Consider the following 53,650-nt stretch of genomic DNA (forward strand, 5'->3'; position numbering starts at 1 on the left):
GTCCTCCGTGTCCCCGGCGGCAGTACTCGCGGCCGTCGAGGAGCTCGTGGACGGCGCTCCCGGGGCCCTTGCCACTGTTCCCGAACCGGAAGGAGGACGCGGGTGCGCATCCTGACCTGGCACGTCCACGGATCGTGGACGACATCGTTCGTGCACGGTCCCCACACCTACCTGCTGCCCGTCGTCGCCGACCGCGGCCCCGACGGCCGTGGCCGTGCCGAGACCTGGGATTGGCCGGCCGCCGCCGTCGAACGCACGCCCGAGGAACTGGCCGACACCGCGTTCGACGTCGTCCTGCTGCAGCGGCCCCACGAGCTGGAGCTGCTCGAGCGGTGGACCGGGCGCCGGGCGGGGACCGACGTCCCGGCGGTCTACGTGGAGCACGACACCCCGCGCGGGCCCGCCGTGGCCACCCGTCACCCCCTGGCCGGGCGCTCGGACATCCCCGTGGTCCACGTGACGCACTTCAACCGGATGATGTGGGACAACGGGGACGCGCCCACCGAGGTCGTGGAGCACGGCGTCCTGGACCCCGGACCGCTCTACACGGGGCGCACGGCCAGCCTGGCCGCCGTGGTCAACGAGCCCGTCCGGCGCGGGCGGATCGCGGGCACCGACCTGCTGACCGCGCTGGCCCGCGAGCTGCCCGTGGACGTGTACGGCATGGGGATGGACCAGCTCGCCGAGTACGCGCCCCACATGGCCGGGCGGCTGCACGAGAACTATCCTCAGGAGAAGCTGCACGCGGCGCTCGGCGAGCATCGGGCCTACTACCACCCCTACCGGTGGACGAGCCTGGGCCTGGCGCTGCTGGAGGCGATGACCATCGGGATGCCGGTGCTCGGGCTCTCGACCACCGAGGCGCCCCGGGCGGTGCCGCCCGGGGCGGGGCTGCTCTCCAACGACCCGGAGGCCCTCGCCGCCCGCGCCCGGCACTGGCTGGACGAGCCCGGCGCGGCGGCCGCCGCGGGCGCCGCCGCCCGCGAGCACGCCCTGGAACACTACGGCGCGGACCGCTTCCTCGCGGAGTGGGACCGCATCTTGGAGAAGGTGACAGCATGAGAATCGCAATGGTCTCCGAGCACGCCAGCCCGCTGGCCGCGCTCGGCGGGGTCGACGCCGGGGGGCAGAACGTCTACGTGGCCGCCCTCGCGGCGGGTCTCGCCAGGCTGGGCCACGACGTCGTCGTGTACACCCGCCGCGACGACGCCCGGCTGCCCGACGTGGTCGAGCTGGCCCCCGGGGCGCACGTGGTCCACGTCCCGGCGGGTCCCCCGAGCTTCCTGCCCAAGGACGACCTCGCCCCGTACATGGACGAGTTCGGCCGCTGGCTCGCCCGCGACTGGGCCCGCCGCGGGGTCCCCGACCTCGTGCACGCCCACTTCTGGATGTCCGGGACCGCCGCCCGCCGCGCCGCGGAGACCATGCAGATCCCAGTGGTGCAGACCTTCCACGCGCTCGGGGCCGTCAAGCGCCGGCACCAGGGCGCGGCCGACACCAGCCCCACCGGCCGGCTCGCGGCCGAGAACGAGATCGTCGCCGCGGCGGACCTCGTCCTGGCCACCTGCCGGGACGAACGGGCCGAGCTCCTGGCCCTCGGCGGGGACCCCTCGCGGATCGACGTGGTCCCGTGCGGCGTGGACCTCGACGCCTTCCTCCCCGCGCCGCCGCCCGCCGGCGACCGGAGGCCACGGATCGTGGCGCTCGGCCGGCTCGTGGAGCGCAAGGGCGTGGACGTCGTCGTGCGCGCCCTCGCCGAGCTGCCGGACGCGGAGCTCGTCGTGGCCGGCGGCCCCGCCCGCGCCGAGCTGGACCGGGACCCCGAGGCCCTGCGTCTGCGGGCGCTGGCCCGGGAGCTCGGCGTGGCCGAGCGCGTGGAGCTGCTCGGCCGCGTGGACCACGACGACGCCGCCGCGCTGCTCGCCACCGCGGACGTCGTGGCCTGCACCCCCTGGTACGAGCCGTTCGGCATGGTCCCGCTCGAGGCGATGGCGTGCGCCCGCCCCGTGGTGGGCAGCGCCGTGGGCGGGCTGCTCGACAGCATCGAGGACGGCGTGACCGGCCTGCACGTGCCACCGCGGGACGTCGCCGGGACCGCGGCCGCCCTGCGCACCTTGCTGGCGGACCCCGAGCTGGCGGCCCGCATGGGCCGCGCCGGGCGGGAGCGCGTGGAGCGGCTCTTCGACTGGCGGCACGTGGCCCAGGAGACCGAGCGGTCCTACGCCCGCGTCGTCGCCCGGCACCGCCGGGAGCACCCGCCGCTGCTCCGGCAGACCGAGAACTGGCTCGGGGCCCACCTGGACGAGCTGTCGGTCGCCGCGGGCGAGGCCGCCCAGCACGCCGACGTGGTGGACCGGTGGGGCGCCCGCCTGGCCGGGATGCTCACGCACGGCGGACGCGTGCTCGCCGTGGGCAACGGCGGCAGCGCCGCCGAGGCCCAGCACTTCACCGCCGAGCTCGTCGGCCGCTTCGTCGACGACCGGCGGCCGCTGTCCGCCGTGTGCTTGTCCGCGGAGACCTCGAGCCTGACCGCCATCGTCAACGACTACGGCGCGGAGGAGGTGTTCGCCCGCCAGGTCCAGGCACACGGGCGGGCGGGCGACGTGCTCGTGGTGCTGTCCACCAGCGGCCGCAGCCCCAACGTCCTGGCGGCGGCCGACCGGGCGCGGGAGCACGGCCTGCACGTCTGGGCGCTTACCGGCCCCGGCCCCAATCCGCTGACCGAGCGGGCGGACGAGTCCCTGACCGTCGACGCGTCCAGCACCTCGGTGATCCAGGAGGTCCACCTCATGCTGCTCCACGCCGTGTGCGCCGCGGTCGACGCGCGCCTCGTCCCGCGTCCTGACGCCGGCCCGGCCGTGCGCGGGGCCTCCGGCGCCCGGGCCGACGGGGCGGCCGTCCGGGCGGGGGTCGCATGAGCCCCGTCCGCATCGTCGTGGTCGGCGACGCCCTCCTGGACCGGGACGTCGACGGCACGTCCACGCGCCTGAGCCCGGACGCCCCGGTGCCCGTGGTCGACGTCGGTGACGTCTTCGCGAGCCCCGGCGGCGCCGGCCTGGCGGCGCTGCTGTGCGCCCTGCCGCCCGCCGTGGGCCCCGTCCCGGTGGAGGTCACGGTGACCCTGCTGGCACCCGTGGCCGCCGACGCCGCCGGCCACGAGCTCGCCGCCGCCCTCGGGGAGGTGGCCCTCGAGCGCCTCGGCCACGAGGGCGGGACCCGCACCAAGACCCGCATCCGCAGCGCCGGCCAGACGCTGGTGCGCGTGGACGAGGGCGGGCCCGGCACCCCGGTGGGCGTCGCAGCCTCGCACGTCTCCGCGGTCCTCGCGGGCGCGGACGCCGTGCTCGTGTCCGACTACGGGGGAGGCGTCACCCGCGACCCCGCCGTGCGCGCCGCCCTCGCGGAGCACGCCCGGACGGGCACGGTCGTCTGGGACCCCCACCCGCGCGGCGGGGAGCCGGTCCCCGGCTGCGCCCTGGTCACCCCCAACGCAGCCGAGGCCGCCGCCGCCCTGGGCGCCCCCGCGTCGACCGGCGCCCGCCAGCTCGCGGGCACCCTGCGCGAGCGGTGGTCGGCCGGTGCCGTGGCGGTGACGGCCGGGGCCGAGGGCGCCCACCTCGCGACCGCCACGGGCACCGAGCTCGTGCCGGCCGCTCCCGTGCGCAACACCGACCCGTGCGGGGCGGGGGACCGCTTCGCCTCGACCGCGGCCCTGGCCCTCGGCGCGGGCACGGACGTGACCACGGCCGTGGAGTCCGCCGTCGAGGCGGCCGGGCAGTGGGTCGCCGCCGGCGGCGCCGCCACCTTCCGCACCCGCCGCGCCCAGGGCGCCCAGGGCCGCGCGCGCCTGCTCCCCGGTGCCGAGCGGCTGCCCAGGGAGGTCCAGGACCTGCTGGTGGACGTGCGCGCCGCGGGCGGCACGGTCGTGGCCACGGGCGGTTGCTTCGACGTCCTGCACGCCGGCCACATCGCCTCCCTCGACGCCGCGCGCCGGCTCGGCGACGCGCTGGTGGTGCTGCTGAACTCCGACGACTCCGTGCGCCGGCTCAAGGGCCCGGGCCGGCCGGTGGTCGGCCAGGAGGACCGTGCCCGCGTGCTGGCCGCCCTACGCAGCGTCGACGCGGTCGTCGTCTTCGACGAGGACGACCCCCGCGCAGCCCTGTCCGTCCTGCGCCCCGATGTGTGGGTGAAGGGCGGCGACTACACCCCCGAGCAGCTTCCCGAGGCCGTGGACGTGCGCGGCTGGGGCGGGGAGGTCACCGTCCTGCCCTACCTCTCCGGGCGCTCCACCACGGCGATCCTCCAACGGGCCGGCCGTGAGCGCTGAGCCCCGCGGCCCCCGCACCGTGGACCCGGGCGAGGTCGGGCCGGGCGACGTGCTGGTGCTGCGCGCCCTCGGCCTGGGCGACGGCCTGACCGGCGTGGCGCCCCTGCGCGGGCTCCGGCGGATGCTGCCCCGGCACCGGCTGCTGCTGGCCGCGCCCGAGGGCATCGGCACGTGGCTGGCCGAGCTGGGCGTGGTGGACGCGGTCCTGCCCACGTCCGGGCTCGACCCGCTCCCGCCGCTGTCCGGCGGGCACATGGCGGTCAACCTGCACGGGCGCGGTCCCCTCAGCCACGAGCTGCTGCTCGCCACCGGCCCGGAGCGGCTCGTCGCCTTCGCCGCCGCCGGACACGCCGGCCCCGCGTGGCGGGCCGACGAGCACGAGGTGCACCGGTGGTGCCGGCTGGTGCGCGCGGCGGGGGGACCCTGCGGCCCCGAGGACCTGCTGCTGCGCGAGCACGCTCCGGCGCCCGACGGTGCCCCCGTGGTGATCCACCCGGGTGCCGCCTCCGGCGCCCGCCGCTGGCCCGCGGCCCGCTGGCGGACCGTGGCGGAGGCCCTGGCCGCGGACGGCCACCGGATCGTCGTCACCGGCTCCGCCGCGGAGGCGGAGCTGGCCGCGACCGTCACCGGGGGGCTGCCCGCGACGGAGAACCGGTGCGGCCGGCTCTCCCTGCCGGAGCTGGCCGACACGGTGGGGGGCGCCGCCGCGGTGCTCAGCGGCGACACGGGCGTCGCCCACGTGGCCACCGCCCTGGCCGTGCGCTCCGTGGTCCTCTTCGGCCCGACGCCGCCGGCCCGGTGGGGCCCCGCGGTGGACCCCGGGCTGCACACCGTGCTGTGGCACGGGGACACCGCGGCCGCGACGTGGGGCGATCCGCACGCGGACGCCCTGGACGACCGCCTCGCCGCGGTGACGGCCGACGAGGTCCTCGCCGCCGCCCGCGCCCAGCTCGCCCAGGGCGCCGGGGTCCCGGCCCGGCCCTGAGGCCCGCCGCCGGCGCCCACCACGCGGCCCATTCGCCGAGCCGTTCCCATCCGTCCAAATCCGTCAGGAGCACCGTGAATCCCACAACGAACGCGACCACCGCCGCGAGCGCGACCCGTCCGATCCGCCGGGCCGTGGTGACCGGGGGGACCGGCTTCCTGGGCAGCCACCTGTGCACCGAGCTGCGCCGCCGGGAGGTCGAGGTGGTGTGCCTCGACAACTTCCTCACCGGCTCCGCGGCCAACATCGGCCACCTCGTGGGTGACCCCGGCTTCCGGCTCGTCCAGTGCGACGTCACCGACTACGTGCACGTGCCCGGGGACGTGGACCTCGTCCTGCACTTCGCGTCCCCGGCGTCCCCGATCGACTACCTGAAGCTGCCCATCCACACGCTCAAGGTCGGCTCGATCGGCACCCACCACGCCCTGGGCCTGGCCAAGGACAAGGGCGCCCGGTTCGTGCTGGCCTCCACCTCCGAGGTGTACGGCGACCCGCAGGTCCACCCGCAGGCCGAGAGCTACTGGGGCCACGTCAACCCGGTGGGCCCGCGGGGGGTCTACGACGAGGCCAAGCGCTTCGCCGAGGCCCTGACGGTCGCCTACCGCGCCGAGCACGGGGTGGACACGGCGATCGTGCGGATCTTCAACACCTTCGGGCCCCGGATGCGGCCCTTCGACGGCCGCGCGATCCCCACGTTCATCCGCCAGGCCCTGGCCGGTGAGCCCCTCACCGTGGCCGGGGACGGCACCCAGACGCGCTCCGTCTGCTACGTCTCGGACCTCGTCCGCGGCATCCTGGCCCTGGCCGACAGCGGGCACAGCGGGCCCATGAACATCGGCAATCCGCACGAGCTGTCGGTGCTGCAGATCGCCCACGACGTCATCGCCGCGACCGGCACGTCCTCGGGGGTCGAGTTCGTCGAGCGTCCCGTCGACGACCCCATGGTGCGCCGCCCCGACACCACGCTCGCGACCGAGGTCCTCGGCTGGGCCCCGGAGGTCCCGTGGCCGGTGGGGCTGGAGCGCACCGTCGAGTGGTTCCGGGAGGGCGCCGGCCTCCCGGAGACCGCCGTGCGGGCGGGCTGAGCGCGCGGACCGGGGGGCGGCGGCCCGGCGGGGCGCTCCACCGGCCGCTCCGTCGTCCGGTCCGCCGGGCGCTCAGCTGACGTAGCGGCGCGCGGCGCTGCCGCGCTGCGACTCCTCCAGCGCCCGGAACCGCCGCTCGACGCGCTCGGGCAGGGGCCGCCGCTCGCGCAGCACCCACGGCGTACCGCGCAGGGCGTCGAGCAGGGCCAGCGCCGTGATCCGGTCCCGCGGGGCGGCGCCGACCACGTCCCGGGTCCGGCGCAGGGCCGCGCGCAGCGGGCGGCGCAGCCAGATGAACCACAGGGTGTTGCGCAGTCCGTGCCGGCGCCGCAGGTGCGGGTCCCGGACCGTGGAGGCCTGGTGGTGGACCACCACGTCGGGCAGGTGCACGAGCTCCCACCCCGCGGTCGCGAGGTCCGCCGCCAGCAGCTCCTCCTCGCCGCCGAGCCACAGCCGCTCGCTGAACCCGCCCACCTCGCGGAACGCGGTCCGGCGGACCACGGAGGCCCCCGCCAGGAAGCTGCCGAGGGCGGGGCCGGGCATCCACGTGGGTCCTTCGACCGGCGAGTGCAGCAGCTCCGCGTTGATCGCGTCCTCCCGGGACCCGGGCTCCACGAGGATCCTGCCCGTGACCACGCCCAGCCGCGGGTGGGCCTCCAGCGCGTCGGCCGCCCGGCGCAGGGACCCGGGCTCCCACCAGGTGTCGTCGTCACAGAAGGCCACGAACGGTGCGTCCACGCGCTCCAGCGCGACGTTGCGGCCCACGGCCCCGAGGTTGACGGGGCTCGCGACGAGCTCCGCCCAAAGGTGCCGCTCGCGGATCGCGTCCGCGGTGCCGTCCCCCGAGCCGTTGTCGACGACCACCACGTGCGGCCGTTCCGGGAGCTCCCGCAGCCGGGCCAGGGCCAGCAGGGCCTCCTCCCGGCGGTTGTGGGTGATCATCACGACCGCCACGCGCGCGTCGGGGCCGGTCGCGGGCGGGGGTGCGGGGGTGGTCTCGGTCATGGGCTCTCCTCCGGTGCGGCGGGGTCGGCGGGGGCGGGGCCGTGCAGCAGCGCGAGCGCGGCCTCCGTGGTCGGGGACACCCGGTGCCGGGCGCGCAGCGCGGCCGGGGTGCGGGGGAGGGCGCGGAGCAGACCGCGGCGCCCCGCGCGGCCGCCGCGCAGCGCCTCCCGCAGCTCGTGCGCCACGACCCGCCAGGGCCGGCGCAGGAGCACGGTGAGCAGGTGGCTGCGGACGAGCGCGACCTGCCGGCGCTCGTCCGAGCCCCGGTGCGGCGAGGGGTGGTGGTGGGCGCGGATCTCCGGCACGTAGGACAGCCGCCAGCCGGCGTCGAACAGATCGAGGGCGAGACGCTCCTCCTCGCCGGGGAAGCGGACGACGTCGTCGAAGCCGCCGGCCGCGAGGAACGCCGAGCGGCGCACGATCGCCCCGCACGCGACGAAGCCGAGCAGCGCCGGGCCGGGGGCCCCTGTGGGGATGCCCAGCGGGGACGAGGCGAGCACGGCGTTGAGCGGGTCCGGGCGCTCCTCGGGGCCCACGGCGATGGACCCGGCGATCAGCCCGAGCCGGGGATGGGCGTCGAAGACGGCCGCGGCGCGGGCGAGCGCCCCGGGGGCCCACCACGAGTCGTCGTCGGCGAAGGCCACGTAGGGGGTGCGGGCGAGCCGGACGCCGACGGTCCGGGCCACGGCCCCGACGTTGCGGGGCAGCTCCAGCACCTGCACGTGGGGGTGGGCGGCGCGCACCGCCTCGGCGGAGCCGTCCGTGGAGGCGTTGTCCACGACGACGACGGGCCCCTCGTGCCGGTCCAGGAGCGCCACGAGCTCCTCCCGGCGGTTGCGGGTGGCCACGACCACCGTGACGCGGCGCTGGGGGTCCGGGGCGTCCATCGTGTCCTTCCGTCGGGTCCGCCGTGGCGGCGGACGCGGTTGCGGGCCCGCCTCCGGGCGGACACGCCCTCCCATCGTAGGGGCACGTCCTCCCGCCCTCCGGTGCACGGCGCGTGACACAATCGGGAGGAGCCTCGGCCACCGGGTTACCGCTGCGAAATACGGCCCGTCCATACTGCACGTACTGCCCGCCCCGACCCCGAAAGGCCTGTGATCGCCCGACATGTCCGACCTGTTCGAGAACTACGCCGCCGACATGGCTGTGGCGGCGGCCTACGACGAGATGTACACGCCGGACCGGCAGGTCCGCCCCGGCTACGACCGCATCGGCGGTGTCCTCGACGACCTCTCGCTCAGCGACGTCAACACCCGTGCCGACTCCATGGCCCGCTCCTTCCTCGACCGGGGCGTGACCTTCGACTTCGCGGGTGAGGAGCGGCCCTTCCCGCTCGACATCGTGCCCCGGGTGATCACCGCCGAGGAGTGGGACGTCATTGAGCGCGGCGTGAAGCAGCGGGTCCGGGCCCTGGAGTGCTTCCTCGACGACGTCTACGGGGAGCAGCGGGTCGTGGCCGACGGGATCGTGCCGAAGGCGCTGATCACCTCCTCCGCCCACTTCCACCGGAGCGTGTGGGGCTTCAGGCCCGCGGGCGGCGTCCGGATCCACGTGGCGGGCATCGACGTGGTCCGGGACCAGCAGGGCGTGTTCCGGGTCCTGGAGGACAACGTGCGCGTGCCCTCCGGGGTCTCCTACGTCATCGAGAACCGGCGGGCCATGACCAAGGGCCTCCCGGAGGCCTTCATGTCGCAGCCGATCCGCGCCGTGGAGGCCTATCCCCGGCACCTCTACAAGGCGCTGCGCGCCACTGCCCCGGAGGCTGCCGAGGACCCCGTGGTGGTGGTCCTCACCCCGGGCGTGTTCAATTCCGCCTACTTCGAGCACACCCTGCTGGCCGGGCTCATGGGGGTGGAGCTCGTGGAGGGCCGCGACCTCGTGGTCCGCGGCGACAAGGTCTACATGCGGACCACCGACGGCGAGCAGCGCGTGGACGTGATCTACAAGCGGATCGACGACGAGTTCGTCGACCCCCTGCACTTCCGCTCCGACTCCGCGCTCGGCTGCTCCGGGCTCGTCAACGCGGCCCGCGCCGGGAACGTGACCATCGCCAACGCGATCGGCAACGGCGTGGCCGACGACAAGCTCACCTACTCCTACGTCCCCGACCTCATCCGGTACTACCTCGACGAGGAGCCGGTGCTGCCCAACGTGGACACTTACCGGCTGGAGGAGGACGAGGCCCGCGCCTGGGTGCTCGAACACCTGGACGAGCTGGTCGTCAAGCCCGTGGACGGGTCCGGCGGCAAGGGCCTGGTCATCGGCCCCCATGCCACTGCGGCGGAGCTCGAGGAGCTGCGGGCGAAGGTGCTGGCGGACCCGCGCGGGTGGATCGCCCAGCCGGTGCTGCAGCTGTCCACCGTGCCGACGTTCGCGGACGGGGAGTTCAGCCCCCGGCACGTGGACCTGCGGCCCTTCGCGGTCAACAGCGGCGACGAGGTCTACGTGCTGCCCGGCGGGCTGACCCGGGTGGCCATGCAGAAGGGCTCGCTGATCGTCAACTCCTCCCAGGGCGGCGGCTCGAAGGACACCTGGGTGCTCGGCCAGCCGCAGACCCAGGACCTCGACCCCGGCCAGGCCCCGCCCCCGGACGTCGACTCCTCCGTGCACACGTGGCCGGTCTCCGCGTCCTGGCAGGACGAGGGCGACAGCGGCCAGCAGCAGCAGCAACAACAACAGGCCGTGACCACCACCGCGACGACCCGCACCGGAGAGGGGCCCACATGCTGAGCCGCATTGCCGAGTCCCTGTTCTGGATCGGCCGCTACGTCGAGCGGGCCGACGGGGTGGCCCGGATCCTCGACGTCCACCTGGAGCGGATCACCCAGCTGCCCGTGGGCGAGCAGGAGGCCGAGGTGCGCCGGATCATGGCGGTGATGGGCGTGGAGCCCGGGGACGGCGACTACAGCGTCCGGTCGATGATCCACGAACTCGCGTGGAACAAGGACTGCCTGACCTCCATCTCGGGCTCCCTGCACGCCGCCCGCGAGAACGCCCGCCGCGCCCGGGAGACGGTGTCCTCGGCCATGTGGGAGTCGCTCAACTCCACGTACTACGGCCTGGGCCAGCACCGCCGCGACGTCGTCGGCACCTTCCGCGTCTGCCACTGGACCATCGAGCGGATGGCCACCGTGCGCGGGCAGACCCAGATGACCATGTCCCACGACGAGTCCTGGATGTTCCTGTCCCTGGGCGCGGCGATCGAGCGGGCGGACATGACGTCCCGGCTGCTGTGGACCCGGTCCACGTCCACCTCCGGCATGTCGTGGGTGTCGATCCTGCACTGCGCCGGCGGGTACGAGGCCTTCCTGCGCACCCGCTACGGCACGTTCAGCGACGAGTCCGCGACCGAGTTCCTGCTCCTGGACCGGCTCTTCCCCCGCTCGATCCTGCACGCGCTCACCACGGCGGAGGAGATCCTCGTGGGCCTGGAGCCCGGTCTGCAGCGGGTCGGGTTCAAGGACGACGCCCGGCGGATCATCGGCGAGGCGCGCACGGCGCTGGAGTTCCACCACGCGGAGGACCTCATCGCGGTGCTGCCCGAGCACCTGAACAACGTCCAGGCCGCGTGCGCGAGGGCGTCGGAGGCCGTGAGCACCAAGTACTTCTCGCACGCCGTCGAGGCGTCCTGGTTCGGAGGCATGCTGTGACCCGGCTCAAGATCGACCACGTCACCCGCTACGACTACAACGACAACGTCTCGAAGTCCTACAACGAGGCCCGGATGACCCCCCTCTCGGACGACGAGCAGATCGTGCTCGAGGCGGAGCTGACGCTGAGCCCCGGGACCGCCACCGTCAGCAACTACCGGGACTACTGGGGAACCCGGGTCGCGGCCTTCGACATCCAGGGCCGGCACCGGCACCTGGAGGTCCGCTCCTCGGCCACGGTGGAGGTGCACCGGCGGCCCGGCGACGAGGTCGCCGACGGGCTGAGCTGGGAGGAGCTGGCGACCCCCGAGGTCCTCGACGCGGTCTCCGACCACGTGGCCCAGACCCCGCTCACCAGGCTCGGGCCCGAGCTGGAGAAGGTCGCCGAGGAGATCCGCAAGGAGGCGGCCGACCCGGCCGCGGCGGCCGCGGCGATCTTCCGGGGCATCGCCTCGCACATGCAGTACGTGCCGGGGGTCACCGGGGTCCACACGGACGCCGAGGCCGCCTGGCGGGAGGCCAAGGGCGTGTGCCAGGACCTCGCGCACGTGGCCATCGGCATGATGCGGCACATCGGGATCCCCGCCCGCTACGTCTCCGGGTACCTGCACCCGGACTATGAGGCGGGCATCGGCGCGACCGTGCCGGGGGAGTCCCACGCGTGGGTGGAGTGGTGGAACGACCGCTGGTACGCCTACGACCCCACCAACCACACGCGGCTCACCGACTTCCACGTCACCGTGGCCCGCGGCCGCGACTACACCGACGTCACCCCGCTCAAGGGCATGGTCACCGGCGGCGGCGGCACCTCGGGGCTGCAGGTCCAGGTCGAGGTCACCCAGACCGCGTGACGACGGCGGGGCCGCCCACCTCCCTGAGGTGGGCGGCCCCGCCGTGACGGGTGGGATCCCTAGCTCTCGAACCGGAAGTTCTTCGGGGCGACCGTCAGCCCGGAGGGCGTCACGGTCAGGCCGCGGGCCCGGTCCTGCTCCGCGTCCACGCCGACCTTCACGCCCGGGGGCACGACCACGTTCTTGTCGAGGATGCACCGCTCCACCACGGCCCCCTCGCCGATCTGGACGTTGGGCAGCAGGATCGACTGGTTGACGGTGGCGTCGTTGTTGACCAGCACCTTGGGGGAGAGCACCGACTCGGTCACGCGCCCGCCGGTGACCAGGACCCCGCGCGAGAGGATCGAGTCGGTGGCGATGCCGCCCTCGCCCCGCGGGCCGCGCACGAGCTTCGCCGGCGGGGCCTGCATCTCGTTGGTGTAAAGCGGCCAGGCGTAGTTGTACAGGTTGAACACCGGCAGCGGGCGGATCAGGTCCATGTGGGAGTCGTAGTACGAGTCCAGGGTGCCGACGTCGCGCCAATACTGCCGGTCCCGGTCCGTGGAGCCCGGGACGTCGTTGTTCGTGAAGTCGTAGACGGCCGCCTCGCCACGGTCCGCGAACCACGGCATGATGTCCCCGCCCATGTCGTGGCTCGTGTCCTCCTTCGCCTCGTCGGCCCGCAGCGCCTCGACGAGCGCGTCGGTGTCGAAGACGTAGTTGCCCATCGAGGCGAAGAAGGCGTCGGGGTCGTCCGGCAGGGGAGCCGTGCTCTCGGGCTTCTCCACGAAGCGGGTGATCTTCGTGACGTCCTGCGGGTCCGTCTCGATCACGCCGAAGGACGTCACCATCTCCATCGGCTGGCGCACGCCCGCCACGGTGGCCCGGGCCCCGGACCGCACGTGGAAGTCCACCATGTCGGAGAAGTCCATCCGGTACACGTGGTCCGCGCCGACCACCACGACGATGTCCGGCTTCTCGTCGTCGATGAGGTTCATCGACTGGAAGATGGCGTTGGCGGAGCCCAGGAACCACTCCTTGCCGCGCCGCTGCTGGGCCGGCACGGTGACCACGTAGTTGCCCAGCTGGGCGGACAGGCGCCAGGTCTGGGTGACGTGCTGGTCCAGGGAGTGCGACTTGTACTGGGTGAGCACCACGACCTGGAGATAGCCGGAGTTCACGATGTTGGACAGGGCGAAGTCGATGAGCCGGTAGCCGCCCGCGAAGGGCACGGCGGGCTTGGCACGGTCCTCCGTCAGCGGCATCAGGCGTTTGCCCTCGCCTCCGGCCAGGACGATCGCGAGTACCTTCTTGCGGTGGGGCATGGGAACCTCTCTGACATCTTCGGCAACGGGCGCATCCACTCCGCCTCGCGGTGCGGAACCACTCGACAGTGGCCTTCATTGTGTCTTAACCGACGCGAAGGGGCGTGACCCCCGGCACAGGTAACCCGATGTGTCACCAGAACTGGGGATGTCGGCCACTCGCCGCGTCCTTCCCGTGGCATGGACCGGATCCTGCAGTACGCTCGGAACCGTGCGAGTCGATATCTTGTCCAAGGAATTCCCGCCCGAGATCTACGGCGGCGCCGGAGTCCACGTGTCCGAGCTCTCGCGGGTCCTGTCCCCGCTGGTCGACCTGAGGGTGCGGTGCTTCGGTGCTCCGCGCGAGCCCCGGGTGAACGGCGTCGAGGTCCAGGCGTACCCCGTGCCCGCGGACCTGGACGGGGCCAACGCCGCGATCCAGACCCTCGGCGTGGACCTCGCGATGATCGGCGACATCGCCGGCGCGGACCTGGTGCACTCCCACACCTGGTACGCCAACATGGGCGGGCACCTCGCGTCGCTGATGTACGGCATCCCGCACGTGCTCTCCGCGCACTCGCTGGAGCCCCTGCGGCCCTGGAAGGCCGAGCAGCTCGGGGGCGGCTACGCCGTCTCCTCGTTCGTGGAGAGGACCGCCTACGAGGCCGCGGCCGCGATCATCGCCGTCTCCGACGGGATGCGCCAGGACATCCTCCGGTCCTACCCGGACGTCGACCCAGACCGGGTCCGGACGGTGCACAACGGCATCGACGTGAGCCAGTGGGTGCGTGACGAGGGCACCGACGTGCTCGAGTCCTACGGCATCGACCCGGCCAAGCCCTCGGTGGCATTCGTGGGCCGTGTCACCCGGCAGAAGGGCGTGCCGTTCCTGCTGCGCGCCGCGGCCCTGCTGCCCGAGGACGTGCAGCTCGTGCTGTGCGCCGGCGCCGCCGACACCCCGGAGCTCGGGGCCGAGGTCAACGCGCTCATCGACGAGCTGAGGGCCACCCGGTCCGGGGTGGTGCTCATCGAGAAGATGCTGCCGCGCCGCGAGATCGTCCAGATCCTCTCCGGCGCCACGGCCTTCGCCTGCCCGTCCGTGTACGAGCCGCTCGGGATCGTCAACCTCGAGGCCATGGCCTGCGGCACCGCCGTGGTCGCCTCCGCCACGGGCGGCATTCCGGAGGTCGTCGTCGACGGGGAGACGGGCCGGCTGGTCACCATCGAGCAGGCCCAGGACGGCACCGGCACGCCGGTCGATCCCGAGAAGTTCGTGGCCGACTTCGCCGCCGCGCTGACCGAGGTGGTCTCCGACCCGGTGCGCGCCCGGGAGATGGGTGCCGCCGGCCGACGCCGCGCCGAGGAGCACTTCGCGTGGGAGTCCATCGCCGAGCGGACCCTGGAGGTCTACCGCTCCGTCCTCTGAGGCGCCGCGGCACCGCACGCCCTCGGCGAGCGGTGCCGGCGCCGGACGGTGAGAGGCGGCGGCCACCGTGGTCCCGTGGGAGAACGGGGCGGCGGCGGCCGCCGCCGGCACAGGTGAGGGGGGTCCCCGGCCGTGTCGAGGGTCCCTGGCACCGGCGGGGTCGGGGGCTCCCCGGTGGCGCGAACGCAACCCTCGAACGAGCATCGCCCCAGGTCAGCTCGAGAATCCTGGAGATGCTCAGCCACCATTCAACCGCATGGCGGGGCGCGGTGGAAGCCGGAAGTTCACTTACTCAGGGGTTTTCATCAAAACTTTCGGCGCGGTCCCGCCGCTCCTCCGGACAGCGGCGCCAATGTGAACGGCGGCCGCGCATGTGGTACCTTATTTTCTGTTGCGTTCAGGAGGAACGGCCGGAAACGGCACCACGTTCGCCCTGGATCCACTCGCGCGGGTGGCGGAATAGGCAGACGCGCTAGCTTGAGGTGCTAGTCCTCGTATTAGAGGGTGGGGGTTCAAGTCCCCCCTCGCGCACAATGCAGTGTCTCACGACATCGGAAACACCCCGGACCTACGGTCCGGGGTGTTTCTGTGTGTCCGGGGGTCGGTCGAGGGACCGGGGCTGGTAGTCCCGGGTGGGGTCGAGGATGACGTCCCGGAGGATGACTCCGGTGGCGGGGTCGATGATCGGCACGTGGAGGCCGCGGAGGAACATCTTCACGAAGGTCCGGGCGCAGATCCGCCCGATGCCGATGTGGTGCAGTCTCGAATGCAGGCGCACAGTGACGCGGCCGGTCCTGCCGACGCGGTCGGTGCGGATCCTCCACCCGGTGGGTGCCCCGGTCGGGGCGGTCTTGAGGAGGGCCCGGTAGGCGGTCGCGGGAGTGGCCCGGCCCAGGGCCCGGTGGGGTCGGACGGTGTTGTAGCAGGCGCTGGCCGCCTTCGTCACCGCAGCCTGTGGCTACCGGATGATGCTGCGGGTGCCGGCCGGAGAGCTGCACGAGCGCCCGGTGGAGCAGGCCGCGGTGCTGGGACCGGCCGCGGCGCAGGTCGTCGACCGGCTCCGCGAGGCCCACTGGCCCGACGGCGACGGCGTCATGTTCGGCTCCCGCGGCACCCTCGGCCTCTGAGGCGCCCTGGGTCCGCAGGGAGTCTCTGTCGTCGCTGCCGAGTCCGCCACCGTGGACAAGGTCCTGGGCCTGGGCCTGGGTGAACGACTGGGTGGAGGTCCTCGAGCCGCTGACGGACACCGACCACGGCTCCCACCAGTTCACGATCCGCGACGGCGGCGGCAACTTGTGGACCATGGGCACCTACTACGGCGCAGGGGCCGACGAGGGCCGGCGCCCCGACTCGCGCTCTACCCTGAGCCGTCCTGGCCTGCCGCAACGGGCGCTGGGCGTGCGAACTCACCCACTGCACCGCAGTCGGACCACCGTCCTGACCATCGAGTCTTTCCTCTGGGGAGGTGAGACGGTTCCACATCCAACCGTGGCCAGGATCCGGAGCCGGTTCGACGGCCACGAACGGGAGCGGGGACGGTCGCACCCATAGGGGCTCGGCGGTTCCAGTCGAGCCTTCCGTGTTTCAGGGAACGTCGGCGGCGGCCTCAAGGTCGGCGATGACGAGCTTGCGCATCGGCATCATCGCGGCCATCACCCGCTGCGCCCGGCCCGGATCTGGATCGGTCAGCAGCTCGACGAGCCTGCGGGGCACCACCTGCCAGGACAGCCCGTACTTGTCCTTGAGCCACCCGCACATGCTCTCCCGCCCGCCGTCGGCGGTGAGAGCCTCCCAGTACCGGTCCACCTCCGCCTGATCGGCGCAGTCGATCTGGAACGACACCGCTTCGCTGAAGCTGAACTCGGGCCCGCCATTGAGCGCGGTGAACGGATGACCGTCGAGCTCGAACTCCACGGTCAGCACCATCTCCGCCGGCCGCGGCCCGGCTTCGCCGTAGTAGGTGATGTCGGTGATACGGGAGTTGGGGAACACCGTGAGATAGAAGTTCGCCGCGTCCTGGGCTTCGGTGTCGAACCACAGGCAGGGCGTGAGAGTAGTCATGGTGGGATTGTCTGCTTCCGCGCCCGGCCTGGGGAAGGCGCAGGGAAGACATGACGACGCCTCGTGCAGAAGAACCTCGAGGGGGCCGAATGTCGACGCCGTACGAAAACTGAGCAGCTGCGACCACGACGAGAAACCACCGGTCACACATGTGTTGTGCGACGGATTGGTCAAAAGACTGTTCGCGCAGCGGTTGTCTCCTGATGGCGCCGCAGCCCCATGGCCTGCTTCGTTCCTGCAGTGTTCCACCGCAGCTGATCGGCGCCTGCTCGCTCCGCCGGTTCAGTGCCTTGACGCCTTCGGGGCTGGGTGCCGTGGGCATCTGTGCTTCCCCGCCCTTCAGGCACTCCACCACCCGGCGATCCGGTTCATGACTGGGCGGCAGCTTCATGGGACTTCCGTCGCAGCCCTTGGATTGCCGAGTCGGATGCGTCAGGCGTCGTACTGCGCGAGGGGGTCGATCTTCACCGGTGGCTCGGAGAGGGCGAGCTGCCGCGCGATGGCCGGGATCTCGGGATCGGAGAGGAACCCCTGGTAGTCCTCGATGTCCCAGTCGAAGAAGACCCACACCCGGTTGGGGTCATCGGGATCGCGGAACACGTAGGAGCCCTTGCACCCGTGCTCCTTCCTTTTCTCGACGCCAATGGTCGAGAAGGTCGCCATGAACTGATCGAACTCGGCGACCTTGGCGATGGTGGCGATCATTGCCCGTTCACCTTTTCTTTCGAATGAACCGTTGTTGGTGTGCTCGACAGAGAACGGACGCAGTCTCAGGCCCGCCCAGCGGGTGGGTTACATCTTCTCGCCGGGCAGTTCGCTGGCCTGCTCGATCCAGGTCCGCAGTTGACCTGCATCCAGCTCATCGGTTTCGCGGATGTCGAGGTAGCGCACCTCCTCGTGCATGGAGGCCCTGGGGGACACCGGCTCCAACGAGGCTCCCTTGAAGAACTGCACCTGCACGTAGTTCGTGTAGCACCGGAACGACAGGAACCAGCCCTCGTCCTTTGACCCGTAGAACGGCTGGTTCCACTTCACGGCCTTGTGCGCGTCAGGAACGGTGTGCACGATCAGGTCATCGAGGCGTTGCCCGATATTTCGTTTCCACCCTGGCATGGCTGCGATGTAGTCCTGCACCGGGCCATCACCCGTGCCCTTGGGGATCTGTGGGTTGCCTCCAGAAGGCAACCGTGGTCCTGCGTCTTCCTTGTTGCGATCAGTCATCGGATGACGCCCCCTGCAACAGTCCGTGGCAACGGCTGAGAAGTTCCGTGCCTGCATCGACGCGCCCCAGTGTAGTTCGGGCTCTCACTTCGGCCACTGTGACGCCACCTGTGATCGATACCGGTCAGGGCGCACAGCAAGGGTCCGGTACCGCTGGCAGCAGCCTCCTGTTGTGGGTCGGGTGCCGCGTCATTGCCTTTCGAAGCCGGCGGAACCTTCACAGGCCCTCGGCGATGGCGCGCAGGGCGTCGAGGTGGCCGGTGTAGGCGGTGCGCCCGGCGGGGGTGAGGGACAGCCAGGTGCGGGGGCGTTTGCCGACGTGGCCCTTGCGGATCTTCACGTAGCCGGCGGCCTCGAGCTGGGTGGCCTGTTTGGAGAGCACCGAGTCGGAGACCTCCACGGTGTCGCGGACGTGGGCGAACTCGGCCTCGTCGACCTGGGCCAGGGCCGCGACGATGCTCAGGCGCACCGGGGCGTGGATGAGCTCGTCCAGGCGGTGCCGGGCGTGCTGACCCTCGGTGGCGCTCACTTGGACCCCCAGCCGATCACGGCCGCGGCGAGCAGGGCGGGAACGGCGGCGACGGTCGCCCCGGCGGCGACCATGGGCCAGGTGTTCGGGGAGGTCTGGGCGGAGAGGTTCAGCCACGGCAGCACCACGGTCAGCGTCAGCACGAAAGAGGCCACGATCCCGCCCCGCGACCATGCCTTGGCCCGGCGCGGCACGGTGCGCGCCACCCGCTCGATCCACCACACCGTCACCAGCCAGGCGGCAGCCAGCACCGCGGTGCCCACGGAGTGGCTGACCCAGTCGGCCAAAATGTTCTGCGCAGCCATGTAGAGAGCCGTGGCCACCCCGAACACCGCCGTTGCCCCGGCGTGCACCGTGCGGTCACGGGAGGTGTCCAGAGTGCGCTCCTGGATGGTCGCCAGCTGCTCGCGGGCCTGCTGGGGGGTGAGGTGATGGCTCAAGGGGTCCTCCTGGGGACGATTCGGCGATGCCACCATCAAAGCAAGTACTTGTCGATATGGCAAGTACTTGCTTTGAATTGGGTGCGGCTAGTCGAATCGTCGCGTCGCTCGAGCCATCGGTTGTGAGACGGTCTGGTTGTGAAACATTTCGACAGGTGGCTCGACCATGGTTTGGGTGCTGGTGTGCGGTGATGGACAAGCTTTGGGTGAGGGATGGCGGTTGTGCGGGTGGTGCCGTACCCGCGTCGGGATGTAGAGGTTATCCACTCACCGGTCAGTTTTTGTGATCGTGCCGGGCGAAAGTGGCGGGTGCCGTGGCTGTCCAAAGCCCGGGGCCTGGTCCTGGTGGTGTCCTGCCGTCTGGACGAACCAGGGGGAGAGTCCAAGAATGGGTGCAGTAGTTGTCGGCGGGGGCGGTCGTCGCCTGCGGCTGTCGTGGGTCAGGTGATGATCGAGGTGTGTCGTGCGCGCGATAGTTGTCGGGGCGGGTATCGCAGGACTTGTCGTTGCCCGCCAGCTCGGGTTGGCCGGCTGGGACGTCGAGGTCTTGGAAAGATCTTCCGCTCCCCGTCTGGACGGGTACATGATGGACTTCTTCGGCCCCGGGGTCGAAGCCGCGGAGAGGGTTGGGCTCTACCCGCGCTTGGCGGCGGTCGCTCACGACATCGAAGCGGTTGAGTACGTCGACGGTCAGATGCGTCCGAGGGCGCGTATCGACTATGACCAGTTCGCCCGGTTGGCCGGTGCGAAGGTGCTGAGTCTGCTGCGTCCGGACATGGAGCGCGCGGCCCTGGACGCCCTCGATGATGTCGCTCCTGGCCGTGTGCAGCTGCGCTACGGTGCGCGGGTCTGTGGTGCGTGGACCGACGACGACGGTGCCGGCGTCACTGTCGATGGCTCACCCGAGGCGGTGTTCAGGGCGGACCTCGTCATCGGCGCCGACGGGGTCCATTCCCAGGTGCGGCACCACGTGTTCGGGTCCGAGGAGAACTACCTGCGCCCCTTGGGTATGCGCGCCGCAGCTTTCATCGCGACCGATCCCGCCCTCAACGCCCGCTTCCGGGACCGCTTTGTGCTCACCGACACGGTTGACCGGATGGCCGGGCTGTACAGTCTGCGCTCCGACGAGGTGGCGGCTTTCCTCGTCTATCGCGACGCCAACACGGCCGAGGGGCCGGAGCGGGCTGAAGGTACCCAGAAGCGGCTGCGCCGAGAGTTCACCGGTCTGGGTGAGGCCGTGGACAGGTTGCTCGAGTTGTGCCCGCAGCACCCCTACGACGACGTCGTCGCCCAAGCCATCCTGCCTTGCTGGCACAAGGGGAGCGCTGTTCTGGTCGGGGACGCCGGCGGGGCGGTCTCCCTCCTGGCTGGGCAGGGCGGGTCCCTCGCGATCGCCGGGGCCGCCCTGCTGGGTGATCTCCTCGGGCCGGTGGACTCTGCGGCGGGGGTCGGCCCGGCTTTGGCGGAGTTCGAGCGGCGCTGGCGCCCGGTGGTGGAGGTGGCGCAGGCCTCGGGCCGACGCGCGGCGGCCTCGTTCCTTCCCGCCAACCGCGCCCAACTGCTCCTGCGCCGCTGGATCATACGCTCGACACACCTGCCCGGCATCGACCGGCTGGTGTCCCGCCGGATCGTGGGCAGGGTCGCCAAGTAGACCCCCGTGCACCATGCACCGTCCGTCGACACTGGCTGCCCCCCGCCCGAGCGTTGCCGGGGCCCGGGACAGAGCGACGGAGACACTGTCGGTGGGTCAGGCTTCGTCGGCGCTGTCGTCAGTGGAGGTGTCCGTGGCGGTGGTGCTCGCTGTGTTGGCGAGGATGAGGTTTTTGGTGCGGTTGCCGGTCAATGGAAGTCGGGGCGGTCCCGTCGTACGACCTGTCCACACCCGGCTGTAGCCTGCGGAGATGACCACTGCTCAGACAGTCGCCGAATGGCTCATCGGGAAAATCCGCGCCGAGGGCACGTTGTACCAGGAGGAGGCTGTCTACCTCATCGAGCAACAGTTCGGCTCGGACTGGGTCTACGACAACATCAATGGGAACCCTGCCATCCAGCAGACCGTGCTCAAACTCTTTCGCAGGATCCATGGTGGTGCGATTCAGTGGGACAACTCCGAACGGTGCTGGACCGTCTCCCCGGGCTAGCCCGAACCCGGCCGGTCTCGACCACGTGACGACGAGCTGTCTCTCAACCCGGGGATGCGAGCGTCTCGCTCGCTGACCTTTTCGCGTCCTCGTGTGACTGCAGGAGATAAGTGGCGGCGTCCAAGTGCTCGGGCGCCTTTTTCAGGGCCGTGGCTTCGAGGACGTCATCCTCCAGGGTGGGAGACGGCTGTGGGAAGACTCTGCAACGGTCGTCCCTGTCATGCGGGAGTCCGCGTTCTGGCTCCCCGAGGTCCGTTTGAGAAGATTTCGCCGTTGCCGAAGCCGAGAGTTCGGCGTGCGGGTCCAGGACGGATCGGTCCAGGGGTGTGTCGGCGGGTCAGGCCGAGCAGCGCTCCTGCAGGTCCCGGGCCTTCCGCACGACGCTGATCAGTGACTCATCGCCTTGCCGGAAGCCCTCGACGGCGTCACGGAGATCGGTGAGCTCTCCGGAGAGCTCGGCCGGGGCTGTTCTGGCGATCTCGTCGATCTCGACCAGCAGTCCCAGCGGGTCTTGGCGCAACTGGTCGGGTGCTGTGCGCACCGTGTCCAGGACCCGGGCGCAGGCTTCGTCGACGGTGCCGGCGGAGGCTTCGCCGGCGGGTCCGGTGGAGGCTGCCGAGCTCACCGGTGCCTGCGCCGCGGTCTGCTCCGGTTCGGGCCGACGGTCGGCGAAGGAGCAGCCGGTGAGGGTCAGCAGCACGGCGGTCACGGCCACCGCACGGGCCGCGGCGGATCGGGTGGCATGCAGTGTCGGCACGGATGGTCTCCTGTTCGGATCGGGGAACGCGGGCCTCGGGCCCGAAGCGTTCACCCTACTCGAGGTGTGTTCCGACAGGTGTCGGCCGTGAGGGGGCCGTTCGCTCGAAGGCGGGGGACGTGAATACTCCCGCTGGTGCGAAAGGGTTGCTCAGGGTGCGATCGGCCCTTCCCAAGGTGATGGGTGAGACCTGGCGGCGGATCTTGTTCTCGGTGGCACCGGGCTCCTGGTCGTGTGCGCACCGTGTGGAACAGCTCGCCCCGGCGAGGGCGCTTTCGGTGGGCAGGACGGCACCAGCCTAGGGATCACGGAGGTGAGGTTTTCCTGAGAAGTGCCGGCCTCGAGGGGTACCGAGGCAGGGTCGCCGGTGTGCGCTGTGGTTAGGTGAGGATGGCCAGGGCCTCGGTGATCCTGTCGCACAGGGCTCGTGCTTGGTCGGGGGTGAAGGCGTCGTGGCCGATGTGCAGGAGGGGCCCGTCGGGGTGGGCGTAGGTGCCGTCAACGGTGGTGATGATCTCCCAGGAGTCCAGCAGGACCACGGGGGCCGGCCCTGCGATGGACCACGCGGGGAGTTCCCGGTAGTTGGTGAGCGTCTGGGGATCGGTGACTTCCTGGTGGGTGGCCCAGGAGGGGCGGGGGACAAGAGCTGTGTGCTCGCTCATGGGCGGTGCCTTTCAAACGGGGGGACCCCCATGATCGCGGATGCAAACCTTCTGGTCCGGTATGTGACAACCAACCCCAACACCCCGGAAGGGGGTGAGCTGATTGCTGTCGTGCCGGAACTGAGCGCCGGACCCGGGCGAGGCGGGCGTCGATGGTGCCCTGCGCGTCGTGGAGGTGTCCCATCAACTGCACCAGGCATTCCCCGAGTCGCCCAAGATCTGGTGGAGGTCCTGGGTGCCGCTGGTTCTGTAGCCGAGCCCGGAACAGCCGGCTTCCGCCAGTGATGCGTCCAGTGGGACGGGGACGGGCAGCGGCGGAAAAGACCGTGGAGACGGTGGTTTCTCCCTGGCACCCCGTCACAAATAGCGTTCGAGGACCCCTGAACCGTTCTGACACCTGGCGTGCTGTGTGCTGTGGGAGCGTGCGTGTCACGCTGGTGCGCAGAAGCTGCGGTGTCCTGGTCGACAGGCCGTCAGGGCTGGTGCCGGCCGCAGGGGGCGCCCACCGGTGTGGGCCATGGGTGATCGCATCCGTGCGGGGGCGTGGGAGGAAACGCTTCTCGCCCGGGGCAGGAGGGCGCTGCTGTGCACGAGGCGGGGGATGGGCCTGTAGGGGCCGGTGCGTGGGTGCTGGGCCATCTGCGCATCAGTGGCCTCCCGGCAACGCGGCCGTTTCGGGTGCCGTGCATGACACCGCCCGTGTACGGATCGGTGTTGCACCGGCCCTACCGCACAGTCCGGCGGTGCTGCTGGTACCACTCGGTGGACTGGAATGAGGCAACCACCGTGGCCGACGCTGCCCTGCGGAGTGCCCTGGCCCAGCTGGCCGCCCGGCAGGGGCGGCGGCCAGAGTTGGGGGTGGTGGTCGAGCGGAACCTGCCGCGGCACTGTCCGGGGCACCTCCAGGAGGCGGTGATGGGCCTGGTTTGGCGGCACCCCATCGTGGCTTCCACGGAGGCGATCACCGACGGTGTCCACCGGCTCACGGCCATGCGCCAGCAAGGAGTCAAGAGCACCCCGGCACTGATCCCGGCTCCTGCCGGACAACGGCTCTCGGAGATCCCCGGGGCCTACCCGCACCAACACCTCAGCTAAGACGTGTCCGGTACGCGGTGGTGGGTGCAGCCGCCGACGGGAAACGCCGGTGTCGTGATCATGGCCAAGCGGGGCGTGTGAGCTGGTCAGAATCGGCCGGCCACCCGCATGCTGTCCTCACGGCACGTCGAAGGAGATGCCCATGCCACCCATGGTGCCCGCAGTGGCTTCCACCGGCCCGGGCCCGTCCGTGACCATCATGCTGGTGTCCGGTGGGGTCCTGGCCGTGGTGTGCGTAGTGATCCTGCTGCGTCTCTACCGCCCGAAACGCCTCGATGACCGCACCCGGGCCCGTCGCGGGCTTCGCGCTGAGGGCTTCACCGCAACACTGGGAGGTTCCGGCGCCGCGTCCTCCCACGGCGGCTTCTACAGCGGAAGTGGAGGCTTCGACGGCGGGAACTTCGACGGCGGTGGTGGGGGTGGTGGCCCATGCTGATCACAGGCCGGCGGGAACGGGGCTGACGATGTTCGACCTCACCGACCTTCAAGTCCTTGCCCTCGTCCTGCCCGTGCTGGGCTACCCGGTGCCGATCACCGTCGGACTCCTCGTGGAGACACCGATCCTGCGGCGGGAACCGGCCACGGCCCGGCGCCGCACGGCAGCGGTCACCCTGGCGCTTCTCTCGCTGTTCACTTCGGCCCCGTTGCTGATCATGGGCCAGGCACTGGGTGCCTTCGCGGTGTTGCTGCTGGGTGGTCTGGTGATCCCGGCGGTGCTGACCCTGGTGCGCCTGCGGCAACGACCGCAGGCGAGGACGACTTCCTGACCGCAGCGCCTTCTGAGGCCGACAGTTCGTGAGGATCAGGACAGGCGTGGTGGAGCGGTGTACAGGCAGGTGAGGTGTCCTGCGGCTATCAGAGCCGGGTCCCGTGGAAAGCGTCCGCGTCTGCCTGCCAACAGCGGGTGCTCTGGCCGGGTTGCCATAACGGAAGCGCCCCGGGGCCGGGGAGACGGCAGGGGCGCTTCCTGATCCAGCATGGAGGTGCCAGATCGCCCAGCAAGGGGGGTGCTGGGGTGGTGCCGTCGGAGTCCTCAACAGGTCAGGGGACCATCGGCGGAAACCTGTCTATGACTACGCATTTTACGCCGGGCATCTGGGCATGGGCCTGTTTCAGGGGTAACGAAAGTGCTCCATCACTCTCACCCGGTGGCGCCTGCCCTGCCCGGGGACTCCCCACGCCCCACCCCACACCCAGTGGCTGTGCGACAGTCCTTGGTGAGGCACCTTCGAGGAAAGCCTTAGGCGCTGGGTTCTGTGGGGGGCGCCTCATGCGGTGGGGATGCCGCCTCAGGGGTGCTGAGGGTGTTTGTGTGCCCTGTCCCGGGGGATGGGGAGGAGATGTCGTGGTGTTGGAGCTTAGCGCTGTAAGGCGCCTGGGGTGGAGGCAGGCGGGCAATCAAGACGTTCGCGGCATGGGCGAGCAGATCCCGTTGGGCGCGGGGAAGCTTCAGTGAGTTGTGCAGATAAGCCTCGATTTCCACCCGGTGAGCGGCACCACCTAAGTGAAGGTAGAACGGCCACAGTTGCTCGAGCGTGATCCCGGCCCGTGTCAGGGCCTGGTGCAGCAACCGGGCCTGTTCCTCGCCCCACGGGTCATCCATGTGCTGATTCTACGTTCGCACTGACGCGCCACATCGCGCTGACATGGGTGGGCGTGGTCGCGCACCCGTCCTGCACCGGTTCGTGTTTCGTCCTGCCCGGTGTCCTGGCGTTCCGGTGTCGCGCGCCGGGGTGGCTTCGGGGTGCTGCGGTCACGGCCATGGTCGGGGACCGGGTTCACCGGGTGTCGTTGCGCAGCGAGGACGGCGGGAGGGCCCTGGCGGTGTATCCGGTACTCGCGGACGTCGACCACTCGGCGGGCTCCTATTCCGTTTGCTCCGTCTTCACGGATCCAAACGAGTCCCAGCTCGGCCGCCACAATCTCCACGGTGCCCGAGTAGTGCAGCACCTCCTGGGCCCAGGCGTGCACCTGGTCACCGGGCACCAGCTCAGCCGGTGGGGTGTTGGGTGGGGGTGCTGGCTCCCCGGTGTTGGTGCTTGTCATCATGGTGTGGCCCTTCGCGACCGCCGCAAGAATAGTGGTGAGTCACTATCCTGGCGGTCTCATCGCCGCCCGTCCCTTGGCCACCTTGGTTTTCTTGTCCCACACCGCACGTCAGGACCCCATGAGGACGGGCAAGGGACGGGGTGAGTGGCCGCGGGGACGAGCTCGTCGAGGAGCCGGTTGCCATGGCCCTCACGGGCCGGTGGACCAGATGGTGGGCAGCACACACTCAGGGGTCTGTCCGAAGTGGGACTTCTCACCCATGGTGAAGCCCCCGTGCTGCGGCGAGCACGGGGGGCCTTCTTTCTCCGTGTCGCCGGGACCCGCTGCGACATCGAGGTGGCGATGAGCCAGAGACTACGCACCCCGCTCACCCAGGTGGGGCGACCACGCCGACCGGGGGGGGGGGGGCTGGACGGAACCGGGTTCTGTGCTGGAGACCCAGAGTTGGTGTGCCTCACTCAGCCAGCGAGAGGAACCCGGATCTCGAACCAGGCCTGCAACCACCGCTGCAAGTCCTCGGCATCCCAGTCCGGGGCATTGACCACCAGCGCATCATGGGCGTCACGGTAGACGGCGGTGACACCGTCCTGCACGGCCAGTTCGGCAACCATGCGGTCCACCAGCTGTGAGTGGGTGGCGGCGATGTCGGCGCGCAGGCCGACGTCGAAGAACTCGGGTTCGGCCACGACCACCACGGGCGGATCCGGTGGCGCAGCCTCGTGTGGAACTTCCCGCAGGGCGTCGATCACGGCCGCTGCGTACTCGGTGAGCTCGGTGGCGCGCAGGGACTTCTCTCCGCGCTTGAGCCTGGCCACGCCGACCATGGGCAGGGTGGGAACGAAGATCTGGTGTCCGGACCCGGTGAGCACCGGGTAGTGGTGCAGGTGGTGGGACGGGTCCTCTGGTGAGCCGAGCCGCCAGGCCGCGTTGGGGGCGCCCGTGGTGATGACGAGAGTGAGGTAGGAGACGAGGCCGTCCAGCAGGGTGAACATCGTGGCCGAGGGCACTCTCATTCCGGTCACGGTGTGCCGGGCCCAGGAGGGCCACATCTGCCGGGGTTCCACCGGGGTGTCACCTGCCGGATCCGCGGCCAGTTCCGCGCGCCGGTCGGTGATCCATTGCCACAACGGGGTCAAGGAGCCCGGGGTGGCATCGAGCATGGCAGACGGGTCGATCCCATGGCTGATGAGCTCGGTACTCAGCCGTTGCAGGGCGGTGGGGCGTTCGGTGAGGAACTCGCCTAGGGCGGCGGCGGCCTGGGCGTGGGTCATGCGCCGGTAGTGGGTCATCGGCATGGCTTGAGGTCCTAGCGAAGGGCGGGCTCAGTGGTAGGGAATCGGCCACGGCAGCGGAAGCAGTGCCCCGGGGTCCATGGCCTCCACCGTAGTGAGACCGCTACCGCCGACGGGTTCGTGACGGGGAAAGACCCCGATGAGACCGGTGTCATGGTGCCAACGCTCTTCAGCGACTCCGGAAGCACGACCCGTGGCCATGGCGGGGTCAGGCGGCCGGGGGACAAAGAGGGCACCGGGTCCCTTGATCCGTTGCCCACCAGAGGAACGGCTCCGTGGAGAGGGAGCGGGGGGAAGCATCCTTGCCCGGGGGAGGACAAAGATGCTCCGGCAGGCACGGGCGATCCGGGGCGGGTTTCACTGTCCCCCAGGGACATGTGTCGCAGCGAAGCCGCCGACGGCACCCTGACGCCTGCTGTTTTCGACTCTACTGTTCGGTAATTGCGGGAGGGCTCTCGGGTGCGTGGCTACATGTGGGGACGACGCGACAGTGCCCCGCGCTGCTGGGTGGGGCACTGAACCTATGGGAGACGAAGGGGCATGCCGGTGATGGGCGCGCACCTGCTTCTTCCGCCTCAACCAGGATGCTCTTGGTGTGGTGAGGACGCAGGCTCAGGAGTGCTCAATGGTGTACTCAGCCGGCACCGCGGATGCGACATCCATGCCAGCTTCAGCGACATCTGCGTCCTCGGCTGCTTCCGCCGGGTCGAGGACTGCGGTGGTCTCGGTGCCTTCCTGGGACAGGTCCACGCAGAGCATGCCGTCCTCAAGGAAGGGCTTCTATCGCCTCGTGGCAGTGGTGTCGATGCCGTAGTGCTATGTGAAGGCGGTGGCCGAGATGATGGCCTGCCCTGGGCCCCGCTTGGAGCCGTTGCGGACTGCGTAGGCGTGCGGAAGGAGTCATCGGCGGCACGCAGAGCCATGACCTGCCGGTCGCGATCGTAGAGCAACTCCACAGTCTGCGCGTTATCGACCAGGTCGTGAGCGGCTTTGTTCAGCGAGATCACCCCGCGCTTTTGAATGGTGACACTGGGCGCCTTCGCCAATGGAGTCATTCTCTTGTCGAACGCTTCAAAGAGCATGATGCCTCCTATGCACGGCGGGTGATTCAGCAGTATGCATCGTATTCATTGCAGCAGTTACAGGCATGACTGTTGCGCTCCAGAGGTCAGGCGTCTCGGAAGGCATGGGTTATGAGGCGCTTTGGTTGCGAGACAGGGGACCGGTGTGGGATTGGCAGGCTGAGGTCGGGTGTTTGTCGTTTGGGCAGTGCAACCGGTGGGGGAGGGGTGAACGTTGTGGTCACCGCCCCGCGCCCTTGGCTCCGACGGGTCTTGTCCTCGGTCCCAGGGTGGGTGGTTTGGTTCTGGGGTGTCCGACGCTTCAGGTCACGAGAGTGATGGGGGATCCCGGTCCTGGTTCGCCCACGGTTCTTCGGCTGGGATTCATGGCTTTCCAGGGGGCTTGCGCTGAGGCCGCCCCAGGCGGGGGTGGGCGGCCTCAGCGCGCGGGGGTGGGGTGATCAGGGGCAGGGGCGCTTGGCGAGCTCGGACGCGAGGGATGTGGCGGAGGTGGTGGTGGAGTTGATCCGCCAGTCGGTCTCCTTGTTGTAGTGGAACCACACCAAACCGGTCACATCGGGCTGGTGGGCCAGGTAGTAGACCAGGTCCGCGTTCCACTTCGCCTTGGACCCGCCGGCTTCGGCCGAGGCGGTCTCGCCGATGAGGATCTCCTTGCCCGGGGCGATCCGGCGCATCTCGTCCAGGCCCCAGCCGAACAGCGCCCAGGGGTCCTGCCAGGTGGACCAGGACTGGGAGGTGCCCCAGTTGTAGCCGTCTAGGGCGACGGTGTCGACGTAGGTGGGCCCCGGGTAGAGCCCGTCCAGGGGCGTGGAACCCCAGTAGGGGGTGTTCGGGTTCCAGACCCATTCCACATTGGTGGCCCCGGCTTTGGTGAAGATGTCGTGGACGTGGCGGTAGGCCGCGATGTAGTCCCCGGGGCCGTTGCCGTTGACTCCTTCGGCCCAGGGGTACCAGTTGCCGTTCATCTCGTGCCCGAACCGGATCATCACGGGGTTGCCCCAGGAGCCCAGGCGCTTGGCCCAGTCGGTGATGTAGGCGTCGTGGTCGCCGGCGGCGATCCGGTCCAGGGAGTAGGCGGGCTGGTCCACCCCACCGCCCCAGGCCCACGGTTCCCAGGTCAACAACGTGGTGGCACCGGCGGAGCGGGCCTTCTCGAGCTCCCAATACGGGACGGGTTGTTTGAAGTCCTTGTAGGAGAGGATGATAGACGGCTTCTCCCCGGTCAGCGATGCCACTTCGGCCAGCTCCGCGGAGGCTGCCGAGCCGCCCGGGGTGCCCACCCCGAAGCGCAACGGGCAGGTGCGCACCGTGGGGGTGGTAGCCGTGGTAGCCGTGGTAGCCGTGGTAGCCGTGGTAGCCGTGGTAGTCGAGGTGGTGGCCGTAGCCACCGTCACGGTGGGGCCGGCCTGGGCGGCCGGGACCGCGGCCAGTGACAGGGCCACGGCCACGACGGTGGCCGGCAGGAGGCGGGATTGGGACATGGGGGGTCTCCTCACCCCAGCAGCGTCCGGGCAGGAGTGGCGGCTGGGTGTTCAACGGGTGGGGGGTGGAACGCTCAACCGTTCCATTCACTATTGTGAAGCATGCTGGGGGTCGGTGGGGTCTGTGACCCTCGATGGCCCACCAGCAATGGGCAGAAGAGCTCTGCGGTGCCTTGATGGCCTCGGGGCGCGGCGGTGACGGGCCGGCCAGCCTGGATCGGGGATGCGGGTGCCGGGCTGGTGGTAGGCAAAGGAGCGGGCCGAGCAGCTTCCCAAAGCGGTCATCGACTCACATCCAGCGGTGGAGCGGCGAGGCGGGATAAACGCTATCGGGGCGGATCCGCGTAGCGAGGTGCGCTGTAGAAGAGTCGGAACTTCCCAGATGTCTTGCACGGTAAGGGTTACTAGACGCTCAGGTGGCGAGACGATCGGGGGAGGCCATGAGTGGAGTGCGTGGTGAGGGTTGTGTCGCGATGCCGCTGAGCCTAAGGGAGTTCTTGGGACAGTAGCCGCCGGAGATTCGTCGGGCTGTTGTTGCGGTTAGTCGGTGAGGAGTTCCTCAGCGGCTTGGTCGAGCAGCTGACGATCGAGGCGGGGTAGGTGCAGAGCCTGATGGAGGTAGGCCTCGACTTCCAGTTGGCGGGCGTTGCCGCCCAGGCTGAAGTAGTGCCACCACAATTGGGGCACCGAGATTCCGGCCCCTACAAGGGTGTGGTGCAGCAGGCGGGCTTGCTGGGCGGTGAGGGCGTCGAGCATGGGGGGCTCCTTCAGCGTCGAGGCCCGGCAGGGAGCCTGCGTGGTGAAGAGGGGCGGCTGGGTGCTCAACCATCCCTGAGGCCTCCGAAGATAGTTCCCCACGCGAGCAGGTGCACACCAGGTGCGTTTAGTGGATCGGCCTTACTGGCGGCGTATCCGGTCGGTGCTTTGGCGCGGCAGCGTGGCGGTCGGAACGGCACCTCGTACGAAAGGGCTCGGGCGGCCTGGCCGGTAGCGTCAGGGGTGCACTGGGGTGTGGGCTAACATCACCGGCGCAGCGGAGGCCCCGGCGTGATGCCGGGGCCTCCGCCTCAAGGCACACCGGGGGAGGGGACTGGACATCCTTTGTCGGGGCGACGTGGGGGCTTGGTGCCGGCGCCGGATCAGCCGCGCAGGCCCGCGGTCTCGTCCTGGAGATCGTCGAGCACCCATTCCGCAAGCTGTCCGGCCGGGATCACGACTGCACTGTCGCGGATGTGCTGTGCAGCCTGAGGTGATAGAGGACTCTCGATGGCCTCGGCGTCGTAGACGGCCAGGGCTGCTGCGTAGCCGGCAGCCAGCGGCGCCCTCCATTCCTGATGACGGGTGTAACAGGAATGGCGCGGGTCGGCGCTACGGGCATCCAACCACCGTGCCGGCTGCCGGGAACCGGCAGTGACCGCAATCAGGCGTTGGTGCAGGACCCAGGTGACGTCTGCCCAGCGACCGGCCGGGGTGTCGACCATGGGGTAATAGGTGGCGATCCACTGGGTGGGGGAGTGGGGTTGGAGTTCGATGGCCAGGGCCCCTGTGGTGGAGGTGTTCATGCTTCTTTCCGGTGCATCGTTGCAAGGTTTGGACCGCGGTGAGGGTCGGGGGCGGGACCGCATCGGGTGGCTCGGGGAATCCCAAACCAGCGGTCCACCCTATGAGAGGAGTTCGGTAACTCTGAAAGCAAGCTGATCAATGTGACGTCCCACTGTCTTTGAAGTCTAGGGATGCGAGGCGTCTCGTCGGGGAGTAGATCAGCTATCGCCGGGAGGGGTGCGGGGACGGCCCGTCACCGCTGCCCTGCCCCGCTCGAGCGACTGCGGGTGACGCATCTAAAAGGTCGTCCTCTGCACCTCGCCCGCCGGCGGGGGCGAAGCGCGGCGCGCTGCCGTCACGTGACGGGATCGCGCAGGATCGTTCGCAGGGTGTCCTGTGGTGTCTCGCGCGTGAAGCTGTCGAGGTGGAGCTCGTGGTGCGGTCCATTTCGGTGTTTTACCTGTGTCTGCGCGAACGTGCCGAGGCGGGCGAGGGTGTCGAATTCCTCCGCGAATGGGCCGTGGTGCATGACCTGGACGACGTCGTGCTCCGGAACGGTGAAGAGCTCGAGGTCGTCGATGGGCCGTACGGAGGAGCTTGCTGCGCGGGTGCGCGCTGCGTTCAGGTCCTCGGCGGTGGTGTCGTCGGGGACGGCGGCCAGGACGCGGTATCGCAGCGAGGAGATCGGGTTGACACTGTAGAAGTCCGCGATTTCGACCGGGATCGAGTCTTCGGGGTACCAGTACTGGATCTCGATGACCGGGGTGGTCCCGGTGCCGAGCTGGCTGGCGATGTCACCGATGAGGACCTTCTTGCGGTAGAACTCGTCGGTGCCAGGGGAGCCAGCGCCGAGGATCGACGCGTAGGTCACGGCAGGGGTGCGCACGAACTCGGGGTCATCCGAGGCGTGGAAGTGAGGTGTGGCAAGCATTCCTGGGTCTCCTTGTGCCGTGCGATGTGTTCGAGGATGGTTCGGTAGGGGTTCAGGCGCTGTATCCGCCATCGATGTCCAGGGAGGCGCCGTTGATGTAGGCGCCATCCTCGCTGGCGAGATGGGAGACCAGTAAGGCGACCTCCTCGACTGTGCCGAAGCGCCCGACGGGGATCGTCGCGCGCAGAATGTCCCCGGCCGGTCCGTCGGCGGGGTTGGACGGCGTGTCCACGGGCCCGGGCTGGACGTTGTTGATCGTGACGCCGCGCGGGCCGAACTCACGCGACATGCCTCGGACGAGGCTGGCCACCGCGCCCTTGGTCATTCCGTAGAGCGACGTGACGTCATCGGGGAAATGGCTGGCGCTGACGCTGCCGATCACGATGACCCGACCGCCCTCCTGCAGGTGTGGGGCGCTGAACCGAACGGTGTCGAGGGTGCCGCGGATGTTCACGTCGATCATGCGGTCGATCTCCTCATCGGATAGCTCCCCGACCCGCTTCTTGGTCCCGCCGCCGGTGTTGGACACGACGATGTCGAGGCGCCCCTCCTGGGCGGCGAGATCGGCGATCACATCACGGACCTGCGCTCGATCGGCGCTGTTCGCTTTGATCCCAGCAGCCTGACCGCCGGAATCGGTGATGGCCGACACGAGCGCTTGCGCCTCGTCCGTCGCAGAGGCATAGGTGAACGTCACCCGCGCGCCCTCAGCCGCGAGACGACGAACGATGCCGGCGCCGAGACCACGGGCCCCGCCCGTCACCAGGGCGATCTTGCCTGCGTGACGCCCATCCACGGGGTGCTCGGGGCCGCTTTGAACGGGGGTGCTGTGTGTCATGGAGTCCTCGCGGGTTTCAGGGTGAAGGGTGGGTGGTGTCGGTGCGGGTGATCGTCTCGTTCAGCCCGGTGCGGATCGTCGACATCGTCTCGGCGAAGGCTTTGTCGATGTCGACGTCGAGCTTCTCGGCGAGAACGAAGACCCACCACAGGGCCTCGGCGAGCTTGTGCTTCAGCTCGGCGTCCGTGTCGCCGTCGATCGCCCACGTGCCGTCATGGGCCAGCAGGAGCCGCCCGATGTACCCGACGTCGTTGGAGAACCCGATCATCAGCTCGTGCGGGGACCAGGTCGTGCCGTTGAAGCGTTGCTCGAGGATCTCGTAGAGACGGCGAACCTCGAGGGCCTGGTTGCGGGCCGCGGCGAGGTGTGCAGATCCGGTCATGGGTTATGCCTTTCGGAATGGGACCGCGCACGGCGGTCATGCGATGCGGGATCGGGTGCGGGGAACACGGTGAGCGCGCGGCGGGCGAGGGCGACCAGTGCCTGTCGTGGCTCGCCGTCCGCGGCGCGGATGGCGAAACCGGTGGTGAGCGTGATCATGAACCGTGCGAGGTCCTCGGGGTCCTCATTCGGTGGGAGATCGCCGTCAATGATCGCGTGACGGAACCGGGCGGAGAGGCGTTTCTGGATCACCTTGCGGTTCTCGGTGAGGAGAGAGAATGCCTCTGCCTCGTGGGTGACCATCGCCTGCACGGAGAGGCATCCGGGTGGCCGGCCGGGAGTCGTGACTGCCTCCGCGTTGCCGGTCAGGAACGCTTCGGCGACCTCGCGAGCGGAGGGCCTGGCCAGGGCGGCCTCCACGTATCCCATGTTGCGGTCGATGTAGCGCTCCAGTGCTGCGCGGAACAGCTGGGCCTTGTCTCCGAACGCACGGTAGAGCGCGGGGCGGCTGATACCCATCGCTTCCGTGAGCTCGGTCAGTCCCGTGCTCTCGTATCCGTGTCGCCAGAACGTCTCGACAGCGGCGTCGAGGGCCACCTCCGGCTCGAACGTGCGTGGCCGTCCACCGGTTCCCATCGCCCCTCCTGGTAGTTACGTATCGATCGGTACGGAACTAGTGTGACACGTTCGCAGCGGTACCGCTATACCCTCTGCCGGCGCAGCCGGCGTCCAAGAGGCGCTGATGACCGCGCGCAGCGGCCAGTCAGGAAGTCAGGTGCCATGCCCCTAGGTCGCTACCGCATCCTCGGGTGAACCGCGTGAGACCGCTTGCGCGCGGAGCGAAAGGGCCGAATGACCTCCCCGGGGGCACGGCACTCGATGGGCCGCTCGAAATATTCGAGAGGACACTGCACTGGGTAAGGGTTCGCCGACGGGTGAGGCCGAGTCTTAGGAGCTTTCGGAACGTTGGCACGTCTCGCAGTTCAAGGGATGCGAGACGTCTCGGCGGAAGAATTTGCCCCCGCATGATTCCGCAGTTCGGCATGTCTCGCATCCTTGTGCTTTATCCCTACCCCTAGAATCGGATACTCAACCTTGGTTGCGAGACAGATGGCGTAGACGTAGGGAAGCTGATCGGGTACGCGCGAGTGTCGACGCGGCAGCAGGACGCCGACCGCCAAGAGTCCGACCTTCTGCATGCCGGCGTGCGGCGCAATGACATCCATGTCGACAGGGGAGTGTCTGGAGGCCGTGCTTCGCGTCCGCAGTTCAACAAGGCCGTGGCCGCTCTCGAGGAGGGTGACACGTTGGTGATCACCACGCTGGACCGGTTGGGGCGGTCGACGCAGAACATGCTGGCCTTCGCCGAGGCGCTGCGGGGGAGAGGTGCTGGGTTGCGGGTGCTGAATTTGGGTGGGGGAGACTTGGGCACGCACACCCCGATGGGCTCGATGGTGTTCACTGTGATGGCCGCGTTGGCGCAGATGGAATTGGAAATCAAGCGGGAGCGGCTCACCGACTCGGTGGCCAATCGGAGAGCCGCCGGCAAGGACCTCGGCGGGCGGCGCCCGGCATTCACGGACAGCCAGTTCCGCAGCGCCCTCCGGCTCATCGAGGGAGGGGGGCCGGCGACCCAGGTAGCCCGGGACATGGGGATGTCGCGAGCTACCCTGGACCGGCGCATCCGAGAGCTCCCGCAGCCAATAATCTGACGCGGTCATGGGTTACTGGCCGTGATGCACAAGACGCCGCCGCCCGTGAGCGGGCATTGTCACCGGGCGGGTCAAACGGGCATTACTGGCCACGGGGGTCTTGGGACACTTCAGGGAGCGCATCAGCGCACGGTGGAGGTCTCTCTAGCGTGTCCTGTACGGGTAGCAGGTGACGAAGCCGGGCCGGCCCCACAGGGCTGGCCCGGCTCGTGTCGATCGAAAAATATAACTACTGCTGGTCTCCGTCGTTCTTCCCGTTCAAGGCGTCCTTGGCCTTGTCCTTGCCCTGGTCGACCTTCTCAGGGTTGTCCTGGGCGTAGTCCTTCGCCTTATCGGCTGCTCCACCAAGATCCGGCATAGCAACTTCCTCCGTCAATCCTCTCCGCCATGACTCATCACGGTCACCGCGGGCTGACTCGTCCATCCTGACGGATGCCTCCTGAAGAAACCACCACCTGCAGGGGCCTCCCCGGAGCCGTCTCCACAGCCGCCTCGCCTGCCGGGGCTGGCGGCTCAGGTGTCGTGGGGCGACCTTAAAGGTCCCTCTTCGGCTCTGCGATCGGGCGGCAGGCCTGCATTTCGCCAGGACGACCTCCACGGCCCACAGCCGATCGGTGGATCGAGGCTCAGGGCTGAAGGAGTATTACCAGGCTGACTTCCACGACGGCTCCGTCGGGGAGGCTCGTCACGCCAATGGCGGCCCGTGACGGGCGACCGCTCTCTCCGAAGGCGGCCAGCAGCTCGTCGGAGGCTCCGTCGAGCACGGCAGGGTGGGCGGTGAACTCCGGCACTGCCGCCACGTATCCGGTCATGGACACCACGCGCTCGACACGGTGGAGGCCGCCCAGGTGGTGGGCGAGACTGGCAAGGCAGTTGCGCACGGCCAGCCGCGCACAGCCGCGGGCGTCTTCAGGGGTAGGTCCCTCCGATATGCCAATCATTCCTCGATGAACAAGAGTTCCCTGCACCGCGTGGGTGTGACCGGCGGTGAACACCAGTAGCCCGGCCTCTGTGACCGGCACGTAGGCGCCGGCGGGTGTGGGCGTGGGTGGGAGCGTCCGAAGGTAGGCATCATGGTCGGTGCGGGCGCGGCCCTGGGTGGGTGGAAGATCAGGAATCACGGGATTCTCCTTATCATCAAATTATTGTCGACGATCAGACACTATGGGAAGATGAGACATGCCTAACATCCAGAGGTTCGTTCCCGAAGGCCCTGAGCCCGATCGCGTCATCGGCGTGGTCAATCCCTATGACATGGCGTTGGACCGGGAGCTGTGGCGCTGGATGCCCGACAACGTCTCTCTGGCTGTTGCCCGGACCCCCCATCACCCCATGGTGGTGGACGAGATTATGGCAAGTGCTCTCGGTGACGACGCCGAGATTCGCTCCACCGCCCGATGCCTCACCGCAGTCGAGCCGGAGGCTGTGGTCTTCGCCTGCACGTCCGGGAGCTTCGTCAATGGGATCGAGGGGGCGCGGAAGATTTCCGCGGCCATCAGGGAGGAGACTCGTGCCCCCGCGGTGACCACGTCCGAGGCCCTGCTCGAAGCGTTGGACGTCCTGGGGATCACCCGGCTGGCCATCGCCACGCCCTACGTCCCCAAGTTGACGGAGCGGCTCGAGGACTTTCTGGCCGCCGACGGGCGCACCGTCGTGGGGACTGCGGGCCTGGGCCTGGACCGCCTGATCTGGCACGTGCCCTACAACGTCACTGCCGATCTCGTGCGCCAGGCCGACCACCCGGATGCGGAGGCCGTGTTCGTCTCCTGCACCAACCTGCCCACCTTCCACATCATCGCGGCCCTCGAGGAGGAGCTCGGTAAGCCCGTGCTGACCGCGAATCAGGTCACCGCGTGGGCGGGCCTGCGACGGCTCGGGCTGCCCTTGGTGACCGAGGACCAGCGCCTGGGTGAGGTGGGGCGCGCCGCCTGAGGCGAAGTGGCCCGACCAACGATGACGGATGAAAGACGACGACGGCGCCCCCTGAGGTGGGGCGTCGTCGTCGTCGGAACCGCTCGGCGACTCGGCGACCTGCTCAGCGTCCCGCTTAGTGACTGAACAGGGCCCCGAGCCCCTCGGCGCGGGCCGGGTGGCCGGCTAAGCGGAGCCCCTGCCAGGCGGTGACCTGATTGGCAGTCAGCACGGGCACGCCGAGGATTTCCTCAAGCCGGGGCAGCGCGTCGACCGTATGCAGCGCCGTGTCCGGGATTAGCAGGCACTCCGCGCCGGTCAGGTCAGCGGCGCGGGCGGTCTCCAGCACCCATTCCTCGTCCAGCAGGCCCGCGTCTTCGCCGCTGGGAACGTCGTAGGTGGACAGGGCGGTGACCGTGATCCCGTCCTGCTCGAGGAGCCGTGCGAAGTGCGAGGCGACGTCCTCCGGGTAGGTCGCGGCCACCGCGACTCTGCTCAGCCTCAAGTGATGCACCGCCTGGACGAAGGCCAGGGAGGTGGAGGAGGACGGGACGCCGGCGGCTTCCTGGATCCACCCCGCCTGTTCGCGGCACCCCTCCGAGCCGTAGACGAAACTGCCCGAGGTACACGCCCACATCGCCGCGTCGGGAGAGAGGCTCCGGGCCTTTTCGGCCGACGGCACCAGGTTGGCTCGGGAGCCTAGAGCCAGCAACGCCTCGACGTCGTGGTCGGTGCTGCCCTCCCAAGTGTGGATCACGGGGAAGGAGGTGTTCGGGATGAGCTCTTCAAGGGCGGGGAACTCGTCCTCCGCGCTGTGGCCAGGATAGAGGATGGCGACGGTGTGCATGGTGGTAGAGATCCTTTCGTGGTGTGTTGCGTGCCTCACAAAAAAGCTTACAGTTGGATTGTAGACAATCATAGGGTGCCGTTCCGTGGCGCCTCTGCCTTCGACCGAACGGGGACGATCCATGAGCCGATACATCACCATCACCTTGGAGAAGCGGGGCGTCACCGCCCGGGCGCGCCTGCTCGACGATGAGGCGCCGCGCACCGCCGAGGCTGTGTGGCAGGCCCTGCCCCAGTCGGGGCAGGTGTTCCACGGCAAGTTCGCGCGCAACGAGATCTACGCGCTCGTTCCCGCCTTCGCCGCGGAAGAGCCCGGTCCGGAGAATCAGACGATCACTCCGATCACTGGGGACCTGTGTTACTTCACGTTCGAGGGTGTACTCGACAATCCCGCCTACGGGTACGAGGCCTCGGCGGGGACCTCTGAGAACCGCCTGCTCATCGACCTGGCCGTCTTCTACGGGCGCAACAACCTTTTGGTGAATGGCGACGTGGGATGGGTGCCGGGCAACGTCTTCGCGACGATCGAGGAGGGGATGGAGGAGTTCGCCGCCGCGTGCCAGGACGTCTGGATGGGCGGTGCGCGCGGGGAGACGCTCAGCTTCGCCCGCGCCGAGACGGTCTGACTCGAAGCCCCGCGTCGGCCGGGCGGGGTGTCCTCGGGGGATTCAGTAACGTAGGATTGTAAACAATCGGGCACTTGCCTGGTTGGTTCCGGATCCCAGGACACGAGGTCAATGACGACGACAACCGCGCTTTCTGTCCCCGCCGAGCTCTCGGCCAACCCGCTTGACGACGCCCTCAGCCAGCTGAAGGCCGCCGTCGAGACCCTTTCCTACGGGCCGGGTCAGCACCAGATGCTGGCCCGGCCTCGCCGCGAGATGTCGGTGAGTATCCCGCTCCGGCGCGATGACGGCACCGTGGACGTATTCACGGGGCACCGGGTGCAGCACAACTTCTCCCGCGGTCCAGCGAAAGGAGGGGTGCGGTTCAGCCCCCACGTGACGCTGGACGAGGTACGTGCGCTTGCCATGTGGATGACCTGGAAGTGCGCCCTGCTGGACGTCCCGTACGGCGGGGCCAAGGGTGGAGTCACCATCGACCCCCGTAACTACTCCCCGGCGGAGCTGGAGCGGGTCACCCGTCGGTACACGAGTGAGATCCTGCCGATCATCGGTCCGGAACGAGACATCCCGGCCCCGGACATCGGCACGGACGAGCGCACGATGGCGTGGATGATGGACACCTACTCCACCAGTGTGGGCTTCACCGTGCCCTCTGTCGTCACGGGCAAGCCGGTCAGCCTGGGTGGGTCGCTGGGCCGCTCTTCGGCCACGTCCAAAGGAGTGGTGCACATCGCCCTCGCAGCCCTGGCCCACCGCGGCCTGCGGCCACACGGGAGCACCGCCGCGGTCCAGGGCTTCGGCAAGGTCGGGGCGGGCGCGGCCGAGTTCCTCGCCGAGGCCGGGGTGCGGGTGGTGGCCGTGGGGGACCAGTACGGAGCGGTCCACGCGGCCAGCGGGCTGGACGTCCCGCGCCTGCTGGCGCATGCGGGGCGGACGGGGTCGGTCATCGGTTTCGAGGGAGCTGATGCAATCGGCTCCGATGAGCTGTTGGAGCTCGACGTCGATCTGCTGATCCCTGCCGCGGTGGAGGGCGTGCTGCACGAGGGCAACGCGCACCGTGTGCGTGCAGGAATCGTCGTGGAGGGAGCCAACGGTCCGACGACGGCCGCAGCCGACCGGCAGCTGCACACCCAGGGCGTCCTGGTGGTCCCGGACATCCTCGCTAACGCGGGAGGCGTCATCGTCTCCTACTTCGAGTGGGTCCAAGGCAACCAGGCGTATTGGTGGACGGCCGACGAGGTGGACGAGAGGCTTGAGCGCCGCATGCTCCAGGGGTGGACAAGTGTCCTCGAGACCGCGCGCCGCCGTGAGGTCACGCTGCGCGAGGCCGCCACCCTGACCGCCGTTCAGCGCGTGGCCGAGGCGCACACCACCCGGGGCCTCTATCCCTGATCGGCTGGTAGGCCGAGTGTGGCCTGCCGAGTCGGCTACCAGCTACGTCCTGGTCAAGTAAGTGCGCAATCCGACCTACACCTCGGGGAACACTCCGTACCGGCACGCCATGGCATGGCACGATGCTTGTCTCCGGCAAGCTGGGAGCGGAGGTTGGCATCGCCGAGAACCGGCGCGCCACCGAGATCACCTCCGCTCAACCGCCTGACGACCCCGGTCCCAGCACCCCAGCACCCCAGCTCCCTCGAACGGATCAGCTCGATCGTGAACCTGACGGTGCGCATCACCTCGGCCGGGGAAGTCCGCGACCGGTCCTCACTCGAAGGAGGTCTCCGGCGGCTGGAGGAGGTTTTCGGCGTGGCTGGCAGGGACACACGTGCTGTGTTCAGGGTCTACGAGCTCCCGCTCAGGGTCGCGGTCGAGCGACCATGATGGTTAAGGCGTGATCGGCGGTTCAACGTGAAGGAGCGGGGCCGGGAGGATTCCCGGCCCCGCTCCCGTTCCGTCTTTCTGCGCGCTCTACTGTCATTCAGGTCCGCGCGGGGATACTAACTCCCGCGCCTCAGGCCCGGCGCACGTAACCCAGCTGCTTGTCCACCTGGTTGACCAGCTCCTCGCCGGTACACCAGCGAGTGAGGTTCTGTACGAACTGGTCCGCCAGCGTGTTTCGCCAACCGACGACGTCCCCGCTCATGTGCGCGGACACATGCACGTTGTCCATCTGCCAGAACGGATGCTCGACAGGCAACGGCTCCTCATCGAAGACATCCAGCGACGCGGCCGCAATCTGGCCCTCTCGCAGGGCCTGGACCAGGGCCGGCTCGTCAACCAACGCGCCCCGGCCCACGTTCACCACATGGGCGGTGGGCTTCATCCGGGCCAGCACATCCGCGCCGAGCAGACCGCGGGTGTCCTCCGTCAGGGGAGCGATGAGTACGAGGTGGTCCGCCCATCCGGCGTGCTCGGCCAGCTCCGCGCTGGGGACAACGGTCCCGAAGTCCGCGTCCTCCCCCCGCGCGGTGCGCCCGGCACCTCGCACCTCCAAGCCGAGGGCGCGCAACAGCCGGGCCGTGGCACGCCCGATCCCGCCCGTACCGACCACGAGCGCGTTTTGCCCCGCGCTGCGCCTTACCTCGCGATGCTGCCAGACAGACCGGCGCTGAAGCTCCTTGCTGGTGTGCAGCTGCTTGTCGTGGGCGAGCACCGAGGCCAGGACGAATTCCGCGATGGGCCCGTCGAAGGCGCCGTGGGCGTTGGTGACTTGGACGGAGGACTCCCGCAGCTCGTCGAAGAGCAGGGAGTCCACGCCCGCTGCGGCCACGTGGACCCACTCCAGGGAGTCGGCGTAAGACCAGGCGTCACGCAAGGCTGGGGAGAAAAAGTCCCAGACGAACAAGACCTGGGCCCCGGGCAGTGCCCCAGAAAGACCCTCCGCATCAGTCCACACCACATCGGCGTGATCCTCGAAATCCAAGGCGTTGTAGGGGGCGCTCGTGCCGGGTGCCGTGAGCACGATAACTTTCGGGCGACGCTGAGAGGGCTGGGACTGCGCTGTCTCTTCCATGGGCCCACTGTAAGACCCCGGAAGATTGTTGACAATAAGTCGATCTGTTGGGAAGAATGTGAGCCATGACATCTCTGAGCCCCGTACTCAAGCAGGCGACCCCCGTGGTCGTGGACCACGCCCTGGGCAGCTGGATCTATGGCACTGACGGCCGGGACTACCTGGACTTCACCACCGGCATCGGTGTCACCAGCACCGGTCACTGTCACCCCAAGGTGGTGGCGGCTGCTCGGGAGCAGGTTGGCAAGATCATCCACGCCCAGTACACGACCGTGATGCACCAGCCTTTGCTGCAGCTCACCGAGAAGCTCGGCGAGGTGCTTCCGGAGGGGCTGGACTCCGTGTTCTACGCCAACTCCGGCTCCGAAGCCGTTGAGGCCGCCATCCGTCTGGCGCGCATGGCCACGGCCCGGCCGAACATCGTCGTCTTCCAGGGTGGTTTTCACGGTCGCACCGTGGCCGCGGCCTCCCTCACCACGGCCGGCACGAAGTTCTCGGCCGGATACGCGCCGCTGATGGCCGGGGTGCACATGTCGGCGTTCCCCTACGCCTACCGCTACGGCTGGGACGAGGCCACGGCCGTGGCTTTCGCCCTCCAGGAGCTGGACTACCTGTTGAAGACCCGCACCGCGCCCAACGACACGGCGGCGTTCCTGATCGAGCCCGCCCTGGGCGACGGCGGCTACCTGCCGACCCCGCCGGCCTTCATGGAGGGGTTGCGGGAGCGCGCCGACCGGTACGGCATCCAGCTGATCTTCGACGAGGTGCAGGCCGGCGTCGGGCGCACGGGCGAGTTCTGGGGCCACCAGCACTCCACCGCCACTCCGGACATCATCATCACGGCCAAGGGCGTCGCCTCCGGCTTCCCCATCTCGGCCATCGCCGCCTCCACCGAGACCATGTCCAAAGCCTGGCCGGGCTCCCAGGGTGGCACCTACGGCGGCAACGCGGTCTCCGCCGCCGCCGGCGTGGCCACCCTCGAGGTGGTCAAGGAGGAGGGTCTAGTGGAGAACTCGCGGGTGCGCGGCGAACAGCTGCAGGCCGGGCTGATCCAGATCCAGGAGCGCTTCCCCGTGATCGGCAACGTCCGCGGCCTCGGCCTGATGCGGGGCATCGAGTTCACCGCCCAGGACGGCACCCCGGACGCCGCGACGGCCGCGGCCGTCCAGCAGGCCACCACGGAGCAGGAACTGCTCACCCTCACCTGTGGGCCGGAGGGCAACGTGGTGCGCCTCATCCCCGCCCTCGTGGTCACCGAAGAGGAAGTTTCCCTTGGGCTGGAGCGCTTCGAGGCCGCTGTGGCCGCTGTGGTCGGTGCTGTCCCTGCGGGCACGACGGGAGCCTGAAAGCACGCATGAGCGAAGCCACCGTTCCCGCCCTCTCCGACGTCGTAGCCTCTGGCACGGCAGCTACTGCCGCCCGCAGGGAGGCCGCCGTCGACCCCGCTGTGCTGGGCCTCCTCGCCGCGGCGGGGGTCGCGGCGGACTCCTCGCCGCGCCGGCTGGCCGAGTACGCCTATGACGCCTCCAACTATCGGGTGCCCCCGCTGGCCGTGGTGTTCCCGCGCACCGTGGAGGAGGTGCTGGCCGCGGTGGCGGCCTGCCGGGAGACCGGTACTGCGCTGGTCGGTCGCGGCGGGGGCACGTCCATGGCCGGCAACGCCGTGGGCCCCGGGGTGGTTCTGGATTTCTCCCGCTACCTGAACCGCATTCACAGCATTGACGAGGCCTCGGGCACCGTGGACGTGGACCCGGGCGTGGTCCTGTCGGACCTCACTCGGGAGGTGGAGCGCGCCACCGGCAACCGCTCCACCTTCGCTCCGGACCCCTCCTCGAAGAACCGTGCGACCGTGGGCGGGGCCATTGGCAACGACGCGTGCGGCAACCACTCTGTGCGCTACGGTCGCACTTCCGACCACGTGGTGGAAATCGACGTTGTCACCACCGACGGTGCGCGGCTGACGGCCACCACCACGGGTCTGCGCGCCACCGATCCGTCCGACGACGCGTCGGCCGCCCGTGCGGCCGAGCTGACGGAGTCGCTGACGCGGCTGGCGCGGGAGAACCTCGCCGTCTTCCGCGTCGAGCTCGGCCGGATCCAGCGGCAGGTCTCGGGGTATCACCTGGAGAACCTGCTGCCGGAGAAGAAGTTCAACATGGCCCGCGCGCTGGTGGGCTCGGAGGGCACCTGCGCCGTGGTGGTCCGCGCCCGGATGAAGCTCGTGCCCAAGCCTGCCAGTGCGCTGCTGGTGTGCCTGGGCTACGAGGATGTCGTGGAGGCCGCACGGGACATCACCACCATCCTCGAGTTCTCGCCCGCAGCGGTGGAGGGCACTGACGAGGCCATCGTGGAGACCATGCGGTTCCGGCGCGGAGCGGGCTCCGTGCTGGGCCTGCCCGCCGGACGGGCCTGGTTGTTCGTGGATCTTGACGGATCCGAGCCCGAGGCGGTGGCCGCCGAGGCCGACCGCCTGCTGACGAGGCTGGCCGAGAACGGCCGACTTGTGGAGGGTCGGGCCGTGCCCGACCTCGTGGAGCGAGCCTCGCTGTGGCGCGTGCGCGAGGACGGGGCGGGTTTGTCATCCCGGTTGGCCAGCGGCGGGGAGTCCTGGCCCGGTTGGGAGGACTCCGCCGTGGCCCCGGAGGACCTCGCGGACTACCTCGCGGACCTGCGCGTCCTGCTGGCCGAACACGACCTGGACGGGGTGATGTACGGCCACTTCGGCGCCGGGTGCATGCACATCCGGATCACCTTCGACCTGCGCACCGACGACGGGCGGGAGGTGTTCCGCCGCTTCACCCGCGAGGCCGCCGAGCTCGTGGTCCGTCACGGCGGGTCGCTGTCCGGCGAGCACGGGGACGGGCGGGCCCGCTCGGAGCTGCTGCCGATCATGTACTCCCCGACGGTGCTCGCGGCCTTCGCCCGGTACCGCCGGCTGTGGGACCCGTCGGAGATCCTCAACCCCGGCTCGATGACGGCCCCGGACCCGATGGACGCCCACCTGGCGCTGGAGGGCATCCCGGCGCGGGAGTGGCGCACGAGCTTCGATCTGCGCCCGGTCGGCAGCCACGGCGGCGGATCGCTGGTGGAGACCGACGACCCGGCCACCGCCCATGGCGCGGGCACCGACCCGTGGGTGCACGCCGTCCAGGGCTGCATCGGCGTGGGCCGCTGCCGCGCGGACACCGGCGGGGTCATGTGCCCCAGCTACCGGGCCACCCGGGACGAGAAGGACTCCACCCGCGGCCGGGCGCGGGTGCTCCAGGACATGGTCCGCGGTGCGGCCACCGTGCAGGAGGGCTGGCGCTCGGAGGAGGTACGGGAGGCCTTGGACCTGTGCCTGTCCTGCAAGGCCTGCGCCACCGACTGCCCGGCCGGGGTGGACATGGCCACCTACAAGTCCGAGTTCTTCGACCACTACTACCAGGGCCGACTCCGCCCGATCTCGCACTTCTCCCTGGGCTGGCTGCCGCGCTGGCTCAAGCTCACCGGGCGGATCGCCCCGCTGGTCAACGCGGTACTGGCCACGCCCCTGGCCAAGGTCGCCGCCGTCGTGGGTGGGCTCACCACGAAGCGCACCATGCCGCGCTTCGCCGGCGCGAGAGAGTGGCGCCGGGAGGTCACGGCCGCCGGTGCGCAGCAGCCGGGCGCCGGTACCGCGCTGCTGTTCGTGGACACCTTCACCCGGGGCTTCCGCCCCGAGGTGGCCGGTGCCGCCGCCCGCGTGCTCGCCGACTCCGGGGAGACCGTGGAGTGCTCCGCGGATGCCTGTTGCGGGCTCACCTGGATCTCCACCGGCCAGCTGGGCACCGCCAAGAAGCTGCTGGCCCGGGCCGCGGAGACGCTCGACGACGGCACGGACCGCCCGATCGTGGTCGTGGAGCCCAGCTGCGCCGCGGCCCTGCGGAAGGACCTGCCCGAGCTCGTCCCCACGGAACAGGCGCGACGGGTCGCGGCCCGTGTGCGCAGCTTCGCGGCGCACACGGCCGAGCGCGCCGCGGACGGGTGGACCCCGTCCCCGGCCTGCCCCGTCCCCGAACAGGTGGTGCTGCAGACCCACTGCCACGAATACTCGGTGTTCGGCGCGGCCGGCCAGCGTGCCGCGCTCACCGCCGCGGGCGTAACCGACGTGGTCGACGCCACCGGCTGCTGCGGCGTGGCCGGCAACTTCGGCTTCGAGAAGCAGCACTACGACGTCAGCATGCAGGTCGCCGAGAACGCCCTGGCACCGGCCCTGCGCGGCACGGGGGCCGAGACCGCCGTGCTCACCGACGGCTTCTCCTGCGCCATGCAGATCAACCAACTTGACGCCACCAGACCGGGCCTGCATCTGGCCCAGATCCTGGACCCAGGACGGCCGCAGCCGGCCGGCCCCGACCGAACCCACTCCACGACCCCGAAAGAGGACTCGCCATGACCACCAACGTCAACGCCTCCCGCACCTCCCAGCAGGCCCTCGACGCAGTCGGCACGGTCAGCACCGGCCTGTTCATCGACGGCCAGTGGAGCGAGGCCGCCTCCGGCAAGCGCTTCGACGTCGTCAACCCGGCCACCGAGGAGGTCATCGCCACGGTCGCCGACGGCGGCGCCGAAGACGCCCAGCGGGCCATCGAGACCGCCGGCCGCGTTCAGAAGGACTGGGCGAAGACCCCGCCCCGGGTGCGCAGCGAGATCCTGCGCCGCGCGTACGACATCATCATGGCGCGCCAGGACGAGCTGGCGCTGATCATGACCACGGAGATGGGCAAGCCCTTCGCCGAGGCGAAGGGTGAAGTGGCCTACGCCGCCGAGTTCTTCCGCTGGTTCTCCGAGGAGGCCGTGCGCATCGGCGGCGACCAGACCACCACCGGCGACGGCAAGAACCGGATCCTGGTCTCCAAGGAGCCGGTGGGTCCCTGCGTGCTGGTCACCCCCTGGAACTTCCCACTGGCCATGGGCACCCGCAAGATCGGCCCCGCCATCGCCGCCGGCTGCACCATGGTGTTCAAGCCCGCCAACCTCACCCCGCTGTCCTCCCTCGCCCTGGTGGACATCCTCGTGGAGGCCGGCCTGCCCGAGGGCGTGCTGAACGTCATCTGCACCTCCAAGGCCTCCGCCGTGGTCGGCCCGTGGATGTCCAGCGGCATCGCCCGCAAGATCAGCTTCACCGGATCCACCGAGGTGGGCGTGCGCCTGCTCGAGCAGGCCGCCCAGCACGTGATGCGCTCCTCCATGGAGCTCGGTGGCAACGCCCCGTTCGTCGTGTTCGAGGACGCCGACCTGGACCGCGCCGTGGAAGGCGCCGTCGCCGCGAAGATGCGCAACATGGGCGAGGCCTGCACCGCCGCGAACCGCCTGTTCGTGCAGCGCTCGATCGCGGACGAGTTCTCCCAGCGTCTCGCCGCGCGCCTGGGCTCGCTGTCCGTCGGCGACGGCGCGCAGAACGGCACCGACGTCGGCCCCCTCGTCGAGGAAAAGGCCCTGGCCAAGGTGCAGGAGCTGGTGGACGACGCGGTGTCCAAGGGCGCCACGGTCGTCTGCGGCGGATCCCGTCCGGACCGGCCGGGCTACTTCTACTCCCCGACCGTCCTGTCCGACGTGGACCCCACCGCGCAACTCATGAACGAGGAAATCTTCGGCCCCGTGGCTCCCGTGATCCCGTTCGACACGGAGGAGGAGGTCGTCCGCATGGCCAACGACACCCCCTGGGGCCTGGTGGGCTACCTCTTCACCCAAGACATCGACCGCGGCTTCCGGGTGGGCGACGCCCTCGAGGTCGGCATGCTCGGCCTCAACACGGGCATCGTCTCCAACCCCGCGGCACCCTTCGGCGGCATCAAAGCCTCCGGGCTCGGTCGCGAGGGCGGCCGCGTGGGCATCGAGGAGTTCCTCGAGACCAAGTACATGGCCGTCCCCCGCGGCTGACGCAACGGCCCGGTGCGCCGGGCCCCGCACGCGCGGGTGCTCCTCGCCCGACTGTCCTGGCCGGGCAAGGAGCACCCGCGCGTTTCGGGTACGACTGGATGCGTTCTCGTCTGCCCTCTGCCCTCTGCCCTCTGCCCTCTGCCCGGTGCCCACCCGTGGGTGACTCAGGGGCGGGCGGATGGGCCGGTCGGGGTCGACTGGGCCAGGGCCGGCTCCGGAGAGTCCCGGACGTGAGCGGTGCTCTCCAGTCAGCCCTCGGAGGGACTCAGGCGGCCGATGGCGTCCTCCATGTGGTCCAGGAGCAGCCGATCGGCGCGCTCCACATCGGATCGCCCGATCGCCTCGGCAATGTCCCGGTGCTCGTCCAGCCGGAAAATGTGGGAGTTGTATCGGCTCTCCAGCGCGGTGATGCACATACGGGTCTCCACCATGAGCGTGGTGTGCATCCGGGAAAGCCGGGCACTGCCGGCGAGGGCCACGAGTAGCGCGTGGAACTCCACGTCCGCCTCGGTGAGCGCGTCCGTGTCATTCTGCGCGACCGCAGCCGTCATCGTCCGCACCACCTCGAGGAGTCGTTCACCCGCGTGCTCAGCGTCGACCTGGATGGCTCGCGTCGCGGCCGCCCGCTCCACCGCGGTGCGCGCCAGGTACATATCCCGCACATCGTCGTCCGTCACCTCGATGACGAACACGCCCCGGTTCCTGATGCTGACCAGCAGGCCCTCCTGGGTGAGTCGCTGCATGGCCTCCCGCAGGGGCCCGCGGCTCACACCCAGGCGGCGGCTGAGCTCGGCCTCGTTCAACTGCTGACCAGGCACCAGGTCGCCCTCGCCGATGGCCCGGCGCAGTTGCCGTGCGATGAGGGCAGGCGTCGTCTCCTGGACCACCGGTTGAAGTATGGGGCTGGTCATGGTGCCTCCGACCATGGGTAACCGTGCTGGACAAGGATATTGTTCACAATCATATCCCGAAGCGGACTAGAGCGAGGGCTACACAGTGTCCCGATTTCGCTTCCCCTGTGGTGCTCCGCGCCTTCTGATGACTCGCTGGGCACCTTGACATTCCCCGTGCCCACCGCCTGTGACCTGCTCCGACACGCACGTCCGGGTGCCGGTTGTGGGCGACCCTGCGGAGGAAGGGTATCGAGACTGCGGTAGGCGGTCTCCAGGCTTATCCTCAGCGGTTCCGGAGCCGTACCGACACCCCGCGGCGCGCCTCATGCCTTCCCCTTGTTGCCTAGCTCACATCGACATCATATGCTTCTTGTAGACAATCGTACGACAGGGGATGGTGATCACATGTTTTCCAGTGCGCTCCCCGATGTGCCCATCCTGGACCGCTCGTTCACTGCTGACCGTGCGGCCGGGCCCCGGGGGCAGTCAGCCGATTTCAGGACACTACCGCTGGGCTGTGGCCCATCGGCGACTGCCATGGAGGAGCATGCCCGTGCCGTGCGGGCACCCGGCCCGGCCACGGGGACCTGGCGGGCGGCGGTGATCCGGGCCGGCGTGGTCTTCCCTTTTCGCTCGTGGCCTCTCAACCTGACGTCCCCGGACCACGTCGTCTCGGATGCCTTGCTCTTCGTTCCGCAGGGCGGAAAGACTCCCGCGACCACCCGGAGTGAACCCATCGTGGTCCCCGTTCGACCGACTTCGACCTAAAAGGAAGACCATGACTGACCTGACAGAACTCACGGCGCTCGAGCTGTTGGACGGCTACCGCCGGGGCAGCTTCTCCCCGGTCGACGCCACGCGGGCCGCGCTGCGGACCATCGACGAGCTCGACGGTGCAGTGAACGCCTTCGTGTCCGTGGACCACGAGCAGGCCCTGCGGACTGCCGCCGAATCGGAGAAGCGATGGCACGTGGGGGAGCCGCTGGGCCCCGGCGATGGGGTCCCCACGTCCATCAAGGACATCTTCTACACCCGGGGCTGGCCCACGCTGCGCGGCACCCGGCTCATCGACGCGAACCGGCCGTGGGAGGAGGACGCCCCCTGTGTGGCCCGGCTGCGCGAGACCGGTGCCGTGCTCCTGGGCAAGACCACCACCCCGGAGTTCGCGTGGAAAGGGGTCACCGACTCCCTGCGCCACGGCTCGACCGGCAACCCATGGGGCCCTGACCTGACCTCAGGGGGTTCCAGCGGCGGCAGCGCCACGGCCGTGGGCATGGGCATGGGGCCCTGGTCCGTGGGAACGGACGGCGGTGGCTCTGTCCGAATCCCTGCCGCCTTCACCGGCACGGTGGCGATCAAGCCCACCTACGGCCTCATTCCGATGTTTCCGGCCAGTCCCTTCGGCACGCTCGCCCACGCCGGGCCCATGACCCGCACTGTGGCTGATGCCGCCCTGCTGCTGGACATCATCACGGGCTTCGACTCCCGTGACTGGTCCGCCCTGCCGACGCCCACCTGGTCCTTCCTGGAAGAGCTTGAGGGCGGGGTCGGCGGCCTGCGGATCGCTTTTTCGCCCACACTGGGGTTCGGGCAGAACGATCCCGAGATCGAGCGGCTCGTCCGCCGCGCCGCCGAAAGGTTTGTGGAGCTCGGTGCCGTGGTCGAGGAGGTGGACCCGGGTATCCAGGACCCGGTCGAGGCCTTTCATACCCTGTGGTTCGCCGGTGCCGCGAAGGTCCTGGAGGGCTACGGTCCCGGCGCGATGGACGAGGTGGACCCGGGGCTACGCCGCAGCATCGAGGAGCAGGGCGAGATCAGCGCCTCCGACTTCCTGGACGCCACGGCCGTGCGGATGGACCTGGGCGTGACCATGGGCCGCTTCCACGAAACCTATGACTTGTTGCTGACCCCCACCCTGCCGATCCCCGCTTTCCCCCGGGGCCAGGACGCGCCGGAGGGTTGGCACTCCCTGAACTGGACCAGCTGGACGCCGTACACCTACCCGTTCAACATGACCCAGCAACCGGCGGTGAGCGTGCCCTGCGGCCTCACCGGGGCGGGCCTGCCCGCGGGACTGCAGATCATCGGGCCCCGGCACGCGGACCGGATGGTGCTCCGCGCCGCCCAGGCATACGAGCAGGCGACCGCCTGGGGCACCCAGCCGCCCGCGCGGGCGGTGGTCAGCGGTGGCTGACGGCCGCCTCGGTCCCGGAGCACGACTGCGTCGGGTACCACGCGGCATCCGACCACGGCCGCGCACGAGGGGAGGGGGCAAGCACCCCTGACCCCGGTGCACCAAAAGCACCACGACACCTGACGAATTGTTGACCATCATTCACGCGGGCTGTTCCGGTCAAGGCAAGCCCAGCACAACCGGGGCGCCAGCCGGTGCACCATCCGCACTCTTGGAGGATTCCATGAATTCACACCACGATCCTGGCCATTCCGGCGCCCGGCAGGACGGCCTGCCCCGCAACCCGGCAACAGGACGGCCCGAACCGGACGCCAAAACGGTCAACCGCGCCGTCGCAGCCTCCGCCATCGGCAACGCCACCGAGTGGTTCGACTACGGCGTGTACGCCGTGTCGGTCGTCTACATCACCCAGAACTTCTTCCCGGGCGAGTACGGCACCATCCTGGCGCTGAGCACCTTCGCATTCTCGTTCCTGGTCCGCCCCCTGGGCGGCCTGTTCTGGGGACCGCTCGGAGACCGCCTCGGCCGCAAGCGCATCCTCGCGCTCACAATCATCCTCATGGCCGGGGCCACCTTCTGCATCGGTCTGATCCCCTCGGTCGAGACCATCGGGATCGCGGCCCCCATCCTGCTGATCCTGCTCCGCGCCGTGCAGGGCTTCTCCACTGGTGGCGAGTACGGCGGCGCCGCGACCTTCATGGCCGAATACGCCCCGGACAAGAAGCGCGGCTTCCTCGGCAGCTTCCTGGAGTTCGGCACCCTGGGCGGCTTCGCCCTCGGCTCGCTCATCGTCCTGTCGGGCGAGGTGGTCCTGGGCAACGAGGCCATGAGCGAGTGGGGCTGGCGCATCCCGTTCCTGCTCGCCGGACCCATGGGCCTGATCGGTCTCTACCTCCGGTCCCGGCTGGCGGACTCGCCCATCTTCCTGGAGCTGGAGGAGGCCGGCCACGCCGAATCCTCCGCCGGGACGGCGCTCAAGGACCTGCTCACCCAGTACTGGCGTCCCATGCTCACGATGACGGGTCTGGTGATCGCGCTCAACGTGGTGAACTACACCCTGCTCAGCTACATGCCCACCTACCTGGAGGGGCAGACCGGCATGGACTCCCGGACCGTGCTGACCATCATGTTCGTCGCACAGTTCGCGATGATGCTCGTCATCCCCTTCGCCGGGGCGCTGTCCGATCGGGTGGGGCGCAAGCCCATGTGGTACGTCTCGCTGATCGGGCTGTTCGTCCTGGCCATCCCCATGTACACGATCATGGCCAACGGGTTCTGGTGGGCCCTTCTCGGGTTCGCGGTGCTCGGCCTGCTCTACATCCCGCAGCTGGCCACCATCTCCGCGACCTTCCCGGCGATGTTCCCCACCCACGTGCGCTACGCCGGCTTCGCGATCACCTACAACCTCGCCACCGCGGTCTTCGGCGGCACCGCCCCGCTCGCCAACGAAGCGCTCATCGAGGCCACCGGCAACCCGCTGGTCCCGGCGTTCTACATGATGGCAGCATGCGTGGTCGGGCTCATCGCGGTCCGCACCATGAAGGAGACCGTCGGCGCGTCCCTGCGCGGCACCGAGATCCCGGAGACGAAGCCGCAGGACATCATTCGCGCCCGGGCCCGGGCCTGACCTTCCACCTGAAGACCCCCGCACCTCGATCCGAGGTGCGGGGGTCTCTGCCATCTCCGCCCACGGGCCGTGACTGCCACCGGCGCAGCGCAGGGCCCCAGGCGCATCATCGACACGGGATGACAGCTCCGGAGCACGGGAACGGCCTGTGCTGGACTTAGAGACGTGGTGCGGCGGGGGACGTGGGTCCCGGTGACGCCGGAAGTCCCCCGCAAGCCGGGAACTTCAGTCAGGCGCCGAGGAGCCGCAGCGCGGTGAGGGCGTAGGCACGCGCGGCGAGGACCAGTTCGTCCACGCCCACGGACTCGTCGACCTGGTGGGCCTGGTCATTGAGGCCGCCGGGGCCCATCACCACCGTGGGGACGCCGTGGTCCCGGGCGATGAAGCCGCCGTCGCAGGCTGCGGTCCACCCGCCCACCGACGCGGGGCCGCCAAGGTCGGCGACGGCACCGTGCACGGCGGTGACCAGGGGGTGGTCGAGGTCCGTGCGGAACCCCGGCATGGCCATGGTGACCTCGATGTTCACGGAAATGCCGTCCCCCGTGATGCCGGCCGCGTCCACGGCCGCCACCAGGTCCGCGGCGAGCCGGTGCGGGTCCTCGTCGGGCATCAACCGGCGGTCGAGCCACACCCGGCAGGACGGGGCGACCATCGAGGTGGTGCGCCCGCCCTCGATCCGCCCGACGTTCCAGGTGCCCGCGCCCAGCAGCGGATCGAGGTCCTGCTGCCGGCGGTCGTGGTCGGCGCGGACGAGCTCGAGCACCCGGGCCGCGGCGTCGATGGCGTTGCGTCCGTCCGCGGGCCGCCCGGAGTGCGCCGGCACCCCGGTGACCTCGAGCTCCAGGTAGGCGTCGCCCCGGCAGCCCACCACCGTCTGGAGGTCGGTGGGCTCGGCGACCACGCACCCGCGGAAGCCCCGGCCGAGTCCCCGCCGCGTCAGGTGCCGGATCCCCAGGCCTAGGTCCTCCTCATCCACGGTGCAGGCCAGCCGCACGGGCCCGCGCAGTTCCGCTCCGGAGCGGCGCAGGGCGTCCATGGCCACCAGCACGGCCGCGAGCCCACCCTTCATGTCGGTGGCCCCCCGCCCGTAGACCCGGCCGTCCGCCACGACGGAGCGAAACGGCTCCCGGGTCCAGCCGGGCCCGGCGGGCACCACATCGGAGTGCCCGAGGAAGAGCAGGCCGGGCCCGTCCCCGACGGACCCGCCGGGGGTCAGCTCGACGTCCACGTTCGGCCGGCCCGGGGCGGCCGGGTCGGTGCGGACCTCGAGCCCGCGGATCCGGCCGGCCTGTTCCAGGATCTGTACGGTGCGTTCCTCGGTGCCGCCGGGGTTCTCCCCGCCGGCGTCGACGAGGGCTCGGGTCAGTGCCACGACCTCGTCCGGGTCGATGAGGTCGAGGATGGCGTGCTCGAGCTCGTGGGCAGTCTGCATGGTTCCTTCCGGACCGGGCTGCGCCCGCGTCGTCGTTCAGCGGTCGAGCTCCGCGCGGGCGATGTCCAGGGCGCGGGCCAGGCGCTGCAGCCCGACCTCCGTGCGCTCCGGGGTGGTCGAGGCGAAGCAGAGGCGGAAGGCGTCCTCGAACCGGCCCGAGGGGGACAGCGCCGGGCCGGGGATGAAGGCGACGCCCTCGGCGAGGGCGATCTCGAACAGCCGCGAGGTGGAGACCTTGGCGTCCTCGCCCTGGAGGGTCACCCAGAGGAAGAACCCGCCCTCGGGATCCGTGGTGGTCACGCGGGGGCCCAGGTGCCGGGCGATCGAGGCGTCCATGGCCTCCTTGCGGCGGCGGTACTCGGTGCGCAGGCCGGCCAGGTGGTCGTCGTAGCCGCCCTGGCGCACGAACCGCTCCACGATGTGCTGACCGGG

The 53,650-nt window shown here is 69.9% G+C and carries 51 protein-coding genes and 1 tRNA gene (1 of these 52 cut by a window edge); 25 read left to right on the forward strand and 27 right to left on the reverse strand.

Annotated features, from left to right (window positions below):
• From RF647_RS08580 to RF647_RS08605, 6 genes are all read left to right on the forward strand, one after another.
• Positions 1 to 115, forward strand: partial view of a glycosyltransferase family 9 protein gene (locus RF647_RS08580; protein ID WP_368811349.1) — the final stretch only. It extends 989 nt beyond the left edge of the window; the window shows 115 of its 1,104 coding nt (coding positions 990-1,104); the start codon falls outside the window, past its left edge; it ends in the stop codon at positions 113 to 115.
• Complete coding sequence (locus tag RF647_RS08585; RefSeq protein ID WP_368811350.1) at positions 103 to 1,062, forward strand: glycosyltransferase; 960 nt, start codon at positions 103 to 105, stop codon at positions 1,060 to 1,062. The genes RF647_RS08580 and RF647_RS08585 overlap by 13 nt, the downstream gene beginning before the upstream one ends.
• Positions 1,059 to 2,918 carry a glycosyltransferase gene (locus RF647_RS08590; protein WP_368811351.1) on the forward strand — a complete coding sequence of 620 codons (1,860 nt, stop codon included), beginning with the start codon at positions 1,059 to 1,061 and terminating at the stop codon, positions 2,916 to 2,918. Before RF647_RS08585 ends, RF647_RS08590 begins: the two co-directional genes overlap by 4 nt.
• On the forward strand, positions 2,915 to 4,327 hold the full coding sequence (locus RF647_RS08595; RefSeq protein WP_368811352.1) for a PfkB family carbohydrate kinase: 1,413 nt from the start codon (positions 2,915 to 2,917) through the stop codon (positions 4,325 to 4,327). The genes RF647_RS08590 and RF647_RS08595 overlap by 4 nt, the downstream gene beginning before the upstream one ends.
• Positions 4,317 to 5,312, forward strand: coding sequence for a glycosyltransferase family 9 protein (locus RF647_RS08600; protein WP_368811353.1), 996 nt, complete (start codon positions 4,317 to 4,319; stop codon positions 5,310 to 5,312). The genes RF647_RS08595 and RF647_RS08600 overlap by 11 nt, the downstream gene beginning before the upstream one ends.
• 74 nt (positions 5,313 to 5,386) lie before the next feature.
• Positions 5,387 to 6,397 (forward strand): NAD-dependent epimerase/dehydratase family protein, encoded by a 1,011-nt coding sequence (locus tag RF647_RS08605; RefSeq protein WP_368811354.1) that lies wholly within the window; start codon positions 5,387 to 5,389, stop codon positions 6,395 to 6,397.
• Positions 6,398 to 6,469: 72 nt separating this feature from the next.
• Here RF647_RS08605 and RF647_RS08610 read toward each other — a convergent pair whose 3' ends face one another.
• Both RF647_RS08610 and RF647_RS08615 read right to left on the reverse strand, forming a co-directional pair.
• Positions 6,470 to 7,402, reverse strand: a complete 933-nt coding sequence (locus RF647_RS08610) for a glycosyltransferase family 2 protein (protein ID WP_368811355.1) — start codon at positions 7,400 to 7,402, stop codon at positions 6,470 to 6,472.
• Positions 7,399 to 8,289 (reverse strand): glycosyltransferase family 2 protein, encoded by an 891-nt coding sequence (locus RF647_RS08615; protein WP_368811356.1) that lies wholly within the window; start codon positions 8,287 to 8,289, stop codon positions 7,399 to 7,401. Before RF647_RS08615 ends, RF647_RS08610 begins: the two co-directional genes overlap by 4 nt.
• Before the next feature lie 223 nt (positions 8,290 to 8,512).
• On the opposite strand from RF647_RS08615, the gene RF647_RS08620 reads away from it, so the two are divergent.
• Genes RF647_RS08620 through RF647_RS08630 form a run of 3 tightly spaced genes read left to right on the forward strand, consistent with a single transcriptional unit; the run spans position 8,513 to position 11,906 of the window.
• A complete protein-coding gene (locus RF647_RS08620) occupies positions 8,513 to 10,135 on the forward strand; it encodes a circularly permuted type 2 ATP-grasp protein (protein WP_368811357.1) in 1,623 nt (540 codons plus the stop codon).
• A complete protein-coding gene (locus tag RF647_RS08625; RefSeq protein ID WP_017834313.1) occupies positions 10,129 to 11,055 on the forward strand; it encodes an alpha-E domain-containing protein in 927 nt (308 codons plus the stop codon). Before RF647_RS08620 ends, RF647_RS08625 begins: the two co-directional genes overlap by 7 nt.
• Positions 11,052 to 11,906, forward strand: a complete 855-nt coding sequence (locus RF647_RS08630; protein ID WP_368811358.1) for a transglutaminase domain-containing protein — start codon at positions 11,052 to 11,054, stop codon at positions 11,904 to 11,906. The genes RF647_RS08625 and RF647_RS08630 overlap by 4 nt, the downstream gene beginning before the upstream one ends.
• Before the next feature lie 59 nt (positions 11,907 to 11,965).
• On the opposite strand, the gene glgC is transcribed toward RF647_RS08630, so the two are convergent.
• Positions 11,966 to 13,210: a glucose-1-phosphate adenylyltransferase gene (glgC, locus tag RF647_RS08635; protein ID WP_284562283.1), complete on the reverse strand. Its 1,245-nt coding sequence runs from the start codon at positions 13,208 to 13,210 to the stop codon at positions 11,966 to 11,968.
• Positions 13,211 to 13,421: 211 nt separating this feature from the next.
• Between glgC and glgA the strand changes: the two genes are divergently transcribed.
• Positions 13,422 to 14,615, forward strand: a complete 1,194-nt coding sequence (gene glgA / locus RF647_RS08640) for a glycogen synthase (protein ID WP_368811359.1) — start codon at positions 13,422 to 13,424, stop codon at positions 14,613 to 14,615.
• Positions 14,616 to 15,060: 445 nt separating this feature from the next.
• Positions 15,061 to 15,146, forward strand: a tRNA-Leu gene (locus RF647_RS08645).
• A 37-nt stretch (positions 15,147 to 15,183) separates the two neighbouring features.
• Here the strand turns inward: RF647_RS08645 and RF647_RS08650 are convergent.
• A complete protein-coding gene (locus RF647_RS08650) occupies positions 15,184 to 15,561 on the reverse strand; it encodes a hypothetical protein (RefSeq protein WP_368811360.1) in 378 nt (125 codons plus the stop codon).
• Positions 15,562 to 15,592: 31 nt separating this feature from the next.
• On the opposite strand from RF647_RS08650, the gene RF647_RS08655 reads away from it, so the two are divergent.
• Entirely contained in the window at positions 15,593 to 15,742 is a 150-nt protein-coding gene (locus RF647_RS08655; protein ID WP_368811361.1) for a hypothetical protein, read from the forward strand.
• 457 nt (positions 15,743 to 16,199) lie between these two features.
• On the opposite strand, the gene RF647_RS08660 is transcribed toward RF647_RS08655, so the two are convergent.
• The 5 genes from RF647_RS08660 to RF647_RS08680 form a co-directional block, all read right to left on the reverse strand.
• Positions 16,200 to 16,676: a VOC family protein gene (locus tag RF647_RS08660; RefSeq protein ID WP_368811362.1), complete on the reverse strand. Its 477-nt coding sequence runs from the start codon at positions 16,674 to 16,676 to the stop codon at positions 16,200 to 16,202.
• Positions 16,677 to 17,108: 432 nt separating this feature from the next.
• Positions 17,109 to 17,381, reverse strand: a complete 273-nt coding sequence (locus RF647_RS08665) for a putative quinol monooxygenase (protein WP_368811363.1) — start codon at positions 17,379 to 17,381, stop codon at positions 17,109 to 17,111.
• An 87-nt stretch (positions 17,382 to 17,468) separates the two neighbouring features.
• Positions 17,469 to 17,897, reverse strand: a complete 429-nt coding sequence (locus tag RF647_RS08670) for a DUF1801 domain-containing protein (RefSeq protein ID WP_368811364.1) — start codon at positions 17,895 to 17,897, stop codon at positions 17,469 to 17,471.
• Between the two features lie 217 nt (positions 17,898 to 18,114).
• Positions 18,115 to 18,426, reverse strand: a complete 312-nt coding sequence (locus RF647_RS08675; protein WP_368811365.1) for a winged helix-turn-helix domain-containing protein — start codon at positions 18,424 to 18,426, stop codon at positions 18,115 to 18,117.
• Positions 18,423 to 18,866 (reverse strand): hypothetical protein, encoded by a 444-nt coding sequence (locus tag RF647_RS08680; RefSeq protein ID WP_368811366.1) that lies wholly within the window; start codon positions 18,864 to 18,866, stop codon positions 18,423 to 18,425. The genes RF647_RS08675 and RF647_RS08680 overlap by 4 nt, the downstream gene beginning before the upstream one ends.
• A gap of 463 nt (positions 18,867 to 19,329) precedes the next feature.
• Between RF647_RS08680 and RF647_RS08685 the strand changes: the two genes are divergently transcribed.
• On the forward strand, positions 19,330 to 20,517 hold the full coding sequence (locus tag RF647_RS08685) for an FAD-dependent monooxygenase (protein ID WP_368811367.1): 1,188 nt from the start codon (positions 19,330 to 19,332) through the stop codon (positions 20,515 to 20,517).
• A gap of 250 nt (positions 20,518 to 20,767) precedes the next feature.
• Positions 20,768 to 21,007, forward strand: a complete 240-nt coding sequence (locus RF647_RS08690) for a hypothetical protein (RefSeq protein ID WP_368811368.1) — start codon at positions 20,768 to 20,770, stop codon at positions 21,005 to 21,007.
• Between the two features lie 337 nt (positions 21,008 to 21,344).
• Here RF647_RS08690 and RF647_RS08695 read toward each other — a convergent pair whose 3' ends face one another.
• Both RF647_RS08695 and RF647_RS08700 read right to left on the reverse strand, forming a co-directional pair.
• Positions 21,345 to 21,764 (reverse strand): hypothetical protein, encoded by a 420-nt coding sequence (locus RF647_RS08695; protein ID WP_368811369.1) that lies wholly within the window; start codon positions 21,762 to 21,764, stop codon positions 21,345 to 21,347.
• A 380-nt stretch (positions 21,765 to 22,144) separates the two neighbouring features.
• Complete coding sequence (locus RF647_RS08700) at positions 22,145 to 22,426, reverse strand: hypothetical protein (protein WP_368811370.1); 282 nt, start codon at positions 22,424 to 22,426, stop codon at positions 22,145 to 22,147.
• A gap of 786 nt (positions 22,427 to 23,212) precedes the next feature.
• Between RF647_RS08700 and RF647_RS08705 the strand changes: the two genes are divergently transcribed.
• Together RF647_RS08705 and RF647_RS08710 are read left to right on the forward strand one after the other, a co-directional pair.
• Positions 23,213 to 23,521 carry a hypothetical protein gene (locus RF647_RS08705; protein WP_368811371.1) on the forward strand — a complete coding sequence of 103 codons (309 nt, stop codon included), beginning with the start codon at positions 23,213 to 23,215 and terminating at the stop codon, positions 23,519 to 23,521.
• Between the two features lie 464 nt (positions 23,522 to 23,985).
• The gene (locus RF647_RS08710; protein WP_368811372.1) at positions 23,986 to 24,288 is read left to right on the forward strand and encodes a hypothetical protein; all 303 of its coding nucleotides are present in this window, start codon (positions 23,986 to 23,988) and stop codon (positions 24,286 to 24,288) included.
• A 1,740-nt stretch (positions 24,289 to 26,028) separates the two neighbouring features.
• On the opposite strand, the gene RF647_RS08715 is transcribed toward RF647_RS08710, so the two are convergent.
• From RF647_RS08715 to RF647_RS08755, 9 genes are all read right to left on the reverse strand, one after another.
• A complete protein-coding gene (locus tag RF647_RS08715; RefSeq protein ID WP_368811373.1) occupies positions 26,029 to 26,865 on the reverse strand; it encodes a hypothetical protein in 837 nt (278 codons plus the stop codon).
• A 609-nt stretch (positions 26,866 to 27,474) separates the two neighbouring features.
• Positions 27,475 to 27,612 (reverse strand): hypothetical protein, encoded by a 138-nt coding sequence (locus tag RF647_RS08720; RefSeq protein ID WP_368811374.1) that lies wholly within the window; start codon positions 27,610 to 27,612, stop codon positions 27,475 to 27,477.
• Between the two features lie 772 nt (positions 27,613 to 28,384).
• A complete protein-coding gene (locus tag RF647_RS08725; RefSeq protein WP_368811375.1) occupies positions 28,385 to 29,425 on the reverse strand; it encodes a glycoside hydrolase family 26 protein in 1,041 nt (346 codons plus the stop codon).
• A 540-nt stretch (positions 29,426 to 29,965) separates the two neighbouring features.
• Complete coding sequence (locus RF647_RS08730) at positions 29,966 to 30,181, reverse strand: hypothetical protein (protein ID WP_368811376.1); 216 nt, start codon at positions 30,179 to 30,181, stop codon at positions 29,966 to 29,968.
• A gap of 383 nt (positions 30,182 to 30,564) precedes the next feature.
• Positions 30,565 to 30,987, reverse strand: coding sequence for a hypothetical protein (locus tag RF647_RS08735; RefSeq protein ID WP_368811377.1), 423 nt, complete (start codon positions 30,985 to 30,987; stop codon positions 30,565 to 30,567).
• A 335-nt stretch (positions 30,988 to 31,322) separates the two neighbouring features.
• Positions 31,323 to 31,898 (reverse strand): hypothetical protein, encoded by a 576-nt coding sequence (locus RF647_RS08740; RefSeq protein WP_368811378.1) that lies wholly within the window; start codon positions 31,896 to 31,898, stop codon positions 31,323 to 31,325.
• A gap of 52 nt (positions 31,899 to 31,950) precedes the next feature.
• Positions 31,951 to 32,736 (reverse strand): SDR family NAD(P)-dependent oxidoreductase, encoded by a 786-nt coding sequence (locus RF647_RS08745; protein ID WP_368811379.1) that lies wholly within the window; start codon positions 32,734 to 32,736, stop codon positions 31,951 to 31,953.
• 16 nt (positions 32,737 to 32,752) lie between these two features.
• Entirely contained in the window at positions 32,753 to 33,118 is a 366-nt protein-coding gene (locus RF647_RS08750) for a hypothetical protein (RefSeq protein WP_368811380.1), read from the reverse strand.
• A complete protein-coding gene (locus tag RF647_RS08755) occupies positions 33,115 to 33,753 on the reverse strand; it encodes a TetR/AcrR family transcriptional regulator (RefSeq protein WP_368811381.1) in 639 nt (212 codons plus the stop codon). The genes RF647_RS08750 and RF647_RS08755 overlap by 4 nt, the downstream gene beginning before the upstream one ends.
• A gap of 449 nt (positions 33,754 to 34,202) precedes the next feature.
• Here RF647_RS08755 and RF647_RS08760 point away from each other — a divergent pair, with 449 nt between their 5' ends.
• A complete protein-coding gene (locus RF647_RS08760) occupies positions 34,203 to 34,829 on the forward strand; it encodes a recombinase family protein (RefSeq protein WP_368811406.1) in 627 nt (208 codons plus the stop codon).
• A gap of 229 nt (positions 34,830 to 35,058) precedes the next feature.
• Here the strand turns inward: RF647_RS08760 and RF647_RS08765 are convergent, their stop codons facing one another.
• Positions 35,059 to 35,187, reverse strand: a complete 129-nt coding sequence (locus tag RF647_RS08765; protein WP_368811382.1) for an Rv0909 family putative TA system antitoxin — start codon at positions 35,185 to 35,187, stop codon at positions 35,059 to 35,061.
• A 268-nt stretch (positions 35,188 to 35,455) separates the two neighbouring features.
• A complete protein-coding gene (locus RF647_RS08770) occupies positions 35,456 to 35,950 on the reverse strand; it encodes a RidA family protein (RefSeq protein ID WP_368811383.1) in 495 nt (164 codons plus the stop codon).
• A 58-nt stretch (positions 35,951 to 36,008) separates the two neighbouring features.
• On the opposite strand from RF647_RS08770, the gene RF647_RS08775 reads away from it, so the two are divergent.
• A complete protein-coding gene (locus RF647_RS08775; protein WP_017831929.1) occupies positions 36,009 to 36,761 on the forward strand; it encodes a hypothetical protein in 753 nt (250 codons plus the stop codon).
• A 115-nt stretch (positions 36,762 to 36,876) separates the two neighbouring features.
• Here the strand turns inward: RF647_RS08775 and RF647_RS08780 are convergent, their stop codons facing one another.
• The gene (locus RF647_RS08780) at positions 36,877 to 37,587 is read right to left on the reverse strand and encodes a maleate cis-trans isomerase (protein ID WP_368811384.1); all 711 of its coding nucleotides are present in this window, start codon (positions 37,585 to 37,587) and stop codon (positions 36,877 to 36,879) included.
• Between the two features lie 121 nt (positions 37,588 to 37,708).
• Here RF647_RS08780 and RF647_RS08785 point away from each other — a divergent pair, with 121 nt between their 5' ends.
• The gene (locus RF647_RS08785; RefSeq protein WP_017831931.1) at positions 37,709 to 38,212 is read left to right on the forward strand and encodes a DUF3830 family protein; all 504 of its coding nucleotides are present in this window, start codon (positions 37,709 to 37,711) and stop codon (positions 38,210 to 38,212) included.
• A gap of 111 nt (positions 38,213 to 38,323) precedes the next feature.
• A complete protein-coding gene (locus RF647_RS08790; RefSeq protein WP_368811385.1) occupies positions 38,324 to 39,604 on the forward strand; it encodes a Glu/Leu/Phe/Val dehydrogenase in 1,281 nt (426 codons plus the stop codon).
• A 562-nt stretch (positions 39,605 to 40,166) separates the two neighbouring features.
• Here RF647_RS08790 and RF647_RS08795 read toward each other — a convergent pair.
• Positions 40,167 to 41,168: a D-2-hydroxyacid dehydrogenase gene (locus RF647_RS08795; RefSeq protein WP_368811386.1), complete on the reverse strand. Its 1,002-nt coding sequence runs from the start codon at positions 41,166 to 41,168 to the stop codon at positions 40,167 to 40,169.
• A gap of 65 nt (positions 41,169 to 41,233) precedes the next feature.
• Here RF647_RS08795 and RF647_RS08800 point away from each other — a divergent pair, with 65 nt between their 5' ends.
• The 3 genes from RF647_RS08800 to RF647_RS08810 are packed head-to-tail and all read left to right on the forward strand — an operon-like array spanning position 41,234 to position 47,072.
• Positions 41,234 to 42,514 carry an aspartate aminotransferase family protein gene (locus RF647_RS08800; RefSeq protein ID WP_368811387.1) on the forward strand — a complete coding sequence of 427 codons (1,281 nt, stop codon included), beginning with the start codon at positions 41,234 to 41,236 and terminating at the stop codon, positions 42,512 to 42,514.
• A gap of 8 nt (positions 42,515 to 42,522) precedes the next feature.
• The gene (locus RF647_RS08805; protein ID WP_368811388.1) at positions 42,523 to 45,585 is read left to right on the forward strand and encodes an FAD-binding and (Fe-S)-binding domain-containing protein; all 3,063 of its coding nucleotides are present in this window, start codon (positions 42,523 to 42,525) and stop codon (positions 45,583 to 45,585) included.
• Positions 45,582 to 47,072 (forward strand): NAD-dependent succinate-semialdehyde dehydrogenase, encoded by a 1,491-nt coding sequence (locus tag RF647_RS08810; RefSeq protein ID WP_368811389.1) that lies wholly within the window; start codon positions 45,582 to 45,584, stop codon positions 47,070 to 47,072. Before RF647_RS08805 ends, RF647_RS08810 begins: the two co-directional genes overlap by 4 nt.
• A gap of 248 nt (positions 47,073 to 47,320) precedes the next feature.
• Here the strand turns inward: RF647_RS08810 and RF647_RS08815 are convergent, their stop codons facing one another.
• Positions 47,321 to 47,983: a GntR family transcriptional regulator gene (locus tag RF647_RS08815; protein WP_368811390.1), complete on the reverse strand. Its 663-nt coding sequence runs from the start codon at positions 47,981 to 47,983 to the stop codon at positions 47,321 to 47,323.
• 760 nt (positions 47,984 to 48,743) lie between these two features.
• Here RF647_RS08815 and RF647_RS08820 point away from each other — a divergent pair.
• Both RF647_RS08820 and RF647_RS08825 read left to right on the forward strand, forming a co-directional pair.
• On the forward strand, positions 48,744 to 50,159 hold the full coding sequence (locus tag RF647_RS08820; RefSeq protein ID WP_368811391.1) for an amidase: 1,416 nt from the start codon (positions 48,744 to 48,746) through the stop codon (positions 50,157 to 50,159).
• A gap of 223 nt (positions 50,160 to 50,382) precedes the next feature.
• Complete coding sequence (locus RF647_RS08825; RefSeq protein ID WP_368811392.1) at positions 50,383 to 51,786, forward strand: MFS transporter; 1,404 nt, start codon at positions 50,383 to 50,385, stop codon at positions 51,784 to 51,786.
• 229 nt (positions 51,787 to 52,015) lie between these two features.
• Here the strand turns inward: RF647_RS08825 and RF647_RS08830 are convergent, their stop codons facing one another.
• Positions 52,016 to 53,218, reverse strand: coding sequence for a M20 family metallopeptidase (locus RF647_RS08830; RefSeq protein WP_368811393.1), 1,203 nt, complete (start codon positions 53,216 to 53,218; stop codon positions 52,016 to 52,018).
• A gap of 36 nt (positions 53,219 to 53,254) precedes the next feature.
• Positions 53,255 to 53,650 (reverse strand): aminotransferase class I/II-fold pyridoxal phosphate-dependent enzyme (locus RF647_RS08835; RefSeq protein WP_368811394.1); only part of this gene is annotated, 396 nt, incomplete at its 5' end.

The sequence above is a fragment of the Kocuria sp. CPCC 205263 genome (genome assembly GCF_040981075.1).
Classification (GTDB): Bacteria; Actinomycetota; Actinomycetes; order Actinomycetales; family Micrococcaceae; genus Kocuria; species Kocuria rosea.

Excerpts from the sequence above, each read along its gene's own strand:
- RF647_RS08670 (WP_368811364.1), bottom strand. The coding sequence starts at position 17,897 with ATGACTGATCGCAACAAGGAAGACGCAGGACCACGGTTGCCTTCTGGA.
- RF647_RS08595 (WP_368811352.1), top strand. The coding sequence starts at position 2,915 with ATGAGCCCCGTCCGCATCGTCGTGGTCGGCGACGCCCTCCTGGACCGG.
- RF647_RS08610 (WP_368811355.1), bottom strand. The coding sequence starts at position 7,402 with ATGACCGAGACCACCCCCGCACCCCCGCCCGCGACCGGCCCCGACGCG.
- RF647_RS08660 (WP_368811362.1), bottom strand. The coding sequence starts at position 16,676 with ATGACTACTCTCACGCCCTGCCTGTGGTTCGACACCGAAGCCCAGGAC.
- RF647_RS08815 (WP_368811390.1), bottom strand. The coding sequence starts at position 47,983 with ATGACCAGCCCCATACTTCAACCGGTGGTCCAGGAGACGACGCCTGCC.
- RF647_RS08700 (WP_368811370.1), bottom strand. The coding sequence starts at position 22,426 with ATGAGCGAGCACACAGCTCTTGTCCCCCGCCCCTCCTGGGCCACCCAC.
- RF647_RS08800 (WP_368811387.1), top strand. The coding sequence starts at position 41,234 with ATGACATCTCTGAGCCCCGTACTCAAGCAGGCGACCCCCGTGGTCGTG.
- RF647_RS08690 (WP_368811368.1), top strand. The coding sequence starts at position 20,768 with ATGACCACTGCTCAGACAGTCGCCGAATGGCTCATCGGGAAAATCCGC.
- RF647_RS08615 (WP_368811356.1), bottom strand. The coding sequence starts at position 8,289 with ATGGACGCCCCGGACCCCCAGCGCCGCGTCACGGTGGTCGTGGCCACC.
- RF647_RS08780 (WP_368811384.1), bottom strand. The coding sequence starts at position 37,587 with ATGCACACCGTCGCCATCCTCTATCCTGGCCACAGCGCGGAGGACGAG.
- RF647_RS08625 (WP_017834313.1), top strand. The coding sequence starts at position 10,129 with ATGCTGAGCCGCATTGCCGAGTCCCTGTTCTGGATCGGCCGCTACGTC.
- RF647_RS08735 (WP_368811377.1), bottom strand. The coding sequence starts at position 30,987 with ATGAACACCTCCACCACAGGGGCCCTGGCCATCGAACTCCAACCCCAC.
- RF647_RS08755 (WP_368811381.1), bottom strand. The coding sequence starts at position 33,753 with ATGGGAACCGGTGGACGGCCACGCACGTTCGAGCCGGAGGTGGCCCTC.
- RF647_RS08785 (WP_017831931.1), top strand. The coding sequence starts at position 37,709 with ATGAGCCGATACATCACCATCACCTTGGAGAAGCGGGGCGTCACCGCC.
- RF647_RS08620 (WP_368811357.1), top strand. The coding sequence starts at position 8,513 with ATGTCCGACCTGTTCGAGAACTACGCCGCCGACATGGCTGTGGCGGCG.
- RF647_RS08740 (WP_368811378.1), bottom strand. The coding sequence starts at position 31,898 with ATGCTTGCCACACCTCACTTCCACGCCTCGGATGACCCCGAGTTCGTG.
- RF647_RS08795 (WP_368811386.1), bottom strand. The coding sequence starts at position 41,168 with ATGGAAGAGACAGCGCAGTCCCAGCCCTCTCAGCGTCGCCCGAAAGTT.
- RF647_RS08765 (WP_368811382.1), bottom strand. The coding sequence starts at position 35,187 with ATGCCGGATCTTGGTGGAGCAGCCGATAAGGCGAAGGACTACGCCCAG.
- RF647_RS08820 (WP_368811391.1), top strand. The coding sequence starts at position 48,744 with ATGACTGACCTGACAGAACTCACGGCGCTCGAGCTGTTGGACGGCTAC.
- RF647_RS08590 (WP_368811351.1), top strand. The coding sequence starts at position 1,059 with ATGAGAATCGCAATGGTCTCCGAGCACGCCAGCCCGCTGGCCGCGCTC.
- RF647_RS08825 (WP_368811392.1), top strand. The coding sequence starts at position 50,383 with ATGAATTCACACCACGATCCTGGCCATTCCGGCGCCCGGCAGGACGGC.
- RF647_RS08745 (WP_368811379.1), bottom strand. The coding sequence starts at position 32,736 with ATGACACACAGCACCCCCGTTCAAAGCGGCCCCGAGCACCCCGTGGAT.
- RF647_RS08775 (WP_017831929.1), top strand. The coding sequence starts at position 36,009 with ATGCCTAACATCCAGAGGTTCGTTCCCGAAGGCCCTGAGCCCGATCGC.
- RF647_RS08725 (WP_368811375.1), bottom strand. The coding sequence starts at position 29,425 with ATGTCCCAATCCCGCCTCCTGCCGGCCACCGTCGTGGCCGTGGCCCTG.
- RF647_RS08730 (WP_368811376.1), bottom strand. The coding sequence starts at position 30,181 with ATGCTCGACGCCCTCACCGCCCAGCAAGCCCGCCTGCTGCACCACACC.
- RF647_RS08710 (WP_368811372.1), top strand. The coding sequence starts at position 23,986 with ATGTTCGACCTCACCGACCTTCAAGTCCTTGCCCTCGTCCTGCCCGTG.
- RF647_RS08665 (WP_368811363.1), bottom strand. The coding sequence starts at position 17,381 with ATGATCGCCACCATCGCCAAGGTCGCCGAGTTCGATCAGTTCATGGCG.
- glgC (WP_284562283.1), bottom strand. The coding sequence starts at position 13,210 with ATGCCCCACCGCAAGAAGGTACTCGCGATCGTCCTGGCCGGAGGCGAG.
- RF647_RS08790 (WP_368811385.1), top strand. The coding sequence starts at position 38,324 with ATGACGACGACAACCGCGCTTTCTGTCCCCGCCGAGCTCTCGGCCAAC.
- RF647_RS08810 (WP_368811389.1), top strand. The coding sequence starts at position 45,582 with ATGACCACCAACGTCAACGCCTCCCGCACCTCCCAGCAGGCCCTCGAC.
- RF647_RS08750 (WP_368811380.1), bottom strand. The coding sequence starts at position 33,118 with ATGACCGGATCTGCACACCTCGCCGCGGCCCGCAACCAGGCCCTCGAG.
- RF647_RS08830 (WP_368811393.1), bottom strand. The coding sequence starts at position 53,218 with ATGCAGACTGCCCACGAGCTCGAGCACGCCATCCTCGACCTCATCGAC.
- RF647_RS08715 (WP_368811373.1), bottom strand. The coding sequence starts at position 26,865 with ATGCCGATGACCCACTACCGGCGCATGACCCACGCCCAGGCCGCCGCC.
- RF647_RS08805 (WP_368811388.1), top strand. The coding sequence starts at position 42,523 with ATGAGCGAAGCCACCGTTCCCGCCCTCTCCGACGTCGTAGCCTCTGGC.